The organism is Actinomadura fulvescens (genome assembly GCF_039533225.1).
Taxonomy (GTDB): Bacteria; Actinomycetota; Actinomycetes; order Streptosporangiales; family Streptosporangiaceae; genus Spirillospora; species Spirillospora fulvescens.
The window spans coordinates 104,205-160,417 of the sequence record NZ_BAAATD010000005.1; the positions used below are offsets into that span (position 1 = coordinate 104,205).

The following is a 56,213-nucleotide window of genomic DNA, read 5'->3' on the forward strand; positions in this document are numbered from 1 at the left end:
CCTTGGCTCACAGAACGACATGGCTACGATCCGACTTGGGCCACCGTCGTGTCGTCTACCCCGGCTCAGATGCCGCCGGTGCGGCCGAGGCCCGAGTCGTTCCGGCCGAGAGCCGTCGGCGGAACATCATCGACAGCCGAGTCATGGCTGGCCCTGTCGAACTCGGGTGCGCCTCCGACCTCGACGTGGGTCGGGTCGAGGACGCGGCGCAGGAAGAGCTTGGTGCGCTCGTGCTGCGGGTCGCCGATGATCTGCGCGGGCGGGCCCTCCTCGACGATCATGCCGTCGTCCATGAAGACGACCTTGTCGGCCACCTCGCGGGCGAAGGCCATCTCGTGGGTGACCACGAGCATGGTCATGCCGTCCTGGGCGAGCTTGCGCATCACCGTGAGGACGTCCCCGACCAGTTCGGGGTCGAGCGCCGAGGTGGGCTCGTCGAACAGCATCAGGTCCGGGTCCATGGCCAGGGCACGGGCGATCGCCGCCCGCTGCTGCTGGCCGCCGGACAGCTGCGCCGGATAACTGCCGGCCTTCTCCTCCAGGCCGACCTTGGCCAGGTTCGCGCGGGCGGTCCTCTCGGCCTCGGCCTTGCCCCGCTTGAGCACCCGGCGCTGCGCGATGGTGATGTTGGCCAGCACGCTGAGGTGCGGGAACAGGTTGAACTGCTGGAACACCATGCCGATCCGGCGGCGCGCGGCGTCGATGTCGATGTCGCGGTGGGTCAGCTCGACGCCCTCGACGAACACCTGGCCCTTGGTCGGCTGCTCCAGCAGGTTGACGCAGCGCAGGAGCGTGGACTTGCCGGAGCCGGACGGGCCGATGACACAGATCACCTGGCCGCGCTCCACCTTGAAGTCGATGCCCTTCAGCACCTCGAGATTCCCGAACGACTTGTGCAGGTCGCGGATCTCCACCATGGGGCTCATACCGTCACCGTGCCTTCGCCTGTCGTACCTCGAGCCGCTGGACGAGGATGCTCGCCGGCACCGTGACGAGCAGATAGGTGAGTCCGGCGATCATGAGCGGGGTTCCGTTGGCATGGTCGGTCGCCAGGTCGGAACCGAACTTCGTCAGTTCGACCGTACTCGCGCTGAGTCCGAGCACGAACACCAGCGACGAGTCCTTGAAGAGCAGGACCAGCTGGTTGGCGATCGGCGGCAGGACGATGCGGATGGCCTGCGGGATCACGATCGACCCCATGGCCCGCATGTAGGGCATCCCCAGCGAGCGCGCGGCCTCCATCTGCCCCTTGGGCACCGCCTGGATGCCCGCCCGGAACGTCTCGGCCATGTAGGCGGCGGCGACCAGGCCAAGGCCCACCGCGACCTGCCCGTACGGCTCGAACGGGAACTGGAAGCCGGGGAACGCCGCGGGCAGGAACAGGATGATCAGGAAGATCAGCAGCATCGGGACGCCGCGGAAGATCTCGATGTAGACCACCGAGACCCACCGGTAGGGCGCCACGCTCGACAACCGCATCAGCGCCAGGACCAGGCCGAAGGCGAAGCCCAGGGCGAAGCCCGAGAGCGTGAAGATGACGGTGTTCTTCAACGCGACCGTGAACAGGTCGGGCAGCGTCTCCTTGGCCACCTCGGCCTTGAAGAAGTTCTGCCTGATGGCGGTCCAGTCGGCCAGGCTCGCCACGAGGGCGACCGCGGCCAGCAGGAGCACGTACTGGATCGCCAGGCTCAGGCGTCGGCGTTGACGCGGGCTGAGCCCGGTCCTGCCGGGAGGGCTCCCGGCAGGACCGGCCGGCTCGGCCACAGTGGTGGAGTCAGACATCGGCTACCCGGGTCAGGAGGGTTGCTTGGGCGTGGACGCGGGCTCCGCCTTCATCCACTTGACGAAGGAGGCCTTCCAGCTGCCGTCGGTGAAGGACGCCTTGAGCGTCTCGTCGATGGTCTTGAGGAGCTCGGGGGCGCCGCCCTTCTTGACCGCGAAGCCGTACTGCGCCCCGGTCTGGACCTGGCCGACGAGCTCGTACTTGGAGGCGATGTCCCCCTTGCGGAGCCAGCCGTCGATCACGGGCAGGTCCTGGAGGGCGACGTCGGCCTGGTTCGACTGCATGATCTGCAGCTGGAGGCCGGAGTTGTTGCCGACCTTGGGGTCGAAGCCCTTCCCCTTGGCGTAGTCGAGGCTCGTGGTGCCCTTCTGCACGGCCAGGCGGAGGTTCTTGGCCTTGACGTCGTCGAGCGTCTTCACGCCCGAGCCCTTCTTGGCCATGATCCCCAGCACCTCGTCGAAGTAGGGGATGGAGAAGTCGAGGTTCGCCTTGCGCTCCGGAGTGATCGTCATACCGGCGGCGGCGACGTCGCAGCGGCCCGCGTTGAGCGCGGTGCCGCTCTTGATCGCGTCGAAGTCGATGTCGATGATCTTCTGGGTGACGCCGAGCTTCTTGGCGACCTGGTCCATGAGGTCCACGTCGAAGCCGACGACCTTGCCGCCCTGGTTGAACTGGAACGGCTCGTACGGAATGTTGGTGCACACCGTCAGCTGGCCGTTCTTGACCAGCTTGACGCCGGGGACCTTCGGCTGGGCCTTACTCCCCCCACCATCGTCGTCACCACAGGCGCTCAGCGCCAGGAGACCGGTCAGGGCAAGCGCGGCCGTCGCCACAACGCCACGGCGCAGAGAACCAGTGATCACAGGTCCCCCCTCCAGTTCGGTTTCAGCGGATCTTTGCAGATCCGGAAGTTAATGGCACATTTTGGCCTACACCAGGCGCGATCTGGATTAAGGCTCCGAAACAATCGGACAACAAGGCGACCCCGCCCGGGAAGATCACCGTAATACGAACGCACCGCGTAAGATTGGTATCACGCTGTGGCATCGGGGTGATGGCCACCACCTCACAGTCCAGGGGTCGCCGCTGTCAGCTGTGGCACAATCGGACAACGGGTGACCCCCGTACGTCGCGAGATGCCCACCACGGTGACGGCCACCAGACCGCACCTACGCGGCGGCATCGCCCGCAAACCCAATTCTCTGACAGGGGTCGCTGTGGCTGCTGAGCCCATTCCCAACGAACCGCTCTCCTACGACGACGATCCGGCCTTCCCGCTGCACCGCGGCGGCAAGCTCGAGGTCCGCTCGACCATCCGGGTGCGCGACAAGGACGATCTGTCCCTGGCCTACACCCCCGGCGTCGCGCGGGTGTGCACCGCCATCGCCGAACACCCGGAGCTGGCCTACGACTACACCTGGACCTCCAAGGTCGTGGCGGTCGTGACCGACGGCACCGCCGTGCTCGGCCTGGGCGACATCGGCCCGGCCGCCTCCATGCCGGTCATGGAGGGCAAGGCTCTGCTGTTCAAGGAGTTCGCCGGGGTGGACTCGGTGCCGATCGCGCTGAGCACGACCGACGTCGACGAGATCGTCGACACCGTGATCCGGATGGCGCCCAGCTTCGGCGGCATCAACCTGGAGGACATCAGCGCGCCGCGCTGCTTCGAGATCGAGGACCGGCTGCGCGCGGCGCTCGACATCCCGGTCTTCCACGACGACCAGCACGGCACCGCCATCGTGGCGCTGTCGGCGCTGACCAACGCGGCGCGGCTGATCGGCAAGCCGCTGTCGGAGCTGCGCGCCGTGGTCGCCGGGGCGGGCGCCTCGGGCATCGCGGTCTCCCAGATCCTGATCAACGCCGGCATCGGCGACATCGCGCTGTCGGACAGCAAGGGCCTGATCTACGAGGGCCGGGACGGCCTCAACCCGATCAAGCAGCGGATCGCGGCGATCACCAACCGGTCGCGGCTCAAGGGCTCCACCGAGGAGGCGCTGCGCGGCGCCGACGTGTTCATCGGCCTCTCGGGGAGCACCGTGCGCGAGTCGTGCATCGCCACCATGTCGTCCAACGCAATCGTCTTCGCGCTGTCCAACCCCACCCCCGAGGTGCATCCCGAGGTCGCGCGGCGGCACGCCAAGGTCGTCGCCACCGGCCGCAGCGACTTCCCCAACCAGATCAACAACGTGCTGGCCTTCCCCGGCATCTTCAAGGGCGCCTTCGAGGTGCGCTCGCACTCGATCACCGAGAACATGAAGCTCGCGGCGGCCACCGCGATCGCCGACATCGTGGGCGACGACCTGTCCCCCGACTACGTCATCCCGAGCCCGTTCGACGAGCGTGTGGCGCCCGCCGTCACCGCCGCCGTGGCGGCGCAGGCCCGTGCCGACGGGGTCAGCCGCATCTGAGCCGGCCGTTACGGCCCGTGATCTCCCTGCCGGGATCACGGGCCGTCATCGTGTGCGCATCCTCCGTGACGGGCGTCAAAACTCCGTCGAAACGGTCCATAGGCGATCAAATTGTCGGCTGGGGTTCGGTCCGGCCGCACAATATTTCATATTCCGGGCCGGTCGCTTCGGTGTGCACCGTGATCGAAGGTGTAATACTCGACATGAGGGAATGACACTGACGAATCACGCACGATCAGGTCGACTCCGTCAGGAGCGAACGTGGACCTCGCCTCTTACGCAGACCTGGCGATCGAACTCGTGAACACGCACGACTCGCAGGCCGACAAAGGACGCGACTTCGAAGTCCTGCGAGAGCTGCTGGTGATCCGGTCCCGGCTGGGCGGCCGGGTCGCCCACCGCGACCTCGACGCCATGCGCGAGCTGCGCGCGCAGCTGCGCGCCGTCTTCGTCTCCGCGGTGGCCGGGGACGAGGAGGACGCCATCGACCGCCTCAACTCGCTGCTGATGCACCATCCGGTCCATCCGCAGCTCTCCGGCCACGACGGGCGGCCCTGGCACCTGCATCTGAACGAGGGCGGCTCGGTCCAGGACCGGTACGCGGCGTGGGCGGCGATGGGCCTGGCCGTCAAGGTCAGCGACCGCGGGCTCGACCGGCTCGGGATCTGCCGGGCCGACGGCTGCGAACGGGTGTTCTTCGACACGACGGCCAACAAGTCCCAGCGCTACTGCTCGGACCGGTGCGCCGGGCGGCCGAGCAGCGTGGCGGCGGCCCACCATCCGGCCCGGACGAGCGCGCGGGCGGCGATCGAGACCGCCGTGCCGGCCCAGCGCGGGGCCGCTCAGGCCGGCGGGCGGAAGACCGAGATCCGCGAGGGCGGCCAGTAACGCGCGACGACGCGTCCGACCACGAGCTCGTCGGGCACCGCGCCCCAGTTCCAGCTGTCACGCCGGCCGCGGGCCCGCTGGTCGTCGCTCTCCAGCCACCATCCCGCACCGTCGCGGAACGTGGCCCGCTTGACGGTCAGCGTGTCCGGCCGTTCCGGATGGCGTGCCACCACGATGTCGCCCACCCTCACCCGGCCGCCGCGCCGCACGATCAGCCAGTCGCCCGGACGCAGCGCGGGCGACATCGACGCGCCGGTCACCGCGACGACACGCCACGGAATCCGAACCACCGCTCCCCCGTCCGTCACCTCGGCCTCGCCGGCATCGGGGTCCTAGGCCCAAAGACCGAGCGCCCTGCCCGTACGCCCTCCGGGCCACAAGAGTAATGTCGGTGACCTGAGCATGATCCGATACGAGGGAAGGGAAACGCAGGTGCTCGTCAACCTTCTGCGCCCGAAGACCACGGTCTCCGCGCACTGCGACCTGCCGTGCGGTGTCTATGACCCGGCGCAGGCACGCATCGAGGCCGAGTCCGTCAAGGCGATCATCGAGAAGTACGCCGCCAACGAGGACCCGGCCTTCCGCGCCCGGGCGATCCAGATCAAGGAGCAGCGCTCCGAGCTGGTCAAGGAGCACCTCTGGGTGCTCTGGACCGACTACTTCAAGCCTCCGCACTTCGAGAAGTACCCGCAGCTGCACCAGCTGTTCAACGAGGCCACCAAGCTCGCCGGCGCCAGTGGCACCAAGGGCAGCCTCGACGTCAAGGTCGCGGAGGACCTGCTGAGCAAGATCGCCGAGATCGACAAGATCTTCTGGGAGACCAAGCAGGCCGCCTGACCGGCCGGCCGCGATGCGGCGATCGACCCGGCATTTCGGACTCGTCGGGAGTCGCTAGCCTGTCAGGCATGATTCGGCCTGCGACTCCTGACGATGTTCCGACCATCCTGCGGCTCGTGCACGAGCTCGCGACGTACGAGCGGGCCGCACACGAGGTGAAGGCGACCGAGGAGGACCTGCGCGGCAGCCTCTTCGGGGCCGAGCCGAAGGCGTTCGCCCACGTCGCCGAGCATGAGGGCGAGGTCGTGGGCTTCGCGCTGTGGTTCCTGTCGTTCTCCACGTGGCTCGGCAAGCACGGCATCTACCTCGAAGACCTCTACGTCAGCCCGGACGTGCGCGGGCACGGCTACGGCAAGGCGCTGCTGACCGAGCTCGCCCGCACCGCCGTGGAGCGCGGATACGGGCGGGTCGAGTGGTCGGTGCTCGACTGGAACACCCCGGCCATCGGGTTCTACAAGTCGCTGGGCGCGGCGCCGCAGGACGAGTGGACCGTCTACCGGCTGACCGGCGAACCTCTGCGGCAGCTCGGCACCACCCGTCCCGCCTGACGCCCTCCCGCCGCCTGACGCCCTCCCGCCCGACCTCAGATGGCGCTGAGCGCGACGGTCGGATCCGCCCAGCGTTCGTTGGGAACGAGCGGGTACCAGCCGGGGCGGCCGGGGTCGCGGTCGTACGGATAGCCGCCCAGCTCGCGGTAGAGCTCGACGTACTCGGCGACCTTGTCCCGGTCGAGCCGGACGCCGAGGCCCGGTCCCGTCGGCACGGCGATCCGGCCGTCCACGTAGCGCAGCTTGCCGCCCTCGATCACGTCGTCGGCGAGATGGTGGTAGTGCGCGTCGGCGGCGTAGGTGAGGTTGGGCAGCACCGCCCCGAGGTGCAGCATCGTGGCGAGCTGGATGCCGAGCTCGCCGGAGGAGTGCACCGAGACCCCGACCTGGAACGTCTCGCAGATCCCGGCCGCCTTGACGCAGGGCCGGATGCCGCCCCAGAACGTCGTGTCCAGCAGGACCACGTCGGCGCCGCGGCGCAGCACGTTGGCGGCGAGCTGCTCGAAGTTCACCACGACGGTGTTGGTCGCGAGCGGGACGTCGACCCGCTCGCGGACCAGCCGCAGCCCCTCCAGCCCGAGGACGGGATCTTCGAGGTAGTCGTTGTTGAGGTGCTCGATGGCCTTGCCGAAGCGCAGGCCCTCGTCCATGCTCAGGACCGCGTTCGGGTCGTAGCGGAGCCGGTCGCCGGGGAACGCCTCCGCCAGGGCCAGGTAGCACTCCAGCTCGTGGGCGGGCGGGAACACCCCGCCCTTGAGCTTGTGGACCGAGAACCCGTGCTCGTCCTTGAGCGCGCGGGCGTGCGCCACCAGCTGCTCGGGCGTGCGCACCTCGGCCGACTCGGCCCCCGGATAGCGGTAGAACAGGTACGAGGCGAACGGCACGGTGTCGCGGATCTTGCCGCCGAGCAGATCGTAGGCGGGCACGCCCAGGTGCTGCCCGACGAGGTCGATACAGGCGAACTCGATCGCGGCCAGCAGCTGCGTGCGGTTGTTGTAGAGGCTGGCCGTCGGATTGGCGATCTTGAAGCGGAGCGCCTCCAGCTCGAACGGGTCGTGCCCCTCCAGATAGGGCGCCAGGGCCCGGAACGCGGCCTCGGCGCTCTCGCCGCCGCCGCCCATCTCGCCCAGGCCGACCAGCCCGTTGTCGGCCTCGACCTCGACGATCGTGCGGACGAACCGGCCCCAGTGGGCGCCGTTGCTGTGCAGCAGCGGCGCCTGGAGGGGTACCGCGACGGTGGTGGCCCGGATGTCAGTGATCTTCATCTACCGGTTCTCCTTCACCGTGACGGCCACGATCCCGCAGGCGGGCAGCCGGACGGCCGCGACACCGCCGCGTACCGGCGCCTCCTCGACGTCACGGCCGAGACCGGAGTCGACCACGGCCCGGCGGAGCCCGGGCACGCGGAGTCCCGCCTCCACCGGCCCGTCGGCCAGCGACTGCAGCCGCACGACCAGCTCGCCGTCCGCCCTGCCGATCGAGGTGACCAGCACGTCCGGGTCGTCGACGGAGACGAAGACGCCCGTGGCGTCCGCCGCCTCCTCGCCGGTCGCCAGCGTCGCCACGAACGCGTCGGTGAGCCCGGCGGCGGTCGCCGCGCCGAGCCGCCGTCCCGGGACCCCGCCGGTGGCCGACGAGACGGCGTAGCGGAACGTCGTCTCGCCCGACTGCTGCGACGGGAAGTTGGTGTCCCAGATGTTGTTGAGCGCCCAGGAGTAGACCGTGGCGGGCTCGACGTCGAGTGTCGGCGGGAACGGCGCGTACGGCATGTGGATCGAGCCGAACTGCACCAGCGGCGCCTCCAGCGTCGCCCACGCCACCGTCAGATCGGCGTCCTCGAACGCCGTCCAGTGCCTGATCGGGCGCATGTGCTCGGCCGACCCCGGGACGCTCGGCACGTGCGTGCCGCCGACGCCGCCCGTGAGCTCCCATACCGAGGGCGGCCCGCTCACCGCGAACGGGAAGGAGAAGAAGACCGCCTCCTTGGCCGCGGTCGGCTGCTTGCCCAGCTGGAAGCGCAGATCGACGCGCGGGACGCCCGCGTACAGGTCGATCGTCGTCCGCAGCCAGTCGACGCCCTTGCCGGTCATCTCCACGACGAGCCGTTCTCCGGCGGGCGTGCGTTCACACCTGACCACGCCGGCGTTGCGGCCGATGGCGCGGTCGCCCAGCAGCGTCTTGTCGTGCACGAGCATGTGCCCCGACAGGTGGTTGAAGTGCGGCGCGGTGGCGTACCGGTCGTAGATGTACTGCCCGAAGCCGGCCGCCGCGTCGGCGTTCACCAGCTCGCGGCCCGCCACCTTGTCGAAGACCGAGCCGAGGTGGCCCTCGGCGAGGTCGTAGGTCACCCGGTAGTACTCGTTCTCGATCACGCCGTCGCGGCCCAGGTCGACCGGCTCGGGCGCGGGCGCGTCGCCGCGCACCACGTCCAGCCGGACGTGGCCGAGCCCCGGCACGTCCGGAACGATCGCCTCCAGGTGCCGGCCGATCGGTCGGGTCGGCCACTCGTCGGGGTCGACCTCCTCCTCGCGGTGGCGCACCGGCTCGCCGGTGCGCGCGTCCACGATCGTGATCGGGACGTCCACGGCGACCACGTCCCTGGGCAGGAACGCCCGCGCCACATCGGTGCGGGCGAACGTGCCCGGGTTGACGACGACGAACGAGGCGAGCGCGTCCGGCGCCGGCCCCCGCGTCGCGCCGAAGCGGCGGGCTCCCGCCTGCAGCAGGTCGAGGGCGTCGTCGTAGGACTGGTAGCCGACCGCGGACTTGCGGGTCCACTGCAGGCCGCCCGAGTCGCCGCCCTCTTCGGCGTCCTCCCAGGGGTTGGCGGCGCCCCAGGTGTGCTCGTCGAAGAGGGCCGCCTTGTCGTAGGCCTCGTCGACACCGTCGGCATCCGCCCCGGCGAGGGAGTGCAGGGTCTCGGCGGAGCGCAGCACGTTCTGGGCGCGCCGGACGTAGCCGAGCGGCCGGGCGCCGGAGCCGAGGCCGTCGGCCCACCAGTCCGTCCAGTCGCCCTCGTGGACCTGCAGCTCGTCGAGGTGACGCTCCTCGACGTGCTCGAAGAAGTCGGCGTTGGTCGCCATGCGGAGCCGCGGGTAGGCCCACGTCTCGTTCCACCGGCGCGCGATCTCGGCGGGCATGATCGACGGTCCGGCGTTGTCGGCGTGCGCGCCCTGCACCCGCAGGTGCACCGCGTCCAGCAGGTCGGGTGCCTTGGCGGCGCCGACCTGGCCGGGCGCCGCGTACCAGCCGAACGTGCCCGGCCCGTACGGGTAGGGGCGGTCGGCGAGCGAGCCCAGGTAGCGCGGCAGCAGGTCCTCGGCGAGGTCGTAGCCGTCGACCAGGCCGACCGTGTTGCCCTCCATGTAGGCCATGCCGTGCGGGGTGTCGGTGAACCACACGAGCAGCTCGCGGCCGCTCGGGGCACGCCACCGGAACGGCCGGCCGAGCTTGTCGCCGCCCGTGATGTACGGAACGGACCGCCCGGCCCAGTTGTGCGCCGCCGCCAGGTACCGCACTCCGGCCGCGTTGAGCGCGTCCACCACGCCCACGACCGCGCCCGGGATGTCGGTGTGCATCGCCGACCGCACGTCGATCCCGTACGCCGACCGCAGCTGCTCCACGAAACGCAGCTGCCGGTAGAGCTCCTCGGCCGAGCACGCCTCGGTGTGCAGCTGCATCGGGAACGCGGTGACCTCGATCTGGCCCGCCCGCGACGCCCGCACGAAGTCGGCGACCATGTCCTCGGGCCGCGCGGCGAGCCAGCGCAGCGCGGGCATCGACGACTCCACCGACCAGCGGAAGCGCGCGTCGTCCGGCCAGTCCGCGGTCTCGTTCGCCAGCCGCACCGCCGCGTCCAGGTAGTCGAGGTGGTGGCGCAGCACGGTGCCCTGGGTGTCGGTGTAGCCGATGTCCAGGTGGGAGTGGTGAACGACGAAGACATTCCACTTGCGCTGCGGCGTCACGTCCAGCGGCGCGGCCCCGACCAGCCCGGCGGCGTCGCGTACCCGCAGCGTCAGGCGGCGCGGCCCGTCGACCTCCGGAACCAGCAGGGTGGCGCGGCCGTCGTCGCCGGTCCGCGCCTCGGCGACGCCTGAGCCGTCCCCGTCCTCCAGCGCCAGGTCCAGCCCGGCGGCGGCCTCACCGGTCACGTCGACCCGGACGACCTGCCGCAGCGCGTCGCCCTCCCGCCTGAACAACGGCAGGACCGCGGCGCGCACGGCGAGCCCGCGCACGGCGAGGACCTCGGTCGAAGAGTCCTGGCGCAGTGCCTCGCGGATCCCGTCGTAGTCCGGTGATCCGAGACTGGCCTGCAACAGACGGCTCGTCATATTTCCCCTTGAACGTGAAGAGCGTGGGAGCTTTCGAAAGCTTGCAGAGCAGCGGTGCCTCAGAGCTGGGCGATGGACAGACCCCGCGCGAACAGGCGCTGCGTCGCCAGGAAGACCGCGACGGTGGGCAGCGACACCACGAGCCCGGCCGCGAGCGCGATCGGCACCGGGGTGCCCGCGTAGACGTCGGTGGTCAGGGCGGCCAGCTCCGTCATGACCGGCCGGGCGCTCTCCGACTGCGTCAGCGTCAGCCCGAACAGCAGGTCGTTCCACGTGAACGTGAACTCGAAGATGAACACCGCCGCCAGCGCGGGCCACGACACCGGCAGGAAGATCCGCCAGAAGATCCGCATCGTGGAGGCGCCGTCCATCCGCGCCGCCTCGAAGATCGAGACCGCCACCCCGCCGAAGAAGTTGCGCATCACCAGCGCCGCGAACGGGATGTTGACGGCCAGATGGATGAGGATCATCCCGAGCCGGGTGTCGTACAGCGGGGTCTTGCTGTAGCCGACGAACAACGGCACCAGCAGCATCTGGAACGGGAAGATCGACCCGCCGTAGATGATCATGAACCAGGCGAAGCCGTGCTTCAGCCGCAGCACCACGATCGCGTACCCGGCGAGCGCGCCGAGCAGCACCGCGAGCGCGGGCGCGACCAGCGCGTAGAGCAGGGTGCTGCCCATGCTCTGCAGGATGTCGGTGGTCTCCCAGACCTGGCGCACGTTGTCGACGAACCCGAACCCGCCGGACGGCTTGACCGCCTCGGCCGGCTTGTAGGCGTCGGCCGGGCGGATCGCGTTCACCACGATCAGGTACGTCGGGAACAGCCAGACCAGCCCGAGCGCCACCAGCACGCCGCGGCGCGCCACCTCGTAGGGACGCATCAGATCTCCTCCTTTCCGATCTGACGCCGCATGTAGACGTACGACGCGAGCCCCGTGACCGTGGTCAGCAGCACCGCGACCGCCGAGCCGTAGCCGTACTCGTCGGCGACGAACACGTCGCGGTACATGGTCACCGCGAGCGTCTCGGAGGTGCGGCCCGGACCGCCCTGGGTCATCGTCCAGACGATGTCGAACGTCTTGAGGCTGGCCACCAGCGCCAGCCCGACCACGACCGTGGTCAGCGGGCGCATCTGCGGCCACAGGACATGCCGGAACATCTTCCACCCCGACGCCCCGTCGAGCCGCGCGGCCTCGATCGGCGCGCGCGGGATCGACTGCAGGCCGACGACGAAGAGCAGCATGTTGACGCCGAGCTGCTGCCACGTCCACACCAGCAGCATCGCGATGGTGTTCTCCGGGCCGTCGTTGAGGAACGACATGTCGCCGCCCGGCATCCCGAGGAACGAGAGCGCCTGGTTGGCGACGCCCTCAGGCTGCAGGATGAAGCCCCAGACGAGGCCGAGCCCGGCCCCGGACATCGCGTACGGCAGCAGGAACGGCAGGCGGTACCACGGACCGCCCTTCACGTCGTAGGACAGCACGGCGACCAGCAGCCCGAGCCCGACCGGCAGCACCGTCGTCCCGACCACCCACAGCAGCGTGTTGCGGATCGAGGTCAGCAGCGCCTCGTCGTCGAGCATCCGGGTGTAGTTGTCGAGCCCGATGAACTCAGGCGACCCGAGCCCGTCGTAGTGGGTGAGGCTCAGCCAGGCCGTCCAGACGAACGGCAGGTAGAGCAGCACCGCGACGATGAGCAGCGCCGGCGACACATAGCCGTGGCGGAAGCGCCCGTAGAGGGCGAACGGCGCGCCGCCGGCCCGGCCCGCGGGCCGGCGGCGTCCGTTACCGGGGCCGCGGCGCCTCGTGGCCTGCGCCGCGGCCGTCTTCGGGGAGGCGGGAGTCTTGTGCACGGTCATAAGCCCGGCTCAGTTCCCCTGCGTCTTCCAGTACTGCTCGTTGGCCTTCTGGATGGTCTCCAGCACCTTCATGTAGGTGTCCGGCTTGACCGCGAAGCCGCTGAGGCCGTCCAGGGCGGCGGTGAGCACCGGCGGCGGCGCCGCCTCGAAGTAGCGCTGGACCAGGCGGTACTGCCCGTTCGCCGCATCCTTGGTGATCTTAGCGAGCTCGGGCTGGGCGATCTTCACCCGCGGGTTGCCGGAGACGTCGCCGCGCGAGTTGGCCCACTTCTCCTGGGCGGCGGGAGTGACCCACCACTTGAGGAACTTGGTGCTGGCCTCGGCGTCGGGCGCCTTCTTCAGCGAGCAGAGCGGGCCGCTCTCGAAGACGAGCGAGGTCTTGGGCAGCGCCGGGTTGACGTTCGGGATGAAGAAGAACCCGTAGTCCTGGCCGAGCTTGAGGTTGCGCTGGGTCATGCTGGTGTTGAACCAGGTGCCGGACGAGACCATCGCGGCCTTGCCGCTCTTGAAGTGGTCGGCCGGGTCGGCCTTGTCGCCGGGGTTGCTGAACCAGCCGGCGTCGATCATGGTCTTCCAGCGCTTCATCACGTCCACCACGCCGGGGTCGGTGTAGGACGCCTGGCCGGTGCCGAGCTTCTCGTACAGGTCCGGGTTCGTCCCGGCGAGCAGCTGCTCGAACCACACGAACGAGAACAGCGACGTCGGGGTGGTGTGCTGGAACGGCGTCTGGCCCTTGGACTTGAGCGTGCGCGCGATGTTCTCCAGGTCGGCCCACGTCTTCGGCGGCTGGAGCTTGTGCTTGGCGAAGACCTTCTTGTCGTAGAACATGCCCCAGTAGGCGGTGTTCAGCGGGACGCAGTACTGCTTGCCGTCGATCGTGTAGTACTTCGCCAGGTCGGCGGACAGGTCGCCGCTCTTGATCGCCGCCTGCCAGATGTCGGTGGTGTCGGCCACCTGGTTCTGCTTGACGATCTCGGTGAGCCGGCCGCCGGTGGACCAGGTGAACAGGTCCGGCTTGACCTTGGTCCGGAACGAGGCCTTGATGAACGCGGTGTAGGTGGGCTCGTCGGTGTAGCCCACCGGCTTCACGCCGAGCCCGATCTCCGTCTTCGACTGGGCCCCCATCTGGTCGAAGAACTGCGACCAGGCTCCCTTGTCGTTGTAGAGCTTGAGTTCGGACTTGGACCCGCCGGAATCATCGCCGGACGAGCAGCTCGCGAGGGCGAGCATCGCCGCGCCGGTGGCGAGCGCGGTCACCCGCAGACGCATCGACGGCATCATGGGGCCTCCTAGGTGTGGGGTGGGCTGCCAGGAGTCGGTGAACGAGGGGTTGGCTACGGAGCCGCCGGTCCGGGTACGGGCGGGCGACCGGGATGGAACGGGTTGTGGAACAGCTGTCAGGTCAGGTGAGCCGGGCTTCGATGACGCTCTTCACGTCCAGCAGGTGGACGCGCATGAGCTCCTCGGCGCGCCCGGCGTCGCCGGCCTCGATGGCACCGAGGATCGCCCGGTGCTCGTCGTGGTCGCGGGCGCGGTCGTCGAAGATGCGCAATATCGCGCGCTGCTCGGCGGCGTGCACCGACAGCAGCGAGTCGATGACCTCGCCGAGCACCGCGTTGCCCGCGGCCTTGGCCGTCGCCCGGTGGAACGACATGTTGGCCTTGTCGAGCTCGGCGTCCGCGCCGTCCAGGTGGCAGCCCGCCTGGTCGAGCACGGCGCGGAGCGTGGCGAGGTCGGAGGGGTCGGCCCGGCGGGCGGCCATGGCCGCCACCGGGGGCTCGATGAGCAGCCGGGCGTCCAGCAGCTGCAGCAGCTGGTCGCTCTGGAGCTCGCGGAAGTTGGGATTGGGGATGACGACCCGTTCGAGGTCGGCTCCCACGTAGATGCCCGAGCCGTGCCGCATCTGGACCGCGCCGGTGGCCTCCAGCCGGCGCAGCGCCTCGCGCAGCGTCGGGGTGGTCACGGCGAAGCGCTCGGACAACTCCCGGGCCGAGGGCAGCCGGTCCCCGGGGCGGAGCCCGCCTGACCGGATCAGCTCCAGGACGCGCTCGGTGAGCGCGTCGGAGAGACTGGGCCGGGCCACATCCTGAGCCATCGACTACCTCGTTCTCGAAAGAAGTTAAGTCATCTAATCACTTGATGTACCGCCCTGTCCAGGGGTGGCCAGGTGAAAACCTCGGCGCAGTGCCGCCCGCTGACCTGCGAGAGCCTCGCGGGCGACCGCCGCCGAGAGCACGCCGTCGAAGCCGTGGTACACGTGCGGCACATGGTGCAGCTCGGTCGGCACCCCGGCCTGGATGAGCCGCAGCGCGTACGCCAGGTCCTCGTCGCGCAGCGGGTCGGCCTCCGCGACGAGTACGTACGCGGCGGGCAGGCCGGACAGGTCCTCGGCCCGGGCCGGAGCCGCGTAGACGGGCGCCCGGCCGTGGAGCGGGCCGAGGTAGTGCCGCCACATGTGCCCCACGTCGCCCCGGTTGAACAGCGGCGGCTCGACGAACGTGCGCATCGAGGGCGTGTCCATCCGGTCGTCGAGCACGGGATAGATGAGGAGCTGGAACGCCAGCGGCGGCCCGTCCTCGTCCCGGGCGCGCAGCGCGATCCCGGCGGCCAGTCCGCCGCCCGCGCTGCCGCCGCCGACGCCGATCCGATCGGGATCGGCGCCGAGCTCCGCCGCGTTCTCGCGCACCCACACCGTCACCGCGTAGCCGTCGTCGAACGCGGCCGGGAACGGGTGCTCGGGCGCGAGCCGGTAGTCCACGGAGACGACCACGATGCCCACCTCGCCCGCGAAGTCCAGGCAGCGCACGTGCTCGTTCTCCAGGTCACCGGTGACGAAGCCGCCGCCGTGGAAGTAGACCAGCGCCGGGACCGGCTCGCGCCGCTCCTTCGGCCGGTAGATCCGGACGGGGACCGGCACCCCGGCCGGGCCGGGGACCGTGCGGTCCCCGACCTCGACCCGGGTGTCGGTCACCGGCTCGGACAACACCTCGACGAGCGCCCGCATGGCGTCCCGCGCCTTGGCCGGGTCGGCGAGGCTGACATACGGCATGCCGGCGAGGGCGTCGGTCAGCTCGGGATCCATTTGGGCGCTCCTTACTCTCAGCCGGTGACCGGGACGTTGATGAACCGCGGCCGGTAGACGGTCACGTCCTGGTAGTTCTCGTTCAGCTCGCCCTTTGTCTCGTCCAACGTGTTGACGTTGTACGACACGACGAGGTTGTTGGTGGTCGTCAGCGACGCGTGGGCGTGCGAGTTGTAGCTGTAGTGCAGTGGCTTGGCCTGCGGCGCCAGGTAGACGGTGCGCTCGTCGGTGAAGGGACCGGCGGGCGAGCAGGAGAGGTAGGTGTCGATCTGGGCGCTGAACGCCTCCTTGGTGTCGTGCGTGAGGAGGATGTAGAAGTTGCCCCGCTTGGACACGCTGAACTCGTTCGACACACCGCTCAGCACTCGCACCGCGGCCGCCTCCGACGTGGAGTCGAACAGGCCGCTCGACGTCCGGTAGCTCCACGTGCCGCGCAGGTCGGTGCCGTTCACACGGGCGATGTAGAGGTGCTTGCCGTCCGCGCCCAGGTCCTCGGTGCCGTAGATGTAGGTGTAGCCGCCGTCCCTGAGGAGCGCCGAGCCCCACATGATCTTCCGGCTGGACGGCAGGTCCGTCACGGACACCGGCTGATTGAGGTTGCTCGTCGAGAAGCGGGCGAGCACGTTGCGCTCGAACTTGACCTGCCAGGGGCCGGTGCCCTTCCAGTACTCCCGGTAGGGCTGCTGCACCTCGCCGTTGTGCACGGTCATGTCAGCGGCCCAGTAGAGGTGCGAGGCGTCGCGCGGAGGCAGCAGCGCGGTCGGGTTGGCCACCGTGCCGCCGTGCGCGGTGGTCATCGCACCGCTCGTGGACCGTACGACGAAGGTGTTGTTGGGGAACGGCGTGGTGCCGCCGTCCATGATCGTCATCGGGCGGGAACCGTCCGCCCTGACCTGGCCGAGGAAGGTGTCGGAGAAGCCGAAGACCGTCCTGCCGTCCGGAAGCTTGACCGAGTAGGTGCTGTCGGCGCCCGTCCAGTCGTCGAGCCGCGCGTTGCTGTTGCCGTACGTCGTGAACGCGTTGTTGAGCGAGGTGTTCGGGGAGGCCGTGCCGAAGGTCGGCGCCTGGGTACCGCCGCACACGGGGGCGGCGGTGGCGGAGGCGGAGGCGGGCGGGGCGAGGAAGAACGAGGCCAGGACCGCGGAGGCGACGGTCGTACGGGCAGCGCGCAGGGACAGAGGACGCATGCGAAAACTCCTTGTGGGGGGATGAAGGAGAAGTGATGGACCCGGTTGACGAAGGCAGATCTAGAGGTCGATCGCGGTGATGTGCCAGCGGCCGAGGTTCGCCACGTACGCCGTGGTGCCCTTGAACGCCAGGTTGGTCGGATGGCACAGGAGGTGGGCGGTGGGATCGTCGGCGACCACCTCGACGTTCCCGGCTGTCTTCTCGTCGTGCCGGACGCGCAGCACCTTGCTGGGCTCGTAGCAGGCGATGTAAAGCAGGCCGTCGGGACCGAAGGCGATCCCGTCGGGGACGGTGCCGGGCAACTCGACGACGGTGCTCCGCTCCCCCGCGCTGCCGTCCGCCCGGATCTCGACCCGGGTGACGCCGGGCATGAACGACTCGACGACGTAGAGGGACGACTCGTCCGGAGCCAGCGCGAGCCCGTTGGCGAACGCCATCGGACGCTCGTCCCAGACCTCGCCGGTGCCGTCCATCGCGTACCGGAAGACCGCCGGCCCGGGCTCGTCGAGCTGGCGGCTGTCGGAGACGTACAGCCGGTCCTGGGCGTCGAACACCGCATAGTTGGGGTTACGGAAACGGTGGCCGCCCGCCCCGTCGGCGAACAGCTCCACCTGGCCCGTGGCCAGATCGAGCCGGAACACCCCGGGATGGACGATGTCGCAGATGAACAGATACGAGGCGGTCGGGTCGAACGCGATGCCGAGCACGAAGCCGTTGGTGGTGGCGATCTGCTCGATCTTCGTGCCGGCGGGGTCGATGCGGAAGATCTGACCGGCCTCGCCGCCGCACCAGACGCTGCCGTCCCGCGGGTGCACGGCGACGCCCTCGGGATGGTCCAGCCGCGGGCTGGTGAACAGTCCGTCGAAGAAGACTCGGGTGCTGGGCATCAGACCTCCGGCAGCGCTGCGGGGTTGCGGGCGAGCAGGCCGCCGTCGACGCGGTGCTCGGCCCCGGTGATGAACGACGAGCGCGGCCCGGCGAGGAACGCCACCAGCTCGGCGACCTCCTCGGCCCGCGCGACCCGGCCGAGCGGGTGGGCCCGGCCCCATTCGGCGACCTGCTCGTCCTGGCTCGTGCCGCCGCGGAACAGGTCGGCGGCCCAGCGCAGCATCGGGGTGTCCACGGAGCCGGGGCACACGACGTTCGCCCTGATGCCGTCGGCGGCGTGGTCCAGTGCCATCGCGCGGGTGAGCCCGTTGATGGCCGACTTGCTCGCCGTGTACGCGGCGACCCGGTCCTGGGAGGCGAACGCCTGGACCGACGACATCGTGACGATCGTGCCGCCGCCGCGCCGCCGCAGCTCGGGAACGGCCGCCTTGCAGACGAGGAAGACGCCCTTGAGGTTGACGCCGAGCACCTCGTCCCAGAGCTCCTCGGTGGTGTCCTCCACGGTGCCGTAGCGCTGGACGCCCGCGCAGGTCACCACCGTGTCGAGCCCGCCGTACCGCTCGACCGCCGCGCCGACGAGCCCACGCATCCGCGCCGCGTCGGTCACGTTCGCGACGATCCCGGTGACATCGAGATCCTCGCCGCGCAGCTCCGACTCCGCCGCCCGGACCGATTCCTCGTCCAGGCCGCAGAAGACCACCGCGGCACCGCCGGCGGCCAGCCGTTCTACCACCGCCCGCCCGATGCCGAGCGACCCTCCCGTCACGACGGCGACCTTGCCGTCGAACTCCCCGCTCAATTCCCCTCCTCCTGAATGACGCTCGCGCGCAGCCACAGCGATCTGGTCTCGTGCGGTTGCAGCGTGAGCGCCGAACCGTTGCGCACCGCCTCGGTCAGCCCCTCGGTCGGGTAACCGGCGAACGGTTCGAGCCCGACCACGTAGGCCCGTCCCCACCAGGGATGATCCCGGGAGGCGCCCAGCTCGCGCCACAACCACAGATGCCGCAGCACCGAGGCGTCCCAGTCCACCCGGAGCCCGAGCCCGTCCGCCGGGTCGGTGATCTCGTACCACCCGTCCCGCCCGAAGCCGGTGAGGTAGTGGATGTCGCTCGGCTCCCCGTAGTCGGGGACCACCGTCAGGCCCGCATCGGCCTGGACCTCCTCCGGCAGCCGGATCCGGTGCCCGGGACGCAGGAACGGGGCGCCGAAGACGATGTGATGGCCCCACATGACCTCCACCGCCACCCCCGACTCGTTCGTCAGTTCCTCGTCGACGAGGAGCTCGGGCCGCCCCGCCACCAGCCGGAACGTCTTGGTCACGCGCAGCGGCATCCGCCGCGAGCGCACGCTCAGCCGCACGGCGACCTCGCCCGGGTCGTCGGTCACGATCTCCACGTCCCAGGGCAGCCCGGCCACCTCGCCGTGCTGGGCGAGCGCCGCGCCCCGGTAGGTGCTCGGCAGGCCGCCGTTGGGCAGCACCTCCTGCCAGCCGCCCTCGTAGTGGTCGAGGAAGGCCGCCACGTCGTCGGAGGCGCCGCCCGTCACGTCACGGGGGTTACGGATGCCGTCCGGAGCCAGCCAGACGAAGTCCATGTCCCGCCTCTTGTCGAGGAACTCGGCGACGTCACCGCCCTTGTCCGCGAGCACGGTCACCCGCAGCAGTTCGTTCTCCAGCACCACGGCGCGCAGGCCGAACCAGGTGATCTCGTGCAGCCGGGCACCCCAGTTGCGGGCCGGGCGGTGACGTCGGTAACTCATCGGTCAGCGGAACCTCACGTCGACGAAGCGGGGCCGGTAGATGCTGCTGTCCTTGTAGTGGTCGGTGTTCTTGAAGCTGTTCACGTTGTACGACACCACGATGCGGCCCTTGGAGCTGAGCTCGGGGTGGGCGTGGGCGTTGTAGGTGAACACGTTGGCGTTGCCGTAGCTGCCGGCCAGCCCCGTCTCGGGGGTCGTGTAGACGGTGGTCTTACCGGTGAACGGGCCGCGCGGCGAGCAGGACTGGTAGGCCACGATCTTGGTGCTGAAGAGCTCGGTGGTGTCCTGCGTGATGAGCACGTAGCCCGGGCCCTGCCTGCTGACGCTGTACTCGTTGGCGACGCCGTCCATCACGCGCGCCGAGTCGGCCTCGCGCTTCGACCAGCCCTTGCCTCCGCCCTTGCCCGTGTAGAACTCCCACTTTCCCTTCAGGCTGTTGCCACGGACACGAGCCAGGTGCATGTACTTGCTGTTGCCCTTGTCCTCCACGCCGTAGACGTAGATGGTGTGGCCCGAACGCTCCAGCCACGACGCCCACGAGATGCCCTTGCTGGACGGCAGCGGGGTCACGCTGGTGGGCTTGGACAGGCGCTTGGGCGAGAACTGCGCCAGAACGTTCCTGGACCAGCGCCAGTCCCAGATGCCGGGGCCGAAACGCTCGTACTCCTGGTAGGTGGCCTGGACCTTGCCGCCAGCGGTGATCGCGTCCCCGGCCCAGTACCAGTGCTTGTCGTCGCGCGGCGGCATGACCCCCTTGGCGGTGCCGGTGACGGTGGTCAGCTTCTTGCCGTCCTTGACCACGAACGTGTTGTTGAGGAACGGCGTCGTCCCGCCCTCCTCGATCACCGGTGAGCGCGAGCCGTCCGCGTTCACCTTGCCGAGGAAGGTGTCGGAGAAGACGAAGGCGAGCCGGCCGTCGGGCAGCGTCGTCGAGTAGGTGCCGTCGGCGCCGGTCCAGTCGTCGACGCGGCTGTTGTCGGTGGCGTACCGGGTGAAGAGCCCGTTGAGCTCGGCGTTGGGCGCCGAACTCTGGAAGGCCGGCATCCGGACGCCGTTGCAGGTCAGGGGGGCCGCCGTCGTAGCCGTCCGCGGGTGGGCGGCGGACGCCTGGCTCGGCTTGGGCGGTGCGGCGCTCGCCGGGGCGAACGCCGTCGTCGACAGGGTGAGCGTCAGGGCGCCGGCCGCGAGGCCGCTCCAGGTGAGTCTTGTTTTGCGGTGGGTGGGTTTCCGCACGTGCACCTCACGGGTCTCGTCAGTCACGATTTCTAGAAGTCTGGTCATTAGATGACTTGTTGTCTAGATGTATCGTGCTGCCCATGACGACCCGTGTGGCGCTGATCGGCGAGTGCATGATCGAGCTTCGGCATCTGTCGGCGGACCGGCTCGCGCTGGGCTATGCCGGAGATGTCTTCAACACGGCCGCCTACCTCGCGCGCAGCGCGGAGCCCGGCGCGGTCGACGTCCAGTTCGTCTCGATCACCGGAGACGACCCGTACAGCCTGGCCATGCGCGAGCACTGGCGCGCCTATGGCGTGCACGACGCGTACGCGCGGGTCCGGCCCGGCGGCAAGGCGGGGCTGTACCTGATCCGGACCGACGCGCGCGGCGAACGCACCTTCCAGCACTACCGGCGGGGCTCCGCCGCGCGGGAGCTGTTCGGCCCGGACCAGCCCGCCGAGCTCGACGACGCCATCGCGGGCCACGACCTGGTCTACCTGTCCGGCATCACGCTGTCGATCATGTCCGGGGCGGCCCGGGAACGGCTCGTGGCCGTGCTCGCCGAGACCCGGCGGCGCGGCGGCCGGGTCGCCTACGACGGCAACTACCGCCCGAGCGGCTGGCCTTCGCCCCGGGCCGCCGCCGACGCGGCGAACGCCGTGCTCGCACACACCGACATCGCGCTGCCGAGCCTTGACGACGACCGCCTCGTCCACGGCGACACCGACGCGGGCGCCTGCGTCGCGCGGCTGCGCTCCTCCGGGGTGGGTGAGATCGTGGTCAAACTCGGCGCCGACGGCTGCGTGATCGCCGACGCCCGCACGACCGAGCCGATCCCCGCCGTCCCCGGAGCCGCGGTCGTCGACACCACTTCCGCCGGCGACGCGTTCAACGGCGCCTACCTGGCCGCCCGTCTGGCGGGGGCCGTCCCGCGCGCCGCCGCCGAGGCCGGAACCCGGCTGGCCGCCGAAGTGATCGCCCATCCAGGGGCCCTCCTCCCCGCCTGATCCAGCTGAGTTCTCGAAGGGGTGGAAACGTTTCCACATCGGCGGGGAAACGTTTCCGGAGCGGGCGGCGGCGGATCAGGTCCAGGCGGGGGCGTCGGCGAAGGGGAAGTGCTCGCCCTCGATGTAGCGCGGCTTCGGCTGGTAGGTGTTGACGCCGGGCTCGCCGCGCAGCAGCAACGCACTGGGGAACGGCTGCGGCTCGGCGGTGATCCGGGTCGAGGTGGGGATGTAGCGGATGGTCAGCCCGCAGCGCCGGTAGGGCGAGGTGTTGGCGTTGCTGCCGTGCATGATGCCGGGGTGGTGCACCTCCACGTCACCGGGCGCGAGCACCATGTCGACGGCCTTCGACTCGTCCACGGCCACGTCGCTCTCCACGTTGAAGACGGCGTCGTCGCCCTCGCGTTCCCGTACGGCGTGCAGTTCCTCCCGGTGGGTGCCGGGGATGACGCGCAGGCAGCCGTTCTCCGGGGTCGAGTGGTCGACGGCGAGCCAGAGCGTGACGACGTTCATCGGGTCCAGGGGCCAGAACGCGCCGTCCTGGTGCCAGAGCACCGCCTTGCCCGTATGCGCCGGCTTGGCGATGTAGTGCGAGGCGAAAAGCGCGATGTCCGGGCCGATGAACCGCTCGGCGATGTCCAGCAGCCGGTCGTCGGACACCAGCCGTACCCAGAACGGGTCGCGGGCGACGAGCTCGGTGGACAGGTCCTCGCCGCTGCGCCCCGGGTACCGCTCCTGCAGCCACCGGACGTGCTGGTCGGCCTCGGCGATCAGCTCGGCGTCGAGCACGTCGCGAAAGATCGCGTAACCGTCCGTGTCGTACTTCTCCATGAGATCCATGGGCGCAACCTATCTAGAGAGCAAGTCATCTAGTCAATAGATCGGAGGGCCCAAGGTGATCCTTTCCTCGCCGTTGTCAGGTTTGAAGCGAGAAGAACCGTGCCGGTCCGCGAATCCGTGGGAAAGCCACGCGCGGCGAAGTCTCGCCGGAGGCTCAGTACGCGGTAGTTTCGAAGGAGCGGGACTATCCCAGATAGGGAGTGACGTGACCGAGGAAACCGCTGCGATGCCGGCCAGTACGAAGTTGTCCCTGCGCGACGTGGTGACGGTGAAGTTGCCCGCCGCCAGTGCCTACCTGTCCGTCCTGCGGACCGCCACGGCGGGCCTGGCGGCCAGGCTGGACTTCACGCTGGACGAGATCGAGGACCTGCGCATCGCCATCGACGAGGCGTGCGCGATGTTGCTCGCGCAGGCGGTCCCCGGGACCGACCTCACGTGCGAGTTCGAGCTGACCGGAGACGCCATGCGCATCTCCGTGTCGGTCCTGACCGTCGAGGGCAGGGAGCCCAGCCGCGACACCTTCGCCTGGACCGTCCTCTCCTCGCTGGCCGGAGAGGTCGACTCGCGCGTGGGCGCCGACGACCGGGTGACCGTGACGCTGCAGAAGCGCCGCGGCGCTGCGGGGGCCCCGTGACGGAAAAGACGACGGTGGCCGGCAGCACCGGCAACGACCGCTCCGAGGGCGCCGTCCCGGACCGCGCCCGGGCCCGGGCCCTGTTCGAGCGGCTCGCCGAGCTGCCCGAGGGGGACCCCGAGCGCCAGCGCATCCGCGACCAGCTGGTGGAGCTGCACCTGCCGCTGGTCGAGTACCTCGCCCGCCGCTTCCGCAACCGCGGCGAATGGCTGGACGACCTGATCCAGGTCGCCACGATCGGCCTGATCAAGTCGATCGACCGGTTCGACCTGGGCCGCGGGGTGGAGTTCTCCACCTACGCCACGCCCACGATCGTCGGCGAGATCAAGCGGCACTTCCGCGACAAGGGCTGGGCCGTCCGCGTCCCGCGACGGCTCCAGGAGCTGAAGCTGTCGCTGACCAAGGCGATCAGCGATCTCGCCCAGCGCGAGGGGCGTGCCCCGACGGTCAGCGAGCTGGCGGCGCACCTGCAGATGAGCGAGGAGGAGGTGCTCGAAGGCCTGGAGTCGGCCAACGCCTACTCCACCGTGTCGCTCGACGCCCCCGACTCCGGCGACGAGGACGCCCCGGCGGTGGCCGACTCGCTCGGCATGATCGACGAGTCGCTGGAGGGCGTGGAGTACCGCGAGTCCCTCAAGCCGCTGCTGGAGAAGCTGCCCGCGCGCGAGAAGAAGATCCTGCTGCTGAGGTTCTTCGGCAACATGACCCAGTCGCAGATCGCCGCCGAGCTCGGCATCTCCCAGATGCACGTGTCGCGGCTCCTCGCCCGCACGCTCGCCCAGCTGCGCGACGGGCTCACCGCCGACGAGTGAACGAGGGTCAGGCATCGGAGCGGGGACGTTCGTCCGCGCTCCCGGTGCCGGCCGCGCCGCCGTCCTCGCCGTCCTCGTCAGCCTCGTCGAGCTCGCCGGTCTCGTCATGGACGAGCCAGGCCGTGCTCGGCGGGGCGAGCGCCGTGACGAGGGCCAGGACGGCGACGACGCCGAGCGGAACGCCGATGAGGTACTGCTCGCTCTGCCACAGCGACCAGGCGATCGGCAGCGCGAACAGCTGCGTCAGCACCGTCGGCGCGCGGCTCCACGGCTCGGCGCGCAGCAGGCCGCGCGCGCACGCGAGCATCCCCGCGCCGCCGGCCAGCGCCAGCGCGGTCACCCCGATCGCGGTCGCGGGGTCCTGGGGATCGCCGATCAGGGTCTCCACCCCGACATAGAGCCCGAACCCGAGGGCGGCGAGACCCTCCGCGGCCTCAAGGGCGGCGGCGGCGTGGACGGTCAAGGGACGCTTCGACACAACCCGAAACCCTACCCGCCACGTCACCACCGTGAGGTTCGCGTCTGTGCGGTCGAGCGCGATGTATACCCTGGCGCGGTGCGCGCCATGCTCATCGCCAACCCCAAGGCGACCTCCACGTCTCAGCGGGCCCGTGACGTCCTCGTCCGGGCCTTCTCCGGCGACCTCGACCTGCACGTCGCCGAGACGGGACACCGCGGTCACGCGACCGAGCTCGGCCGGCAGGCCGCCGAGGAGGGCTACGACGTCGTGGTGGTCCTGGGCGGCGACGGCACGGTGAACGAGACCGTCAACGGGCTCCTGGCCGACGGCCCCTCCCCCGACCTTCCGGCGCTGGCGGTCCTGCCGTGCGGCAGCGCCAACGTGTTCGCCCGCGCGGTGGGGCTGCCCAACGACCCGCTCGCCGCGACGCGTCCCGTACTCGAAGCCCTGCGAGCCGGTCGTTACCGCACCGTCGGCCTGGGCACCGCGCTCCTCACCGGCGGCTCGTCGGGGATGGCGGGGCACGACCGGGCGGGCGGGACGGAGCGCTACTTCACGTTCTGCGCCGGGGTCGGCCTGGACGCGGAGGTGGTCCGCGAGGTCGAGCGGCGCCGGGTGGCGGGCGCCAAGGCCGACCCGTCACTGTACGTGCGGACCACGCTCCGGCAGTACTTCACCGGCACCGACCGCAAACAGGCGACGCTCACCCTGGAGCAGCCCGGACAGCCCGCAAGACCCGGTCTCTTTTTCGCGTTCGTGTCCAACACCGCGCCTTGGACTTTCATGGGACGGCGTCCGCTGAATCTCACTCCCCGCGCCAACTTCAGCCGCGGTCTGGACGTCTTCGGAATGCGATCCATGGACGTTCTCCCGATGGCGGGCGCCGTCGCGCAGATGTTGCTGGGCGGTAACCGGCTCGTCCAGGGAAGGCACGTGCTCAACGTGCACGATGCGGCGGAACTCACACTCCGCGCGGAGCGTCCCGTGGCCTTTCAGCTGGACGGCGACTACCTTGGCGAGCAGGAGTGCATCACATTCCGATCGGTGCCCAAGGCGATACGCGTTGTCATATGAGGCTGTTCGCAGGCCCTGTTAACGACAAAGCAACAAGCCGGACTCACTGATGTGACACATACGACACCCATACTTTGAGAAACGTTTCTCAAAGGTCTTGCGCCTGCCCGCGGAGCCCTGACACGCTCAAAGTGCGCCAGCCGACAGGGGCCCAGCGTCGTCAGCCACCTGCTCGCAGCGCCGCAACCACATCACCCCTGGACATTCGCCCTTCGCGGCACGGGGTGTTCGCGACATGTGAAACCGTTCACAAGTGGAGCCGCATCTCCACGTTGACGAAGGAGTGGACCGCATGGACTGGCGCCACCGCGCAGCCTGCCGTGACGTGGATCCCGAGCTGTTCTTCCCGATCGGCAACACCGGGCCCGCGATCCTGCAGATCGAAGAGGCCAAGCAGGTATGCCGCCGCTGCGACGTCACCGACTCCTGTCTCCGCTGGGCCATCGAGTCCGGCCAGGATTCCGGAGTCTGGGGCGGCATGGGCGAGGACGAGCGCCGCGCGCTCAAGCGCCGCAACGCGCGCGCCCGTGCCCGCGCCAACGCCAACCTCTAGCTCACACATCGCGAACACCTGACGCCCGGCCCCGCCGGGTGTACCCGGCGCAGCCTCCGAACTCCCCAGCCGGAGAGCAGTGGACGCCGGCCAGGATCCTGCGAACGCCCGTGGCCAAGCCACGGGCGTTTGTCGTTCCACCCCTGGGGGTGGACGGAGGTCAGCGGGCGGGCGGTGCGCTGGGACGGTTGCTGTGGTCCAGGGGAACGTCGACGATCACCTCGGTGCCGCCGCCGGAACGGGGACGGAAGTCGAGGGTGCCGCCCAGCTCGCCCACGATGAGGGTGCGGACGATCTGCAGGCCGAGGCTGTTGCTGCTCTCCACGTCGAAGTCGGCGGGCAGGCCGACGCCGTCGTCGGCGACCGTGGCGACCAGGCGGCGGTCGTCACCGTCGGAGCGATGGGCCACGACCTCCAGGGTGCCGTCGCGGTGGTCGGGCAGCCCGTGCTCCAGCGCGTTCTGCAGCAACTCGGTGAGCGCCATGGCCAGGGGCGTGGCGATCTCGGCGGGCAGCACGCCGAAGCTGCCGCTGCGCTTGGGCACGACCCGGGTCTCGGGCGTGGAGACCTCACCCGCCATGGTGATCACACGATCGGCGATGTCATCGAAGTCGATCAGCTCGTCCGGGGTGAGCGAGAGCGTCTCGTGCACGATCGCGATCGAGCCGACGCGGCGTACCGCCTCGTCCAGCGCGGCGCGGCCCTCGGGGATGCGGAGCCGGCGGGCCTGGAGGCGCAGCAGCGCGGCCACCGTCTGCAGGTTGTTCTTGACCCGGTGGTGGATCTCGCGGATGGTGGCGTCCTTGGTCATCAGCTCCCGGTCCCGCCAGCGGAGCTCGGTGACGTCGCGGACCAGCACGACGGCACCGATCCGGGCGCCGCCGACCACCAGCGGGATGGTGCGCAGCTGCATGATCGACCCGTTCGACTCGACCTCGACCTCGCGCGGCGCACGGCCGCTGAGGAGTGCGGTCAGCGCCTCCTCCAGCGGCTCGCCGGTGTCGCACAGCTCCGCCGTCACCTCGCCGAGCGACTCGCCGACGAGGTCGGCCTGCAAGCCCAGGCGCCGGTAGGCCGATTGCGCGTTCGGGCTGGCGTAGGTCACGCGGCCGGTCCGGTCCAGGCGGACCAGCCCGTCACCTACCCGGGGCGAACGGACGAGGTTGGGCTCCTCGCCCGGCACCGGAAAGCGCCCTTCGGAGATCATCTGGGCGAGGTCGCTGGCGCTCTGCAGGTAGGTGAGCTCCAGGCGGCTCGGGGTACGGGCGGAGCTGAGGTTGGTGCTGCGCTGGATGACGCCGAGCAGCTTGGCCCCCCGGCGCACCGGGATCGACTCCTCCCGGACGGGAATGCCGCTGCCCCATTCGGGATCGCCCTCGCGCACGATGCGCCGTTCCCGCCAGGCCACGTCGATCAGCCCGCGCCGTCCGGACCGCACGATCTTGCCGACCAGGTCCTCGGGATAGGCGGTCGGTCCCGTCGTCGGGCGCATCTGCGCGACCGCCACCCAGCCGGGGACCGAGCCGCCCCCGGGAAGCGGCGCCTGCCCGGCGCGGGCCGGGCGCGGCCGTGCCCTCCCCTCGTCCTCGGCGGGCAGGGCCTCCGCCGAACGCAGCGGAACCCACAGCAGCAGGTCGGCGAACGACAGGTCGGCCAGCAACTGCCAGTCCGACACGAGGGCGTGCAGCCACTCCAGGTCGGTCCCGTTGAGGTCGGTGTGGTCGCGCACCAGATCGGTCAGGGTAGGCACCGGTCCATCATCGCGCATGCCCGGCCGCGCCGACCTGGCAGGATGGCCGACCTGGCAGGATGCAGGGATGATCGCAGGACAGGACCCGCTGGACAGGTTCCGGGCCGCCACCGAGCGCCGCGACGCGGCGGGGCTGCGCCGCCGGCTGCGCCCCCGTACCGCCGACCACGACGGTCTCATCGACCTCGCCTCCAACGACTACCTGGGCCTGTCCCGGGACCCCCGGCTGATCGAGGGCGCGGTCGCCGCCGCCCGCGCCTGGGGTACCGGCTCCACCGGATCACGGCTGGTCACGGGCACCACGCGGCTGCACGACGAGCTCGACCGCCGCCTCGCCGCGTTCACCGGCAGCCCGGCGGGCCTGACGTTCTCCTCCGGCTACCTGGCCAACCTCGGCGCGGTGGCGGGCCTGTCGGGCGCGGGCACGCTCGTGGTGTCGGACCAGGTCAACCATGCGTCGATCGTGGACGCCTGCCGGCTCTCCCGGGCCCGGGTGGTGATCGCCCCGCACCGGGACGTGGCCGCCGTCGAGCAGGCGCTGGCCGAACGGGAGGAGGAGCACGCCCTCGTGGTCACCGACGCCGTCTTCTCCGTGGACGGCGACCTCGCGCCCCTGACCGCCCTCCACACGGCCGCCCGCGCGCACGGCGCCCTGCTGGTGATCGACGAGGCGCACGCCCTCGGCGTCGTCGGCGACCAGGGCCGGGGCGCCGCGCACGCCGCCGGGCTGACCGCCGAGCCCGACGTCGTCCTCACCCTCACCCTGTCCAAGTCGCTCGCCGCGCAGGGCGGCGCGGTGCTGGGCGCCCCGGAGCTGATCGACACGCTGGTCGACACCGGCCGGGCGTTCATCTTCGACACCGGCCTCAACCCGCCCGCCGCCGGCGCCGCCCTCGCCGCCCTGGACGCCATCGAAGCCGACCCGCGCCTGCCCGGCCGGGCTCGCGAGACCGCCCGGAGCATGGCCGCCATCGCGGCCGGGCTGGGCCTGGAGACCGCCGACCCGGCCGCCGCCGTCGTCCCGGTCTTCCTCGGTGAGCCGCAGGCCGCCCTGCGCGGCGCGGAGATCTGCGCCGAACACGGCGCCCGCGTGGGCTGCTTCCGCCCGCCGTCGGTCCCCAAGGGCCGGGCGTGCCTGCGCCTCACGGCCCGCGCGACGGTGACCGAGGCCGACCTCACAACGCTCCGGCAGGCCCTGGCGGCGGTGGCGGGGCTCTACCGGCCGTAGTCTTCACACGTAACATCGGGGACAACCGGTGGTGAACGTAAGGAGAGTCCGTGACGGAGGTCAGGGGTGGGCCCCGTCCGGGGCCCGGATTCGACGCCATGAGCGACATCGGACGTCACCACTCGGGGCCCGCTCCGCGCATCCCCAAGTACTACAAGCTCAAGGAGCTGCTGGTCGAGCTGATCCAGCAGCTCCCCCCGGGCAGCCCGCTGCCGCCCGAACGCACCCTCGCCGAGAAGTACGAGACCTCCCGGACCACGGTCCGCCAGGCCCTGGCTGAGCTGGTCGTCGAGGGACGCCTCCAGCGCATCCAGGGCAAGGGCACCTTCGTCGCCAAACCGAAGGTCTCCCAAGAGCTCCAGCTGGTCAGCTACACCGAGGACATGCGCCACCACGGCCTCCAGCCGGAGACCCGCATCCTGGAGATCGGCTACGTCAGCGCCGACGAACGCCTGGCCGCCCTCCTCGGCATCCGCCCCGGCGGCCGGGTCCTGCGCATCCACCGGCTGCGCCTGGCCGACGGCGAGGCGATGTCGATCGACACCTCGCACCTGCCGGCCCGCCGCTTCCCCGGCCTGCGCCGCGAGCTCCCGCGCCACCGTTCGCTGTACGAGACGCTCGCGACCGCCTACGACGTGCACCTCGCCGAGGCCGAGGAGACCATCGAGACCGTCCTGGCCACCCCGCACGACGCCCAACTCCTGGGCGTCGACGTCGGCCTGCCGATGCTCCTGCTCTCCAGGCACGCCTTCGACTCCACCGGCCAGCCCGTCGAATGGGCGCAGTCGCTCTACCGCGGCGACCGCTACAAGTTCATCACCCGTCTCCGCCGCGGCTGAGAAGCCGGCCGTGATCTCGGGCCTGCTCCTCGGCCGGCGGCGCGGCCTGACGGTCAGAGCGTCTGGGAGAGGGCCTTGATGGGCATCTGGAGTTCGGTGAGGAGCTCCAGGTCCTGCTCGGCGGGACGGCCCAGGGTGGTCAGGTAGTTTCCGACGATCATGGCGTTGATGCCGCCCAGCATGCCGTCGCGGGTGCCGAGGTCACCGAGCGTGAGCTCGCGGCCGCCGGCGTAGCGCAGGATCGTGCGCGGCAGGGCCAGCCGGAACGTGGCGATCGTTTTGAGGGCCTCGCCGCCCTCGACCAGCGAGAAGTTCTCGAACGGGGTGCCCGGGCGCGGGGTCAGGAAGTTGAGGGGGACCTCGTCGGGCTCCAGCTCGGCCAGCTGCCCGGCGAACTCGGCGCGCTGCTCGACCGTCTCACCCATGCCGATGATGCCGCCGCAGCAGACCTCCATGCCCGCCTCCTTGACCATGCGGAGGGTGTCCCAGCGCTCCTCCCAGCTGTGCGTGGTGACCACGGTGGAAAAGTGGGAGCGGGCGGTCTCAAGGTTGTGGTTGTAGCGGTGCACGCCCATCTCGGTCAGCTCGTCGACCTGGGCCTGGGTGAGCATGCCGAGCGAGCAGGCGATGTTGATCTCGACGGCCTCGTTGATCGCCTTGATGCCCTCGCGGACCTGCTTCATCAGTCGCTCGTCCGGACCGCGGACCGCGGCGACGATGCAGAACTCGGTCGCGCCGGTCTTGGCGGTCTCCTTGGCGGCCTCGACCAGCTCGGGGATGTTGAGCCACACCGACCGGACGGGCGAGGTGAACTGGCCGGACTGCGAGCAGAAGTGGCAGTCCTCCGGGCAGCCGCCGGTCTTGAGGGAAATGATCCCCTCGACCTCGACCTCCGGGCCGCACCAGCGCATGCGGACCTCGTGGGCGAGGGCGAGCAACTCCTCAAGCCGGTCGCCGGGGAGGTTCAGGCATTCCAGGGCCTGCTCGGCGGACAGGCCCCTTCCCTCGTCGAGAACCTGGTGGCGGGCCACCTCGAGGATGTCGGTCACGGATGCTCCTTAGTGAGGCCGTAGCTATCGCGGAAGGTAGCAGCGTCGAAGGCACCGCCGAAAGCCGGGGCCAGCGCCCGGTGGGCGGTGACCAGGAACTCGGCGGGGTCCAGGGCCCCCGCGCCCGCCGGCAGTGCCCCGGCGAGCGGCCGTGCGGCGATCGTCTCCAGGTCGTGGATGTTGCTGCGCATGGCCGGGTCGGGCTCGTCCGGCCACTCCCCGATCACGACTCCGGCGAGCTGGATGCCGCGATGTGCCATCGCCTCCAGGGTCAGGGCGGTGTGGTTGAGCGTGCCGAGGCCCGGCCGTACGACCACGACCACGGCGGCGCCGAGCCATCGCGCCAGGTCGGCGACCGTCGCGCCCTCGTCGTCGTACCGGACCAGCAGCCCCCCGGCGCCCTCGACCAGCACCAGCCGCCGCGTCTCGGACAGCGCGCGGATCCGGTCCACGACCCCGGGCAGGCTGACCGGCGGCACCCCCGCCCGCCGCGCCGCCGCCGCGGGCGACAGCGCATCGGGGAAACGCCCGAACTCATGCACGTCGTCGATGGCGGCGAGCCGCCGCACCTCGTCGAGATCACCCGGCTCGCCGGGTGCCACGCCGGTCTGCCCCGGCTTGACGACGGCCACCGGCGTCCCCCGCGACGCCGCCAGCGCGGCCAGCGCCGCGGTGACGACCGTCTTGCCGACGCCCGTACAGGTTCCGGTCACCACGAGCACACTCACGAGCCGCACACTAGCGTGCGGTCAGCCGATGATCGTTCGCCGAATCCCACAGTCTTGGACGTACGAACTTTGTAAACGGAACCCGCGGCGCCGCCCCCGCGTCCAAGCCGCATGGCAGCCGTACGCGTGATCGGCATCCTGATCAGCGTGGGCGTCCTCACCGCCTGTGGCTCGGTCTGGGACGACGAGGAAGCCTGCGCTCTCTCCGACTGCCCGACGTGGAGGCCGACGGCGACGGCGACGGCCGTTCCCAAGGATCCGCAGACCGGGTCGGCCGCCCGGCTCCTGCTGCGTTGGCGGGTGACCGGTGGCTTCGCCGGTCTGGGCGGGCCCGGCAGCATCCCCGAGTTCTCCCTCTACGCCGACGGCCGCGCGTTCGCGCCGCGGCAGGGCGCCGTTGGGCCGATCCCGGCCATGGCGGAGTTCCAGCTGACGCGCGGCGCCCTGAAACGGCTGCTCGACGACGCCCGGACCGCTGGTCTCGAACGTTCCAGAACGGCCGGCCCCGAGGACATCGCCGATGCGCAGACCCTGGAGATCACCCTGGGCGGGGCACGGACGCGGATCGTCCACCCCGAGTCCCAGCCCGACGATCCCGCCGTTCACCTGTGGAAACGCCTCCAGCCCTTCGCCTGGCCCGCAGCCGACCAGGAAGGCTCGCACCACACCTACACCCCGCTCCAGGTCGCCGTTCTCTCCAGCGAGACCACGCCTTCCGGAAAGCCGGTCAAGCCTTGGCCTCTCACGCCGCTCGGACAGGGCGAGCAGGTAGGCGGAGCCAGCTGCACGGTGGTGGCGGCACCGCCCCCGGCCACCGCTGACAAGCTCGTCCCAGGCGCCATCTGGCTGAGCCGTGGCAAGACCTACTCCGTCCGCTTCCGTCCGCTGCTTCCCGACGAGCACGCCTGCAAGGACGTGGCGCGCGCCTGAGCAGGTACGGCTAGACGGCCAGGTCGGCGGCCACTTCCTGGGCCACCGCGACCAGCTCGGGCGGGAGCTGGTTCAGGCGGTCGTCCAGATCGTCGGCGAAGGCGAGACGGTCCAGGCCCTGGGGAGCAGGACGCGCTTCGGGCATCCAGGCCGAGTGGATGAGGAACGGGACCGTGGTGCCGTGCGGAGGGGCCAGAACGGCGACGGGACCTCGGGAGACGTCGGCGGCGTCGAAGAGCTCGATCCGGAAGCGGTCGTCGTTGTGGACGGCCAGGACCAGATAGCCGTCGTGGCCGCCCGGAGCGCCGCCGCGGGGAACGAAGGTCGGGGACGTCGGGTAGTCGTCCAGCGCGAACGTCCATTCGGAGAGCGGTTTGAGCGCCTCGCGGTCGAAGGTCACCAGGGCGGCCGGGGTCTCCTCGGGCGGGAAGAGCGAGGTGTCGACGCGGTCGCCGTAGTTGCGCAGGGCGCGCTGGTTGATGGCCTCGGGATGGAAGCCCAGAAAGATCAGGTGGTGGCGGGTCGGTGCCAGCTGGCCCTCGAAGCTCCAGTCGATCGCCGACAGCTCCGCCTGCCACCAGCGCCGGGGGTCGTACGCGCGGGCACGTTCGCGGACCCTGCCGGTCTCCGGGTCGAAGTCGAGGACCGTGGTCAGCGCGGGCGTCATCCCGTGGCAGTACATGCCGCGCAGGGCCGGGTCGATGGGCCGGCCGTGGAGGTCGAGGTCGTCTTCGCGCAGGTACATGCCGATGTCCACGCCCGGCGTGTGCTCCATGACGACCTGGACGCCGCCGGAGTCGTCGTAGCGCGCGTAGAAGTGGTTGACCTCGGGCGCGATCCGGAACTCCCGGCAGCCCACGGTGGAACGGCCGGGGTCGAGGTCGTCCTTGCGGATCAGCAGGACGGGCCCGCCGGGATTGTTGGCGACGGTGCGGTCGCCGCCGAAGACCTCCTCAGGATCGACCTTGTACGCGGTGTCGGCGAGGATCAGCCAGTCCCGGGTCTGGGTGATGGTGTGCGTGGACTGCGGCAACGTCGCGTCTTCGACAGTCCAGCGCCGGACGTGCTTGCCGGTGCCGTCATAGCGGACCACCGAGATCGCGCCGGTCAGGACGTCCCGGCTGACGCTCCACAGGCAGTCGCGTTCCGGGTCGACGACCGGATGCGCCGTGGAGGAGATCAGCGGCAGCACGGCCTGGTCGATGCTCGGTTTCCAGTCGTCGCGGTGCCCCACCTCGGCGACGAACGCCAGGGTCCCGGGGTCGACCTCGACCGGCCGCCCGGCGTCCCAGGTGGCGAAGAGCCGGTCGCCCCAGGGCAGCGGGGCCGTGTTGGCGGCGTTGACGAAGCCCCAGGGCGAGTTGGTGCCGACCGGGCCGGCGGTGAAGAGATCGGGGCGTTTGCGGCGCAGCCGTACCGACGGGGTCTCGATGACGCGGGGCCGCCACGCGAAGGTGCCGCCGGTGTCCGGCCGCAACGTCAGGCGCGCCATCACACCGTCGCCGAAGAACGCGTGGACGGGATGCGTGCGCTGGTCCGACGTGCTGACGACGAAGTGGCCGGTCACGTCGTCGGGCCACGTTCCGGCGATCACGGTCAGGTCGAGGTCGGGGAGGTCGTCCTTGCTGAGGATCGAGCGAGGTATCGGCATCGTCCCAATCAAGCCGCTCCCGCAAGCGTCGTCAGGACTCTAACGACTAACCTTCAGGCGGACGCGAGCTCGCCGTGCTCGGAGCAGCGGGCGTTCCAGCCGGTGGGCGTCACCTGGACGATCATGCGGCGGCGGCAGCGCGCGCAGTAGCGGGGCGGCTCCATCCGGCGGGCGGCGCGGCACGGGCCGTGGTCGCCCTGCTGGGCGGGTTCGCCGCAGCGATCACAGTACGTCGTCTCCACGAGCGGCACAGTACCTCGTCCTTTCAGCCGTTCTTCCCGTCACCCGCTCTTCCCGTCACCCACCGACGCCGCGCATGCGGGCCACGAGACCGGTGTCGTAGGTGCCCTCCGCGAACTCGGGCCGGTCCAGCAGTTCGACGAGGAACGGAAGGTTGGTCTTCAGTCCCTCGATCCGGAAGGCGTCGAGCGCGGCGCGTGCGCGGCGCAGCGCGTCGGCCCGGTCGGTGCCGTGCACGCACAGCTTGGCCAGCAGCGGGTCGTAGAACGGGGTGACCGTGTTGCCCTCGGCGTAGCCGGCGTCGATCCGGATGCCGGGGCCGACGGGCTCCTCCCACACCTTGATCTCTCCGGGGTTGGGCAGGAAACGTTCCGGGTCCTCGGCGTACACCCGGAACTCGATCGCGTGGCCGCTCGGCGGGACCGGCCCGAGCGTGACCTGCTCCCCGGCCGCGACGCGGAACTGCAGCTCGACCAGGTCCAGACCGGTGACCATCTCGGTGATCGGATGCTCGACCGGGAGGCGGGTGTTCATCTCCAGGAAGAAGAAGTCCTGCGTGGCCGGGTCGCCGCCGTTTCCGCCCCCAGCGGCCTCCCCGACGAGGCACTCGACCGTTCCGGCGCCGCGGTAGCCGATCGCCTCGCCCGCGCGCACGGCCGCGGCGAGCATGCGTTCGCGCAGCTCGGGGGTGATGCCGGGGGACGGCGTCTCCTCGACGACCTTCTGGTGGCGGCGCTGCACCGAGCAGTCGCGCTCGCCCAGCGCGATGACGGTGCCGTCGGCCAGCCCGAAGATCTGCACCTCGACGTGGCGGGCGTGCTGGACGAACTTCTCGATCAGGATGTCGGGGCCGCCGAAGAACCGTTCCGCCCGCGACCGCGCCGTCTCGTAGGCCTCGCGCAGGCCCGCCTCGTCGAACGCGGCGCTCATGCCGATGCCGCCTCCACCGGCGGCGGCCTTGACCATGACGGGATAGCCGATGCGCTCGGCCTCCTCCACGGCGGTGCCGACGTCGGGCACGGGCTCCCAGGTGCCGGGGGCGACCGGGACACCGGCCTCCTTCATCAGGTTGCGGGCGTTGATCTTGTCGCTCATCCGGGCGATGGCCAGCGGCGGGGGGCCGACCCAGATCCGACCGGAGTCGATCACGCGGCGGGCGAACTCGGCGCTCTCGGCGAGGAAGCCGTAGCCCGGGTGCACGGCCTGGGCGTTGGTGCGGCGGGCGGCCTCAAGGACCGCGGGGGCCTCCAGGTAGCTGGCGGCGGGCTGCGGCGGCCCGATGAGGATGGCCTCGTCGGCCTCGGCGACGAACGGCAGGTCGGCGTCCGCCTCGGAGTAGACGGCGATGGCCTTGATCCCCATCTTGCGCGCGGTGTGGACGATCCGGCTGGCGATCTCGCCGCGATTCGCCACGAGCACGGATTCGAACACCTGCGGACACCCCTTCGTCGGCTCGGCCGGTACTTACCACCCGAGCAGCCTGCGACACCTGGACGAGGCCGAGACTAGTGGTGCGATGGTCTCCGGTCGGGCCACGCCATGGACAAATACCGATCCGTTGTTTTGTCCGGCGGCATGCCCGCGGCGGACGCGGGTCAGCGGCGGACGCGGATCAGCGCCGGACGCGGGTCAGCGGCGGACGTAGCGGTCGACGACGCGGCTGAGCGCCTCGACCACGGTGGGGTCGTACTCGGAGGCCGAGTCGAGCCGGAGCCGTTCCAGCACGGCGGCGCCGCGGTCGCGGTCGCCGGAGTCGCCGACCAGGTCGTCATAGGCGTTGGCGACCTTGATGATGCGGCTGGCGAGCGGCGGCGGCACCGGCCGGTCGACGGCCGCGCCGTCGCCGCCCTGCGCCGTGCCGTGGCCGGTGCGGTACGGGTGGGACGACAGGTGCACGATGTAGGCCACCCGGTCGAGCACGCCGGTCTGTTTGATCACCTCGGAGCCGAGCTCGGCGATGCGTCGTTGCTCGGTCGGCGAGGCCAGCACGGTGGCGCCGCCGGGGATGGGATCGGCGAGCGAGAGCTGGCCGATGTCGTGCATGAGCGCGGCGTACTCCAGTTCGAGGAGCTCCTCCTCGCACATGCCGAGCTCGCGGCCCATCGCCACGGCGAACCGGGACACCCGGCGCGAATGCCCCGCTTCGACGTAGCCGCCCACCTCGGTGACGCGCGACAACGCGCGCACCGTCTGGAGGTAGGTGGTGCGCACGCCGGCGTAGCGGCGGAACGCGAACTGCGTGACCAGGATCGGCGCCGTGAAGATCAGCAGAGCCACCGGGCCCATCACGGTGGTGGAGACGGCGACGAGCATGGCCGTCGCCGTGGTGGCCGCGCAGAGCGCCATCTTGGCGCGGATCTCGTCGCGCACCGCGATGCCGAAGCGGGTCCGCGCCGCCTCGGCCCGGATCATCGACGCGACCAGCACGTCGGCGAAGCACGCGATGACGGCGACCACGCCCATCATCGCCAGCAGCACCTTGCGGTCGAGCCCCGCGGTCACGAGCGGCCGGAAGCACAGGGCCACCACCGCCACGGTGAACAGCCGGCGGGCCATCGCGTCCAGGCCGAACGAGCGCCCGACCGCGAGGTGCGGCAGCGAGCCGATGAGCATGCCGACGGCGGTGACGGCGACCACCTGCAGCGGCGAGTGCGTCGCCAGCACCACGCCGAGCTCGGGGTCGACCCGGCCGCCCTCGTGGCCGACCCCGACCAGCAGGGCGTAGCCGATCGCGCCCGCGGTGGCGATCGGCGCCACCTCGCGGTTGCCGGGCATCACCATGCGGAACAGCTCGCCGAGGGCGATCAGCACGCCGAAGATGACCGCGACATCGGGCTGGACCAGGCCGACCGCGGCCACCTGCGTGACCGCGACGATCACGAAGAGCCCGGCGGAGGCGATCAGCAGCAGCTGGCCCGAGTCGAGCGTCTGCCACGCGGCGCGTTCCTGGGTGGCCACCGGTTACCGCCGGACCTCGTCGCCGCCCGCGACGCGGATCGGCACCGTCGGATCGTCGTGGTCCTGCAAGGTGATCTCCACGATGTTGTCCTCCGGCAGGACGACCGGTTTGGGAGGGTCCCAGCCGTCGCGTTCCAGCGCGCACAGGAACGCGTCGACCATGGCCGGGTCGAAGTGGTCGCCCGCGCACTTGCGCAGCTCGTCGACGGCCTCCTCGATCGAGCGGGCGGCCCGGTAGGAGCGGGTGGAGGTCATCGAGTCGAACGCGTCCGCGACGCCGATGATGCGGGCGAACTCGGGGATCTCGTCGCCGGCCAGGCCCATGGGATAGCCGCGGCCGTTCATCTTCTCGTGGTGGTGCATGATGCCCTGCAACGCTTCCTCCAGGAAGCCGATCTCCCGCACGATCTCCAGGCCGCGCATCGGGTGCAGCTGGATCGCGGCGAACTCCTCCTCGGTGAGCGAGCCGGACTTGCGCAGCACCTTGGTCGGCACGCCGAGCTTGCCGACGTCGTGCAGCATGCCCGCGTAACGGATGGCCTCGACCCGGTCCGAGCGCATGCCGATCTGCTGGGCGATCATCACCGAGCCGCGCGACACGCGTTCGCTGTGGCCTCGGGTGTAGTAGTCCTTGGTCTCGACCGCCTGGCAGAGCGCGGCGAGGGTGGCGGCGTGCGCCTGCTGCTGCGCGCGTGTCTGCTCCAGCGCCCAGCGCGCGATGAACAGCGGCAGCAGCACCAGCACGGCGGCCAGCGGCCCGGCCCAGTGCCACAGGCCCGCGATGAGCATGCCGAACATGCCGTAGCCCAGACAGCCGAACGCCAGCCCGCCGCTCTCGCGCAGCAGCTCGCGCAGCGTGGCCTGCTTGCTGAGCAGCAGGATGCCCGCCACCAGCAGCAGGTTGACCAGCACGAACGTGACGAGCGCGCCGATGAACGGGCCGATGACCTCCTCGACCCACTCGGCCCGCTTCGGCTTGAGGTCGTCACCGGCGAGCGCCCCGAAGACGGTGCCGGACGCGAAGCCGCACAGCGCGAACTGCGCGCCGTTGAACAGCCGCTTGACCGGGGCGAACAGCCGCTGGCCGGTGACGACCGCGCAGAAGCCGAGCAGCGCGGCGCCCACCGGGCCGAGCAGGACGACCGAGGCCAGGCTGGCGGCGAAGCTGAGGGAGACCCGGGCCCGTTCGATGTTGAGCAGCGCGGGCGCCGAGTCGCAGATGAGGAACAGCACCGCGAGCACGGCGAGCGTCTGCCAGTCGCTGGGCTTGAAGTGGGCCGCGCCGAGATTGTCCGCGATGAGACCGGTCGCCAGCGCGACCACCCCGCAGACGTACGCCCACGCCGCGAGCGGTAGTCCACGCATTGCCGCCCCCTCGGAGGTCAACGCGGCCGAAGCCGGCAGCCTACGCCCAGGACACTCCCCTGGGCTCCACCAGCGGTGAGGACGCCGTGGCGGCACCGCCACGGCCGGCTGACATCACATGCTCAGGCATGGTCCCTCGCCCTCCCCCCGCGACCCGGCCCGGGTCGCCGGGCCTGCGGGCCCTGGCCGGTCCGGCCGCCTGGATCCCGCCGGGTCCTGGCCGCCGCCGGGCGAGTGTGGCTCCCCGGTCACCCGGGCAGGTGGTGCTCCCGTCGCTGATTTCGGCACAAGCCTAACCTGGGGGGCCCACGCCCCACAGGCATGCGGCGAATCGTGAGCAAAGCGTGAACCAATCGTCACCTGGGGTGATCAATTGTCCCTGGTCCGTGCCCACGCCACGGTCGCGGCCAGGCCCTCGCGCAGCCCGACGGCGGGCGTCCAGCCGAGCACGGCACGGGTCGGCCGCGGATCGACGGACATGGCGGGCAGGTCACCGAGCCGCGGCGGCGCGAAAGCCGGCTCGTCCGGCGCCCCGGCCGCCTCGGCGACGAGAGTGTGCAGCTCGCGGTCGGTGGTCTGCACGCCGGTCCCGACGTTGAAGCGCTCACCGCCGCCCCGCTCGCCCGCCGACCGCACGAACGCGTCCACGACGTCGCCCACGTAGACGTAGTCGCGGGTCTGCTTGCCGTCGCCGAAGACCTGGGTCGGCCTGCCGGTCAGCAGCGCGTCCGTGAAAATCGAGATCACGCCCGCCTCGCCCTCGGGCGTCTGCCGCGGGCCGTAGACGTTGGCCAGCGTGAGCGTGGTGTAGTCGAGACCGTGCAGCGCCTTGTAGGTCCGCGCGTAGATCTCGCCGGACACCTTGGACGCCGCGTACGGGGACGCGGGCCGCAACTGGGCGTCCGGCGGCACCGGGAGAACGTCGGGCACCCCGTACACCGCGCAGCTGGAGGTGAAGACGACCTTGCGGCTCCCCGCCGCCCGCGCCGCCTCGAACACGTTGGCCGTGCCGACGACGTTCGTCCGTGCGTCACGCAGCGGGTCGGCGACGCTCAGCCGCACGCTGACCTGGGCGGCGAGATGGAAGACGACCTCAGGACGCAGGGCCGCGACGCGTTCGGCCAGCGCCGGATCGGCCACGTCCAGCCGCCACAGCTCGAAGTCGGCGCGGGTGTTGCCGCCGGTGGAGAGGTCGTCGAGACCGACCACCTCGTGGCCGTCGGCGAGCAGGCGATCGACGAGATGGGAGCCGATGAATCCGGCCGCGCCGGTGACGAGTACGAGCACCCGAGCACGATACCGACCCGCGGCGGCGCCGCGGGCCGGGTCAGGCCGTCTCGGAGGTCGCCGCCTCGGCGGACTTGATCTCGCCGCAGATCTGCTCGATGCGGCCGAGGACCTTGGCCCGCAGGTCGCCGGGGACGGGCTCGCAGCCGCACGACTTGTTGACGAGCTTCTTCACGGCCTCCTCAAGGCCGTACTCCTTGAGGCACGGGCCGCACTCGTCGAGGTGCTCGCGCACTTCGCTGCAGCCGCCCTGGTCGAGCTCGCCGTCGAGGTAGGTATAGACCCGGGCGAGCACCTCGGTGCAGGGCGTCTCGTGGTGGTTGCCACAGCTCATGCCGATCCCTCCCTCGCACGGGTGAGGCCGCGGTCCTGGGCGTAGTCTTCGAGCATTCCGCGCAGCTGCCGCCGACCCCGGTGCAGGCGTGACATCACCGTACCGATAGGGGTGCCCATGATGTCGGCGATCTCCTTGTACGCGAAGCCCTCGACATCGGCGAGGTAGACCGCGATCCGGAACTCCTCGGGAAGATCCTGCAGCGCCTTCTTGACGTCGGAGTCGGGCAGGTGCTCCAGCGCCTCCGCCTCGGCGGACTTGAGCCCGCTGGAGGTGTGCGACTCGGCGCGCGCGAGCTGCCAGTCCTCGATCTCCTCGGTCGCCGCCTGCTGGGGCTGGCGTTGCTTCTTCCGATAGGAGTTGATGAACGTGTTGGTCAGGATCCGGTACAGCCAGGCCTTGAGGTTCGTGCCTTCCTTGAACTGGTGGAAGGACGCGAAGGCCTTCGCGAAGGTCTCCTGCACGAGATCCTCGGCGTCCGCCGGGTTGCGCGTCATGCGCAGGGCGGCCGAGTACAGCTGGTCCAAGAACGGGAGCACATCGCGCTGGAACCGCTCCTGGCGCTGCTCCACGGTCTCCGTGGTGCCCGGGACCTGACCCACCCCCTCCGTCGTGGCGACGCCGGCGGCGTCGTACCTCACAGACGATATCGGTCGGCGGGGCCTGCGGACGCCAGCGGGGCCCTGTGGCGGCACCACCACCGTGCCGCCCGGGCTCTCTGCGACGGCTGTGGACATCGACTGCACCTCCGCTGGACGTTCCGCGTCATCTTCCGTCCACGCTGCGCCATCGGCCCTCCGAAACCGTTTCCGGAGCGTGAGCCGTGTGCGCGCAGACGGTTATGTACCGCTGAAACACCGCCGCCGCCGCGTCGATTCCCTGGGGGGCGGAACACGTTTCGGGCGGGTCCAGGCCGCCTCAGGTCAGGTCACCCGTACCTGTACGGAGGGTGAAGAGCACGTCCGCGCGGGGAAGAAGACCCATACGCGGCTAGAACAGGAGCAACCCTTTGCTACCGGTGCCGGCACGACCCCCGGAGCCCTCCGTCGCCAGCTTGCGCAGCTCTCCCGGTGACGGAGAGTCACTGGCCAAGTACTGGTCGTTCTACCGGGCCGTGGCCGCGGCCCAGCTGGCGCGCTGGCTCCCCCACCGCCCCTCCCGGATCCTGGACATCTCCGGCGGCCAATCGCACAGCGCACAGGCCGCAGCCGCCGGCCACACGGTGCTGGGGGTACGAGATCCCCACCTCGTGGCACCGCCCGTCAACGGCAACGGGCGACCACCCGCGCCGCGTCCCGGCGCCGGGACACTGCGCCAGATCGTCGCCGACACCGGCTCCCTGTCGTTCCTCGCCGACGCCTGCGTGGACGCGGTCGTCGCCGAGGACCGCACACTCTCCCGCCACCTGGCGACCGAGTCGACCATCGCCGAGGTGGCCCGGGTGCTGCGCCCCGGCGGCCGCGTCCTGCTGACCGTCGACTCGCTGACCCTCGGCATGGCCCTGCTGGCCGAGCAGAACTGCTGGGCCCACCTGTCGGACGTGCCGAGCGCCGAGGTCGTCCTCGTACCCTGGCCGGACGGCACCATCACCCGCTGTTTCTGGGCCGACCAACTGCGCGAGCTGTGCACCGAGGCCGGCCTGGAGGTCGAGTGGATCCGCCCCCGCACGGCGCTCTCCCCCTCAACGGTCGAGCACATCCTGACCGCGTCCCCCCGCGACCTGCCCCGCCTGGTCCGCACCGAGCTCAGCGCCCCCCTGCTGGACGAATCCCTAGGAGTCCACCTCCTAGCAAGCGCCAGACGTATCTAATGGCTTTCACGGCCTTGAACCCTCGCCTAGCGGCTCGGGCCCAAACCCCAAAAGCGGCGAGCGCGACATCGCTTCGCGATCTCTCGTGAAGCTTCGCCTCCGGCTCGCTTCACGACCCGGTCGCGCGCTCGCGTGACGGTTGGGGTTGTTGCGGTGGGGTGGTTGGGCCAGGTATCCGGTTAGCGGAAGGCTCGGTCGTGTTTGGCTTGGCAGGGGACACAGCGGGCGGCGTCTGGGCGGGCTTCCAGGCGGCCGGGCGGGACGTCCTTGCCACAGCCGATGCACTGGCCGTACGTGCCCTGCTCGATCCGTCCGAGCGCCTTCCGGACCGCGTCGCGGTGCCGTTGGAGGGATTCGAGGGCCGCCTCCACGCGGTCGCTGTCGGTGAGGCCCGCGCCGGCGTCGGCGGCGGAGCTCTCGCGCTCGGGGTGCTCGCCCTTGAGGATCGCGATCGAACGGTCCAGGTCGACGAGCGTGGCATCAAGTCGGGTACGGGCGGTGGCGGCGTCCACGTGCTCCGAGCTCCTCCCGGTAGTGCCCCGGGCAAGGGGGGTGGGCCTCGCCTCCGACCGCCGGCGCCGGGACGGACGGGGGGAACTACCGGGTGCGGCGGTCAGAACAAGGTGTCGGAATGTTTGCCAGAACTATCCCCGTTTGTCGAGGGCTGTATCAGTTCTGGACCGTTGTTTTTCACGCTGTTGACCGCCTTTGAGACCGGATAGGCCTCGAAGTTGGAGGCCATCGCGGGGGTGAGGAGCCCGCGTACCTCGTCGGTGTCGTGGAGTTCCGGGTCGAGCCAGGCGTCCCAGCGGTCGGGGGTGACGATCATCGGCATCCGGTCGTGGATGCGGCCGAGCTCGTCGGGGGCGTCGGTCGTGATGACCGTGCAGGTCCACACCCACTCGTCCTCGGGCGACTTCCACAGCTCGTAGAGGCCGGCCATCGCCATCACCGCGCCGTCCTTGGGATGGATGAAGAAGGGCTGCTTCTGCGGCTTCTTCTTGGCCTTCTTCTCCCCCTCGGCGGGGTCTTCGGTGCGGGAGTCCTCCAGGACGTACCACTCGAAGTAGCCGTCGGCGGGGAGCAGGCAGCGGCGCTTGGCGAAGGCCCGGCGGTAGGCGGGCTTCTCGTGCACCGTCTCGAACCGCGCGTTGATCATCCGGCTGCCGATGGAGAGGTCCTTGGCCCAGGCGGGCACGAGACCCCAGCGCACGGTGCGGAGCGTCCGCCGCGCCGCCTCGTCGGGCTCGTCCTTGGGTGCGCGAGTGAGGACGACCGGCACCTGCTTGGTGGGCGCGACGTTGTAGTCGGGCTGAAGATCCTTTTCGACGGCGTCGACCTGCACCTGGAACTCGTCGATCAGCTCCTGGCGCGCCCGGGCCGTGGCATAGCGACCGCACATGTGTCCCATCCTGCCCGCTGGGTCCGACAAGCGGCCACCTCCGGCGAGCTTGACCGTTGCGCGGCTGGGCATAGACGGCCCATGCGACCAATCACGACTCTGGCCCGACCCTTCGTGGCGGCCCCGTACATCATCACCGGCCTCGAAACCCTCCGCGACCCGCGTCCGCGCGCCGAGCAGGTCGCACCTACCGTCAAGCCGATCGCCGACCGTCTCGACTGGCTCCCCACCAAGGACCCCGAGACGCTCGTGCGCATCGAGGGCGCGCTCAGCCTCGGCACCGGTGTGCTGCTGCTGACCGGCAGGTTCCGGCGCGCGACGACGTTCCTCATGGCGGCCCAGCTGGTGCCCACCCTGACCAGCGAGCACCGCTACTGGACCGAGGACGACCCGGAGCGCCGCACGAGCGAGCGCTCGCACCTGCTCAAGAACGCCAGCCTCTTCGGCGCCCTGCTCATGGTCGCCACCGAGCCCCGCCGTGGCCGGCGGGTCGGCGAACTGCGGCAGCAGGTCCGCGACACCCGCATTCAGGCGGCCATGGAGTCCAAGGCGCTGCGCAAGCAGACCAGGGCCGAGCTCAAGAACGCGCGTAAGGAGGCGTCCCGGCAGATCAAGGAGGCCCGCAGGCAGGGCGACCGCAAGGCCGCCAGGGCGATCGCCAGGTCGGCCAAGGCCGCGAAGGTCGCTTCCAAGGCGACCTCCCAGGCCGCCTACAAGGCCGGGTCTGCCGCGTCCAAGCCAGCTCAGGCCGCCAAGGGCAAGGCGTCGAAGGCCTGGAAGCGCTGACCGGCTTCCTGAAGCCCACCATAAGAAAACCTCAAATCCGTTGAACCGCCCCGGGGTGTGGTCCCGTACTGCCAACTGACCGCCCGTTCTCTACCGACGGAGACGCCCGGCCATGGCCATGCCCGGAACAGTCGGCCGCCCTACCGGGGGTGGGCTGCGGAACCTGCTCCGCCGCCCGAGACCGGGACGGGATCGCGACGACGAGAGACTCGTCGCGGAGTTGTACCGCGACTACCACCGCCCACTGCTGGCCTTCGTGCTGCGGCTCACCGCGGGAGACCGGCAGTGGGCGGAGGACGTGGTGCAGGAGACGATGGTCCGCGCGTGGCGCAGCGCCGACCGTCTCGATGCCACAACGGCCTCCTTGATGCCCTGGCTCGCCACAGTGGCCAGACGTATCGTCATCGACAATCGACGGCACCGCGACGTCCGGCCGCCGGAGGTCGGCGACGGCGCCTTGGAGAACGTTCCGATGGCGGATGAGATGGACGGCCTCCTGCACAAGGTCGTCGTGACCGAGGCGTTGAACGCGTTGTCACCCGCGCACCGCGAGGTATTGGCCGAGACGGTGCTGCGGGACCGTACGGTGAACCAGGCCGCGGAAGCGCTCGGAATTCCGGTGGGCACGGTCAAGTCCCGAGTTTATTACGCACTTCGCGCATTGCGCGTCGCATTGGAAGAGAGGGGGGTGACGGCATGACTCCGGAAGTGGAGCACACCGATGTCGGCGCCTATGCCCTGGGCCTTTTGGAAGAGGACGACCGAAGGGCCTTCGAGGCGCACCTCCGCGAATGCGAGTCCTGCACCGCCGAGCTCGCCGAGATGAGCGGAATGGCCGACGCGCTGACCGGGATCAGCGCTTTCACCGACGTCGCGCAGATGGCCGGGCGAGATGAACGAGCCGGCCCGCCGGTGGCCGGGCCGGACGCGGCGGACAGCCCGCCCCCGCCCGTGATCGACATGGTGCGGCGCCGCCGTGAGCTCGACCGGCGGCGCCGTCGCGGCACGTACGTCATCGGCTCGATCGCCGCCGCCGCGGTGCTCGCCACCGGGATCACGGTGGGCGCCGCGATCGACGACGAGGGCGGGGCGCCTCCCGGTCACAACCACGGACCGGCGCAGGCGCTGGTCATCTGGGGCGAACGGCACGACGGCAGCGACGCCAAGACCGGCGCGGCCGGTGTCGTGGGCCTGGAGAGCAAGGCCTGGGGCACGCACGTCGGCCTGGAGCTGCGCAATGTGCGCGGCCCGCTGAAGTGCCGGCTGGAGGCGGTGTCGCGCACCGGTGAACGAACGGTCGTCACCGGCTGGCGCGTCCCCGACAAGGGCTACGGCGTGCCCGGCTCGCCCGCGCCGCTCGTCACCCACGGCGGAACGTCGATCCCGCGCGCCGACCTCGACCGGTTCGAGGTCCGGATCGAGGGCGGCGGAACGCTGCTGACCATCCCCCTCTGAGACCCGCCGCACTGGAAGCCGCCCGGCACCGCGACCCCCGCCGGGCGGCTTTCGCATGCCCGGACGGAAACCATTGATAGGGGCACCGGATCGGGTAAATAGGAAAAGAAACCTGAAACCTATTGAACCCCGCTCGGCGGCGGTCACGTGCTCTGGGGTGAGAGCAATTAACGAAAAGCCCTCCCAAGAGACCAGGGGTTCCTCATGTCCATTCGTAAGATCGCATTGCCCGCGTTCGCCTCCGCCGCCGTTCTCGCCTCGGGAGCGGGGGTGGCCGCCGCGACGGGGATGACCGGCGGCCTCGCCGCCCTTCCCGGTGGCGCCGCCGTGACCGCACCGGGCGGCGGCGAGATCACCTACCTGGCCGCGAGCCTCCTCGGCCGCAACGAGGTCCGGGCCGCCGACGGCAAGGCCGCGGGCGACCGCGACGGAGCGGCCACCGCGCTGATCCGCATCCAGGGCGACCGCCTGTGGTACGCGTTGCGCTGGAGCGATGTCGCGACCCCCACCGCCGGGCACATCCATCTCGGCGCCAGGGGCGCGAACGGCGCGATCAAGGTGCCGTTCTTCGCCGGGGATCTGCCGGGCACCGCACGCGCCGTCGCCGGTGTCGTCCGGGTGACCGACAAGGCCACGCTGGACCAGCTCAAGAGCGACCCGAACGGCTTCTACGCCAACCTGCACACCGCCGAGTTCCCGGGCGGCGCCGTGCGGGGCCAGTTCCACAAGCTGAGCAAGCCCGCCGACCTCAACGGCGTCCTGATCGGCGCCACGCCCGCGACGATCCAGTCCGCCGCCGACGGCGCGCAGGAGATCCCCAGCCCGGAGGGCAAGAGGACCGGTGACCCGGACGGCCGGGGCACCGCGTTCGCCCGCCCGCACGGCGGCATGATCACCTGGGGCTTCACCTGGTCGTCCATCGCGCAGCCGACCCTCGGGCACATCCACAGGGCTCCACGCGGCGCCAACGGCCCGGTGGCCGCTGACCTGTTCGCCGCGCCGAGCGGCCTGCCCGCCGGGGTGACCGGACTGGCCGGCATGACCCCGGTACCCGGCGACGTCGCGAACCGGATCATGCGCGACCCGGAGAACTACTACTCCAACCTCCACACCGGCGAGTTCCCGGGCGGCGCGATCCGCGGCCAGTTCGCCCCGTTCAGCGGGAAGCAGGCGAGGACCTTCACCAAGCCGGTCATCGCCGGCGCGCAGATCTACCGCTGCACCAGGCAGGCGGACGGCACCCTCGCCTTCACCCAGGACAACGTGGCCGCGGTGCTGGCCGGCCGCATCGCGCACTCGTTCGCCAACCCCGGCCCGCAGGGCCCGCCGCAGTGGATCGCGGCCGACGGCAGCGCCGTCCAGGGCAAGGCCGTCGTGAGGACGCCGAACGGCGCGGGTAACATCCCCGAGCTCGTCCTGGACGCCACGCAGAGCGGCGCCAAGGTGGGCCTGCTCGCCGACGCGACCGCGATCCTGCGGCTCAACACCATCGGCGGCGTCGCCCCGTCCGGCACCTGCGCCGAGGGAGCCCGCGCCAAGGTGCCCTACCGGGCCGACTACGTCTTCCTGGGCTGATCGCTGAGGGGCCTCGCCGGGCCTCGCATCCAGGATCGCCGCACGGTGGCCGGTCCACGCCACCGTGCGGCTTTCCGCTGTTCGGGCCACCGCGAGCACGTCGATGCGGACCCCGCGGGGGCATGCCCGATAACCTTGAGGTATGCCTGCTCCGCACTGGTCCGCCCCGGTAGCGCACGCCCCGGTCGACGCCACCGTCACGCTTCCCGGGTCCAAGTCGATGACCAACCGTGCGCTGATCCTGGCCGCGCTCGCCGGTGCACCCGCGACCGTGAGGCGTCCGCTGCGCAGCCGCGACACCCTGCTCATGGCTGAGGCACTGCGTTCTCTCGGGGTGGGCATCAGCGACGACGGCGACGCCTGGCAGGTCGTGCCGGGTGAGCTGAGGGGGCCCGCGCGCATCGACTGCGGGCTCGCGGGCACCGTGATGCGCTTCGTGCCCTCGGTGGCGGCGCTGGCGGACGGCGAGGTCGTCGTGGACGGCGACCCGTACGCGCGCAGGCGGCCGATGGGCCCGATCATCACGGCGCTGCGCGAGCTGGGCGTGGACATCGACGACGAGGGGCGCGGCGCGCTCCCGTTCACGATCCGCGGCACGGGGGCCGTGCGCGGCGGCACCGTCACCATCGACGCCTCCGGTTCGTCCCAGCTGGTCTCGGGCCTGCTGCTGGCCGCGCCGCGCTTCGACAAGGGCGTGGAGGTACGGCACGAGGGGCCGCCGGTCCCGTCCGCGCCGCACCTGGCGATGACGGTCGAGATGCTGCGCGCCGTGGGCGCGACGGTCGAGACCGGGGAGAACGTGTGGCGGGTGACGCCCGGTCCCCTCCGCGGCGGCGAGACGGTGATCGAGCCGGACCTGTCCAACGCCGCGCAGTTCCTCGGCGCCGCGCTGGTGACCGGCGGCCGGGTCACGGTGACCGGCTGGCCCGAACGCACGACGCAGCCCGGCGACGCCCTGCGCGGCCTCCTGGCGGCGATGGGCGCCAAGGTGACGCGCGGGCCGGACGGCCTGACCGTCCGCGGCACGGGCACGTTCGGCGGCCTCGACGCCGACCTGCACGAGGTCGGCGAGCTCACGCCCGTCCTGACGGCGCTCGCCGCGCTCGCCGCCACCCCCTCCCGGCTGACGGGCATCGCACACCTGCGCGGCCACGAGACCGACCGGCTGGCCGCCCTCGTCACCGAGCTCAACGCGCTCGGCGGCGACGTCCGGGAACTGCCGGACGGCCTGGAGATCAACCCGCGCCCGCTGCACGGCGGCGTCTTCCACACCTACGACGACCACCGGATGGTCATGGCGGCGGCGGTGCTCGGCCTCGCGGTCCCCGGTGTCGAGGTGGAGAACGCGGCCACGGTGGGCAAGACACTTCCCGAGTTCACCGAGTTGTGGGGCTCGATGGTGACCGCCTCCCCGCTCGGCCCCGCCTAGAAGGGTCCGGACCACTGGCACGCCGAACACGCGACTACGACGAGGACGACGTCCGGGTACGCCCCGGCCGCCGCGGCTCCAAGCCGCGCACCCGGCGCCGCCCCGCGCACGAGGACGCGATCGCCGGCTTCGTGACGGCGGTCGACCGCGGCCGCTACCAGTGCCTGGTCGACGAGGGAACCGGCGACCGCCGCAACGTCGTCGCCATGCGCGCCCGCGAGCTGGGCCGCAAGGGCGTCGTGGTGGGCGATCGGGTCGCGCTGGTGGGCGACGTGTCCGGCGAGCCCGACACGCTCGCCCGGATCGTCCGGGTGGAGCCGCGGACGTCGTCGCTGCGCCGCACGGCCGACGACACCGACCCGTTCGAGCGGATCATCGTCGCCAACGCCGGCCAGCTGGTGATCGTGACGGCGCTCGCCGATCCGGAGCCGCGGCCCCGGATGATCGACCGTCAGCTCGTCGCCGCCTACGACGCCGGGATGGATCCGCTGCTCTGCCTGACCAAGGCCGACCTGGCCGACCCTGACGCGCTGGTGGCCGAGTACGCGCCGCTCGGCGTCCCGTACGTGGTCACGGTGCAGGGCGAGGAGCTCGGCGCGAACGACGAGCTGCGCGGCCACCTGGCCGGCCGCGTGAGCGTGCTCGTCGGCCACTCGGGTGTCGGCAAGTCGACATTGGTCAACGCCCTCGTCCCGGACGCCGAGCGCGCCGTCAGCCACGTCAACGCGGTCACCGGCCGCGGCCGGCACACCTCGTCGTCGGCGGTCGCACTGGAGCTGCCGGACGGCGATGGCTGGATCATCGACACCCCGGGCGTCCGCAGCTTCGGTCTGGCGCACATCAAGCCCGAGAACGTCATCCACGCCTTCGAGGACCTGGCCGAGGGCGCCGCCGAGCGGTGCCCGCCGCACTGCGACCATCGCCAGAAGGACTGCGGGCTGGACGAGTGGGTCGCCGAGGGGCACGCGTCCCGGGCCCGCCTGGACTCCCTGCGCCGCCTCCTCGCCGCGCGCGAGGGCGATGCCGAATAGCGCGCGATTTCACCTCCCCGACGTCGGTATCGTCCTGCTATGCCCCAGGTGATCGCAGAGCGGTACGAGCTCGTGGAACTGCTCGGCAGCGGCGGCATGGGCGCCGTCTGGCGGGCCCGCGACCGGATGCTCGACCGCGAGGTGGCCGTCAAGGAGGTCGCGCTCCCGGCGGGCCTGGACGACGAGCAGCGCGAGCGCGCCCACGCCCGGACCTTCCGCGAGGCCCGCTCGGCCGCCCGGCTCGATCATCCGGGCATCGTCACGGTCTATGACGTGGTCGAGCACGAGGGACGGCCCTGGATCGTGATGCAGCTGGTCCGCGCGCCCGCGCTCGACCGGGTGATCGCGCGCGAGGGCGCGCTGCCGCCCGCCCGGGTCGCGGCGATCGGCGCCGACCTGCTGGACGCCCTGCGCGCCGCGCACGCGGCCGGAGTGGTGCACCGGGACGTGAAGCCGGGGAACGTGATGCTCCCCCGTGACCGGGCCGTCCTCACCGACTTCGGGATCGCGACCGTGGCGGGCGACGAGACGCTGACCCAGGCGGGGGCCATCGTCGGCTCGCCGGCGTACCTGGCCCCCGAGCTGGCCCGCCACCAGCGGGCCTCGCCGGCCTCGGACCTGTGGTCGCTGGGCGCGACGCTCTACGCCGCCGTCGAGGGCCGTCCGCCGTACCAGCGGCAGGACGTCTGGGGTGTGATGGCCGCCGTGCTCAACGATGATCCGGACCCGATGCGCCAGGCAGGTCCGTTGCAGCCGGTGCTCGAAGGGCTGCTGCGCAAGGAGCCGGAGCGACGGCTTCGTACCGAGGACGCGATCCGGCAGCTCCGGCAGATCGCCGCCCAGGACAGCTCGGCACCGGGCTCGGCGCCAGGCTGGGCACCGGGCTCGGCACCGGGCTTGACGCCGGGCTCGGCACCGGGCTGGGCACCGCCCGCGGCCGGCGGTCCCGTGCGGGACATGACCCTGCCTCCCCCGCCTGCGCCGCCCACGCTGGACACGCCGCCCCGCCGTTCCGGCATGCAGCGCTGGGCCATCCTCGTCCCGGCGGGCGTGCTCGCCGCCGTACTGGTCGCGGCCGTGGTCGTGTTCCTCAACTTCATGGGCGATGACAACGGCAGGACTACCGACGGCTCCTCGTCCGGAGCGGCCAGTCCGAGTGCCGGCGGCTCCACGACGGCACCGCCGCAGACCAACACTCCGCCGGGCTTCCAGCCCTACAGCGGATCGTTCGCCGCCGCCGTACCGCAGGGTTGGAAGCAGGAGCAGACAGGCCGCGACGTGTCGTTCGTAGACCCGGACGGCTCGGCCACTCGTGGCATCTTCTTCCAGCATCTCGCCAACACGACGGGTAACGAGGCGGTGCACCTGAACAGCGCGGCCCAGAAATTCAAGGGCGACTCCAGCTACGCCGGATACCAGCAGGTGGCGTGGCGCGAGAACATCCCGTTCCAGGACGGCAAGGCCGCGGAGTTCGAGTTCACCTTCACCAAGAGCGGCAAGGCCGGGCACTGCCGGGTGCGCGTCCTGTCGTACAACGGGTCGCTCTACATGGCGTTCCTCGTCTCGGGCCAGCACAACTGGCAGGACAGCAACGCGAAGTTCGACACGTTCCTATCGACCTTCCGCCGTCCCTAGGAGCGTCCTCGCGGCGGCTCGTCCGGCGAACGGCGCGGCACGATCAGTGGCGGCCGGGTCCCAGGCCGTGCCGGGGCGGCGGCGGAGGCTGCGGCAGCGGCAGCGGCAGCGGCGGCGGCGGCGGTTGAAGCGGCGGCGGCGGTGCTGCTCGTGCCAGGGTTCGGCGCTCCGCCGAGGAGCTCGTGCTCGCTGGGAGACATGGCCACGACCACCAGCAGCACGGTCGCCAGCAGACTGATGATGACGATGAGCGGCAGCAGGAAGTCGGACGGACGCGCGCCCGCGGGCACGTGATCGGCGCCGTGGAGCTCCACCCTCATGGCGGCCATGCCGGTGTAGTGCATGCCGGACACCGCCACACCCATGATCAACGAAGCACCCGCGGTGGCCCGCGCACCACGGACCCGTACCGCGAACCACAACGCCGCCGTGGCGGCCACCATCGCGATCAGCACCGACAGCAGCACGAGGCCGGGGTGGTAGCCGATCCGCGCGGACGTGTGCATCGCCGCCATGCCCGTGTAGTGCATGCTCGCCACGCCAAGGCCGGTGACCACGCCGCCGGACAGCAGCGGCGCCGGCCGCGGGCCTCCGAAGCCGACCGTGAACAACCCGACGCCGACGACCCCCATCGCGATGAACGCGCTGAGCAGGGTGAGCGGGACGTCGTAGCGGATCTGCGCGCCGGGGACGCGGAAGCCGAGCATCGCGATGAAGTGCATGACCCAGACGCCGGTGCCCCCGATCGACAGCGCGGCGAGCCCGAGCCAGGAGGCCCGCCGGGTCCCGGCCGTGGTGCGGGCCCGCGCCGTGCACAGCAGGCCGAGCAGCGAGCCGATCACCGACATGACGTACGCGAGCAGGGGCGTCGTGACCCCGTACGCGAAATGGTGCACTTCGGCCATCACGAATCCCCCGTATGAACCGTTCCAATGCCCTCCGCATGCTAGTGAGCCGGTCGGCCGCAAAAACAAGGACTTGCTTGGCCATTTCCGGCCAGCGCCGGGCAGTCTGCCTGGGGCGGCGGAGACTTTTCGGAGTTCGGGTGAAATCCGGCGATCAGTGGTGAGAATGGCCGCATGGAACGGCGCGGGTTTCTTGCGGCCACAGCGTTGGGCGCCCTCGCGGCGGGGTGCTCGTCGGACGAGCCGCGCCCGTCCCCGCGGCGCACCCCCGCCTCGCCCCGCTCGCCCGCTCCGACCGGCCCAGCCGATTGGAACGCGCTCGCCCGCAACCTGGACGGACGGGTGATCCGGCCGGGAGACGCCTCCTACGACCAGGCCCGCCGTCTCTACATCCCGCGCTACGACCGCGTCCGCCCGGCGGGGATCGTGTACTGCGACCACGCCCAGGACGTGGCCGAGTGCGTCGCGTTCGCGGCCCGGCTGCGGCTGCCGGTGGCGGTTCGCTGCGGCGGGCACGGCTACGCGGGCTGGTCCACCGGATCAGGCCTGGTCATCGACGTGTCGTCGATGGACGCGGTCGAGCCGGACGGCGGGCGGGCGGTGGTCGGCGCGGGCACCCGGCTGATCGACCTGTACGACCGGCTCTCGCGCGCGGGCCGGGGCGTGCCCGCGGGCACGTGCCCGACCGTGGGCGTCGCGGGGCTGACGCTGGGCGGCGGTCTCGGGGTCCTGTCGCGCGCGTACGGGCTGACGTGCGACGTTCTGGAGTCGGTACGGGTCGTGACCGCCGACGGCCGCGTCCTCACCTGCGACGCCGACCGGGAGCCCGAGCTGTTCTGGGCGTGCCGCGGCGGTGGCGGCGGCAACTTCGGGGTCGCGGTGGAGTTCACCTACCGCACGCACGAGGCCGCCGCGCTGTCCACGTTCGATCTGCGCTGGCCGTGGTCACAGGCGGCCGCCGTGATCAGGGGCTGGCAGCGCTGGTCGCCGTCCGCCGACGACGGGGTCTGGACCAGCGTGCAGCTCAACACCGAGCCCTCGTCCGGGACTCCGACCGTCGAGATCACCGGGGTGGCGCTCTCCGACGCCGGCTCCGACCTCGACCGGCTCGCCGCCGCCGTGGGCGTCGACCCGGACGGGCCGAACCTCCAGCGCCGCTCGTACCTGGCGACCATGCAGCAGGTGGGCGGCTGCGCGGGCCGGACGATCGACGGCTGCCACGGCGAGGGCACGCTGCCGGGACGGCGCCCGTCAGGACGTTTCCCCCGGACCGACTACTCGGGCAAGTCACACGTCGTGCTGCGCCCGCTCTCCGACGACGGCATCGCCGCGCTGGTCGCACGGTTCACGCGCGGCAACGAGACGCCGGGACGGTCGGCGCTCATGGACGCGCTGGGCGGCGCCATCGGACGGCTGCGGCCCGCCGACACCGCGTTCCCGCACCGCCAGGGACTGTTCTGCGTCCAGTACCTGGCGAACGGCGACGACCGCGACTGGCTGCGCGGCACCCACCGCGCCATGGAGCCGTACGCGGGCGGCGCCGCGTACGTCAACTACATCGACCCGGAGCTGGCGGACTGGCGCCGGGCGTACTACGGGACCAACCTCGACCGCCTCACCAAGGTCAAGGCCGCGTACGACCCGGGACGACTCTTCCGCTTCCCGCAAGCGATCGGATGACCGGGCCTAGCCGCCCCGGGCCCAGCTGACCCGGGCCTAGCCGCCCCGGGCTCAGCCCTCAGTGAGCTCGTCGTAGACCTCGTTGGCCCGTTCCTCCGCCTCGTTCAGGACCTTCACGTGGTCGGGCGCCAGGTCCTCCACGCACAACGTCATCGCGGTCGTCACATGGCTGAACGCGGTCTCCTCTGCACCGCGCAGCGCCGCCCGCACCGTCGCCGAACGTGCCCCGAGCGCGGCCCACTCCAGCTCCAGCCGGGCGACCGCCTCGTCGAAGGCACGGGAGGTCTCGGTCCGGGCCTCCTCCAGCTCGTCGGTGATCGGCCCGCGTCCCGCCTTGCGCGCCTGGCTGGACAGCGCGGAGATCCGGCTGGCGAGCGTGAGCCCCTCGCGGGCCAGCGGCAGCACCTCGTGGATCAGGTCGGTGACCGCCTTGGCCAGCTCCTCGACCCGGGTGAGCAGCGTCTGGGTGGCCTCCTCCAGCGCGGCCGACGTCCGGGCGGCGACCTGAGCGGCCACCTCCTGCTGCTGCGCGGTGAGCACCGGCACCACGTCGCTCTCCAGGCGGCGCCGCAGCTCCCTGACCTTGGCGGTGTCGCGGTCGCCGGTCTCGGTCCGCTCGATCCAGCCGGCCCAGATCTTCTCGATCCGGCTCTCGCCGGACGCCCCGATCTCGGCCGCTATCTCGTCGAGGGCCTCCGAGGCCCGGCTCTTGAGCCGTTCGACCCGTCCGTACAACGCCTCGCGGCGGAACGGGTCGTTCAGCTCGTTGAGCTGTGCCTGCAGCCGCCGGGACACGTCGATCGCGTGTTCGGCGAGCGGGACGAGCCGGTCGGCGAGCTCTTCGAGCGTCTGCGCCCGGCGTGGGTCGGTCAGTTCGGCCACCCACCCGGGAAGGTCGTGCGCCATCCGCCCATGTTCCCATCAATGGGGCCGATGAGCCGGTCGCAACGCCTTGTCCGGCCGCCGAAGGTTCTTCCCCGCGGTAAGAGTGTCGGCGCACGCCGTGATCACGGTAGCGTGTCACGCCGTGGCAGGCTATTCCGATGACCTGCGTCTCGCCCATGTGCTGGCGGACGCGGCCGACGACATCACGACCAAGAGGTTCAAGGCGCTCGATCTGAGCATCGAGACCAAGCCGGACCTGACCCCGGTCAGTGACGCCGACCGCAGCGTCGAGGAGCAGATCCGCGGCACCCTCAAGCGGGCCCGTCCCCGCGACGCCGTCCTGGGTGAGGAGTACGGCCGGACGGGATACGGCGCTCGCTGCTGGGTCATCGACCCTATCGACGCCACCAAGAACTTCGTGCGCGGCGTACCGGTGTGGGCCACCCTCATCGCGCTGATGGAGGCCGACGAGGTGGTCGTCGGCCTGGTCTCCGCGCCCGCGCTCAACCGCCGGTGGTGGGGGGCGCGCGGCAGCGGCGCCTGGACGGGCCGCAGCCTCTCGCGCGCCACCCGGTTGCAGGTCTCGTCCGTCGCCGAGCTGTCGGACGCCTCGCTCTCGTTCTCCAGCCTCAGCGGCTGGGAGGAGCAGGGACGGCTGGAACGTTTCCTCGACCTCGGCCGCGCGGTGTGGCGCACCCGCGCCTTCGGCGACTTCTGGTCGCACATGATGGTCGCCGAGGGCGCCGTCGACATCTCCACCGAACCCGAGGTCTCGCTGTGGGACCTGGCTGCCCTGCAAGTGATCGTCGAAGAGGCGGGCGGCATGTTCACCGACCTGTCGGGCGTCCCGGGGCCGGACGGCGGCAGCGTGGTCTGCACTAACGGCAAGCTGCACGCCGACGTCCTGCGCACCCTGGGCGGCGGCCAGCTGTCGCTCCGCATCTGAACGGTCACACGCCGCGATCTTTGGACTCTCCCCGACTCGCGACATATCGTGGAACCGGTCGCCCCGTTGCGCTCGTTTCATGAGTGGGCGGCCGTACGGAGGTAGGAGATGTCCACCCAGACCAAACTCGTCATCGGCGGTGTCGTCG

At 71.0% G+C, this 56,213-nt stretch carries 56 protein-coding genes (1 of these 56 only partly in view); 23 read left to right on the plus strand and 33 right to left on the minus strand.

The features are described 5' to 3' along the window. Window positions 1-65 precede the first annotated feature (65 nt). From ABD333_RS19500 to ABD333_RS19510, 3 genes are read right to left on the minus strand one after another with little or no spacing between them, the layout of a single operon-like run. Window positions 66-926 (minus strand): amino acid ABC transporter ATP-binding protein, encoded by an 861-nt coding sequence (locus ABD333_RS19500; protein WP_410556229.1) that lies wholly within the window; start codon window positions 924-926, stop codon window positions 66-68. A gap of 4 nt (window positions 927-930) precedes the next feature. Next, window positions 931-1,782, minus strand: a complete 852-nt coding sequence (locus ABD333_RS19505; RefSeq protein WP_344542815.1) for an amino acid ABC transporter permease — start codon at window positions 1,780-1,782, stop codon at window positions 931-933. A 12-nt stretch (window positions 1,783-1,794) separates the two neighbouring features. Beyond that, window positions 1,795-2,646 (minus strand): transporter substrate-binding domain-containing protein, encoded by an 852-nt coding sequence (locus ABD333_RS19510; RefSeq protein ID WP_344542817.1) that lies wholly within the window; start codon window positions 2,644-2,646, stop codon window positions 1,795-1,797. 354 nt (window positions 2,647-3,000) lie between these two features. On the opposite strand from ABD333_RS19510, the gene ABD333_RS19515 reads away from it, so the two are divergent. Both ABD333_RS19515 and ABD333_RS19520 read left to right on the plus strand, forming a co-directional pair. Beyond that, on the plus strand, window positions 3,001-4,191 hold the full coding sequence (locus tag ABD333_RS19515) for an NAD(P)-dependent malic enzyme (protein ID WP_344542819.1): 1,191 nt from the start codon (window positions 3,001-3,003) through the stop codon (window positions 4,189-4,191). A 261-nt stretch (window positions 4,192-4,452) separates the two neighbouring features. Further along, window positions 4,453-5,079 (plus strand): CGNR zinc finger domain-containing protein, encoded by a 627-nt coding sequence (locus tag ABD333_RS19520; RefSeq protein ID WP_344542821.1) that lies wholly within the window; start codon window positions 4,453-4,455, stop codon window positions 5,077-5,079. On the opposite strand, the gene sodX is transcribed toward ABD333_RS19520, so the two are convergent. Then, window positions 5,034-5,369, minus strand: coding sequence for a nickel-type superoxide dismutase maturation protease (gene sodX, locus ABD333_RS19525; RefSeq protein ID WP_344542823.1), 336 nt, complete (start codon window positions 5,367-5,369; stop codon window positions 5,034-5,036). The two genes, ABD333_RS19520 and sodX, sit on opposite strands and share 46 nt — an antisense overlap. 142 nt (window positions 5,370-5,511) lie before the next feature. Here sodX and sodN point away from each other — a divergent pair, with 142 nt between their 5' ends. Both sodN and ABD333_RS19535 read left to right on the plus strand, forming a co-directional pair. Then, the gene (gene sodN, locus ABD333_RS19530) at window positions 5,512-5,916 is read left to right on the plus strand and encodes a superoxide dismutase, Ni (RefSeq protein ID WP_344542825.1); all 405 of its coding nucleotides are present in this window, start codon (window positions 5,512-5,514) and stop codon (window positions 5,914-5,916) included. A 68-nt stretch (window positions 5,917-5,984) separates the two neighbouring features. Beyond that, the gene (locus ABD333_RS19535; protein WP_344542827.1) at window positions 5,985-6,464 is read left to right on the plus strand and encodes a GNAT family N-acetyltransferase; all 480 of its coding nucleotides are present in this window, start codon (window positions 5,985-5,987) and stop codon (window positions 6,462-6,464) included. A gap of 35 nt (window positions 6,465-6,499) precedes the next feature. Here the strand turns inward: ABD333_RS19535 and ABD333_RS19540 are convergent, their stop codons facing one another. The 12 genes from ABD333_RS19540 to ABD333_RS19595 form a co-directional block, all read right to left on the minus strand. Continuing rightward, on the minus strand, window positions 6,500-7,729 hold the full coding sequence (locus tag ABD333_RS19540; protein ID WP_344542829.1) for an enolase C-terminal domain-like protein: 1,230 nt from the start codon (window positions 7,727-7,729) through the stop codon (window positions 6,500-6,502). After that, on the minus strand, window positions 7,730-10,795 hold the full coding sequence (locus tag ABD333_RS19545) for a glycoside hydrolase family 38 N-terminal domain-containing protein (protein WP_344542831.1): 3,066 nt from the start codon (window positions 10,793-10,795) through the stop codon (window positions 7,730-7,732). A gap of 59 nt (window positions 10,796-10,854) precedes the next feature. Next, complete coding sequence (locus ABD333_RS19550) at window positions 10,855-11,679, minus strand: carbohydrate ABC transporter permease (RefSeq protein WP_344542832.1); 825 nt, start codon at window positions 11,677-11,679, stop codon at window positions 10,855-10,857. Continuing rightward, window positions 11,679-12,656: a carbohydrate ABC transporter permease gene (locus ABD333_RS19555; protein ID WP_344542834.1), complete on the minus strand. Its 978-nt coding sequence runs from the start codon at window positions 12,654-12,656 to the stop codon at window positions 11,679-11,681. The genes ABD333_RS19550 and ABD333_RS19555 overlap by 1 nt, the downstream gene beginning before the upstream one ends. A gap of 9 nt (window positions 12,657-12,665) precedes the next feature. Next, complete coding sequence (locus ABD333_RS19560) at window positions 12,666-13,925, minus strand: ABC transporter substrate-binding protein (RefSeq protein WP_344542837.1); 1,260 nt, start codon at window positions 13,923-13,925, stop codon at window positions 12,666-12,668. Between the two features lie 133 nt (window positions 13,926-14,058). Further along, complete coding sequence (locus ABD333_RS19565) at window positions 14,059-14,751, minus strand: FadR/GntR family transcriptional regulator (protein ID WP_344542838.1); 693 nt, start codon at window positions 14,749-14,751, stop codon at window positions 14,059-14,061. A 33-nt stretch (window positions 14,752-14,784) separates the two neighbouring features. Next, window positions 14,785-15,738: an alpha/beta hydrolase gene (locus ABD333_RS19570; protein WP_344542840.1), complete on the minus strand. Its 954-nt coding sequence runs from the start codon at window positions 15,736-15,738 to the stop codon at window positions 14,785-14,787. 17 nt (window positions 15,739-15,755) lie between these two features. Then, entirely contained in the window at window positions 15,756-16,925 is a 1,170-nt protein-coding gene (locus ABD333_RS19575; protein WP_344542842.1) for a glycoside hydrolase family 183 protein, read from the minus strand. A gap of 60 nt (window positions 16,926-16,985) precedes the next feature. After that, entirely contained in the window at window positions 16,986-17,813 is an 828-nt protein-coding gene (locus ABD333_RS19580; protein WP_344542844.1) for an SMP-30/gluconolactonase/LRE family protein, read from the minus strand. Continuing rightward, entirely contained in the window at window positions 17,813-18,613 is an 801-nt protein-coding gene (locus ABD333_RS19585; RefSeq protein ID WP_344542845.1) for an SDR family NAD(P)-dependent oxidoreductase, read from the minus strand. Before ABD333_RS19585 ends, ABD333_RS19580 begins: the two co-directional genes overlap by 1 nt. Beyond that, on the minus strand, window positions 18,610-19,572 hold the full coding sequence (locus ABD333_RS19590) for a DUF4432 family protein (protein WP_344542847.1): 963 nt from the start codon (window positions 19,570-19,572) through the stop codon (window positions 18,610-18,612). The genes ABD333_RS19585 and ABD333_RS19590 overlap by 4 nt, the downstream gene beginning before the upstream one ends. Window positions 19,573-19,575: 3 nt before the next feature. Beyond that, entirely contained in the window at window positions 19,576-20,832 is a 1,257-nt protein-coding gene (locus ABD333_RS19595) for a glycoside hydrolase family 183 protein (RefSeq protein WP_344542849.1), read from the minus strand. A 56-nt stretch (window positions 20,833-20,888) separates the two neighbouring features. Between ABD333_RS19595 and ABD333_RS19600 the strand changes: the two genes are divergently transcribed. Beyond that, window positions 20,889-21,797: a sugar kinase gene (locus ABD333_RS19600; protein WP_344542850.1), complete on the plus strand. Its 909-nt coding sequence runs from the start codon at window positions 20,889-20,891 to the stop codon at window positions 21,795-21,797. 75 nt (window positions 21,798-21,872) lie between these two features. Here ABD333_RS19600 and ABD333_RS19605 read toward each other — a convergent pair whose 3' ends face one another. Further along, window positions 21,873-22,634: a phytanoyl-CoA dioxygenase family protein gene (locus ABD333_RS19605; RefSeq protein ID WP_344542852.1), complete on the minus strand. Its 762-nt coding sequence runs from the start codon at window positions 22,632-22,634 to the stop codon at window positions 21,873-21,875. A gap of 205 nt (window positions 22,635-22,839) precedes the next feature. Here ABD333_RS19605 and ABD333_RS19610 point away from each other — a divergent pair, with 205 nt between their 5' ends. Together ABD333_RS19610 and ABD333_RS19615 are read left to right on the plus strand one after the other, a co-directional pair. Then, window positions 22,840-23,268, plus strand: a complete 429-nt coding sequence (locus ABD333_RS19610; RefSeq protein WP_151566146.1) for an ATP-binding protein — start codon at window positions 22,840-22,842, stop codon at window positions 23,266-23,268. Further along, complete coding sequence (locus tag ABD333_RS19615; protein ID WP_344542855.1) at window positions 23,265-24,080, plus strand: RNA polymerase sigma factor SigF; 816 nt, start codon at window positions 23,265-23,267, stop codon at window positions 24,078-24,080. Before ABD333_RS19610 ends, ABD333_RS19615 begins: the two co-directional genes overlap by 4 nt. Before the next feature lie 7 nt (window positions 24,081-24,087). On the opposite strand, the gene ABD333_RS19620 is transcribed toward ABD333_RS19615, so the two are convergent. Next, window positions 24,088-24,558: a hypothetical protein gene (locus tag ABD333_RS19620; RefSeq protein WP_344542857.1), complete on the minus strand. Its 471-nt coding sequence runs from the start codon at window positions 24,556-24,558 to the stop codon at window positions 24,088-24,090. Between the two features lie 87 nt (window positions 24,559-24,645). Here ABD333_RS19620 and ABD333_RS19625 point away from each other — a divergent pair, with 87 nt between their 5' ends. Then, window positions 24,646-25,614 (plus strand): diacylglycerol/lipid kinase family protein, encoded by a 969-nt coding sequence (locus tag ABD333_RS19625; RefSeq protein WP_344543730.1) that lies wholly within the window; start codon window positions 24,646-24,648, stop codon window positions 25,612-25,614. A gap of 292 nt (window positions 25,615-25,906) precedes the next feature. Continuing rightward, window positions 25,907-26,167, plus strand: coding sequence for a WhiB family transcriptional regulator (locus ABD333_RS19630; RefSeq protein WP_344542859.1), 261 nt, complete (start codon window positions 25,907-25,909; stop codon window positions 26,165-26,167). Window positions 26,168-26,327: 160 nt separating this feature from the next. On the opposite strand, the gene ABD333_RS19635 is transcribed toward ABD333_RS19630, so the two are convergent. Beyond that, window positions 26,328-27,917 (minus strand): sensor histidine kinase, encoded by a 1,590-nt coding sequence (locus ABD333_RS19635; RefSeq protein WP_344542861.1) that lies wholly within the window; start codon window positions 27,915-27,917, stop codon window positions 26,328-26,330. A gap of 67 nt (window positions 27,918-27,984) precedes the next feature. Between ABD333_RS19635 and ABD333_RS19640 the strand changes: the two genes are divergently transcribed. Together ABD333_RS19640 and ABD333_RS19645 are read left to right on the plus strand one after the other, a co-directional pair. After that, window positions 27,985-29,145: an 8-amino-7-oxononanoate synthase gene (locus ABD333_RS19640; RefSeq protein ID WP_344542863.1), complete on the plus strand. Its 1,161-nt coding sequence runs from the start codon at window positions 27,985-27,987 to the stop codon at window positions 29,143-29,145. Window positions 29,146-29,243: 98 nt separating this feature from the next. Continuing rightward, window positions 29,244-29,984 carry a GntR family transcriptional regulator gene (locus ABD333_RS19645; protein WP_344543732.1) on the plus strand — a complete coding sequence of 247 codons (741 nt, stop codon included), beginning with the start codon at window positions 29,244-29,246 and terminating at the stop codon, window positions 29,982-29,984. Between the two features lie 53 nt (window positions 29,985-30,037). Here ABD333_RS19645 and bioB read toward each other — a convergent pair whose 3' ends face one another. Further along, window positions 30,038-31,033 (minus strand): biotin synthase BioB, encoded by a 996-nt coding sequence (bioB, locus tag ABD333_RS19650; protein ID WP_344542865.1) that lies wholly within the window; start codon window positions 31,031-31,033, stop codon window positions 30,038-30,040. After that, a complete protein-coding gene (gene bioD / locus ABD333_RS19655; protein WP_344542867.1) occupies window positions 31,030-31,761 on the minus strand; it encodes a dethiobiotin synthase in 732 nt (243 codons plus the stop codon). Before bioD ends, bioB begins: the two co-directional genes overlap by 4 nt. Before the next feature lie 111 nt (window positions 31,762-31,872). Here bioD and ABD333_RS19660 point away from each other — a divergent pair, with 111 nt between their 5' ends. Then, complete coding sequence (locus ABD333_RS19660) at window positions 31,873-32,691, plus strand: hypothetical protein (RefSeq protein ID WP_344542869.1); 819 nt, start codon at window positions 31,873-31,875, stop codon at window positions 32,689-32,691. Window positions 32,692-32,701: 10 nt separating this feature from the next. Here the strand turns inward: ABD333_RS19660 and ABD333_RS19665 are convergent, their stop codons facing one another. The 8 genes from ABD333_RS19665 to ABD333_RS19700 all read right to left on the minus strand — a co-directional run bounded on the left by ABD333_RS19665 (window position 32,702) and on the right by ABD333_RS19700 (window position 41,128). Then, window positions 32,702-34,342, minus strand: a complete 1,641-nt coding sequence (locus ABD333_RS19665; protein ID WP_344542871.1) for a carotenoid oxygenase family protein — start codon at window positions 34,340-34,342, stop codon at window positions 32,702-32,704. 53 nt (window positions 34,343-34,395) lie between these two features. Next, window positions 34,396-34,584, minus strand: a complete 189-nt coding sequence (gene bsaP / locus ABD333_RS19670) for a biotin synthase auxiliary protein BsaP (protein ID WP_344542873.1) — start codon at window positions 34,582-34,584, stop codon at window positions 34,396-34,398. A 55-nt stretch (window positions 34,585-34,639) separates the two neighbouring features. Next, window positions 34,640-36,013 (minus strand): acetyl-CoA carboxylase biotin carboxylase subunit, encoded by a 1,374-nt coding sequence (locus ABD333_RS19675; RefSeq protein WP_344542875.1) that lies wholly within the window; start codon window positions 36,011-36,013, stop codon window positions 34,640-34,642. A 198-nt stretch (window positions 36,014-36,211) separates the two neighbouring features. Next, the gene (locus tag ABD333_RS19680) at window positions 36,212-37,540 is read right to left on the minus strand and encodes an HD-GYP domain-containing protein (protein ID WP_344542877.1); all 1,329 of its coding nucleotides are present in this window, start codon (window positions 37,538-37,540) and stop codon (window positions 36,212-36,214) included. 3 nt (window positions 37,541-37,543) lie between these two features. After that, a complete protein-coding gene (locus ABD333_RS19685; RefSeq protein WP_344542879.1) occupies window positions 37,544-38,905 on the minus strand; it encodes an HD-GYP domain-containing protein in 1,362 nt (453 codons plus the stop codon). Window positions 38,906-39,274: 369 nt separating this feature from the next. Next, entirely contained in the window at window positions 39,275-40,192 is a 918-nt protein-coding gene (locus ABD333_RS19690; RefSeq protein ID WP_344542881.1) for an NAD-dependent epimerase/dehydratase family protein, read from the minus strand. A gap of 40 nt (window positions 40,193-40,232) precedes the next feature. After that, on the minus strand, window positions 40,233-40,526 hold the full coding sequence (rsrA, locus tag ABD333_RS19695) for a mycothiol system anti-sigma-R factor (RefSeq protein WP_344542883.1): 294 nt from the start codon (window positions 40,524-40,526) through the stop codon (window positions 40,233-40,235). Continuing rightward, window positions 40,523-41,128 (minus strand): sigma-70 family RNA polymerase sigma factor, encoded by a 606-nt coding sequence (locus ABD333_RS19700; protein WP_344542885.1) that lies wholly within the window; start codon window positions 41,126-41,128, stop codon window positions 40,523-40,525. The genes rsrA and ABD333_RS19700 overlap by 4 nt, the downstream gene beginning before the upstream one ends. A 452-nt stretch (window positions 41,129-41,580) precedes the next feature. On the opposite strand from ABD333_RS19700, the gene ABD333_RS19705 reads away from it, so the two are divergent. Then, window positions 41,581-42,336 carry a class I SAM-dependent methyltransferase gene (locus ABD333_RS19705; RefSeq protein ID WP_344542887.1) on the plus strand — a complete coding sequence of 252 codons (756 nt, stop codon included), beginning with the start codon at window positions 41,581-41,583 and terminating at the stop codon, window positions 42,334-42,336. Between the two features lie 179 nt (window positions 42,337-42,515). On the opposite strand, the gene ABD333_RS19710 is transcribed toward ABD333_RS19705, so the two are convergent. Beyond that, window positions 42,516-42,848 (minus strand): TraR/DksA family transcriptional regulator, encoded by a 333-nt coding sequence (locus ABD333_RS19710; protein WP_344542889.1) that lies wholly within the window; start codon window positions 42,846-42,848, stop codon window positions 42,516-42,518. Between the two features lie 101 nt (window positions 42,849-42,949). Next, entirely contained in the window at window positions 42,950-43,738 is a 789-nt protein-coding gene (locus ABD333_RS19715; protein WP_344542891.1) for an SOS response-associated peptidase, read from the minus strand. 81 nt (window positions 43,739-43,819) lie between these two features. Here ABD333_RS19715 and ABD333_RS19720 point away from each other — a divergent pair, with 81 nt between their 5' ends. From ABD333_RS19720 to ABD333_RS19750, 7 genes are all read left to right on the plus strand, one after another. Continuing rightward, window positions 43,820-44,524 (plus strand): DoxX family membrane protein, encoded by a 705-nt coding sequence (locus tag ABD333_RS19720; RefSeq protein WP_344542892.1) that lies wholly within the window; start codon window positions 43,820-43,822, stop codon window positions 44,522-44,524. A gap of 118 nt (window positions 44,525-44,642) precedes the next feature. After that, window positions 44,643-45,224, plus strand: a complete 582-nt coding sequence (locus ABD333_RS19725) for a sigma-70 family RNA polymerase sigma factor (RefSeq protein ID WP_410556261.1) — start codon at window positions 44,643-44,645, stop codon at window positions 45,222-45,224. Continuing rightward, complete coding sequence (locus ABD333_RS19730; RefSeq protein WP_344542894.1) at window positions 45,221-45,979, plus strand: anti-sigma factor family protein; 759 nt, start codon at window positions 45,221-45,223, stop codon at window positions 45,977-45,979. Before ABD333_RS19725 ends, ABD333_RS19730 begins: the two co-directional genes overlap by 4 nt. Before the next feature lie 204 nt (window positions 45,980-46,183). Continuing rightward, window positions 46,184-47,554 (plus strand): CHRD domain-containing protein, encoded by a 1,371-nt coding sequence (locus ABD333_RS19735; protein WP_344542895.1) that lies wholly within the window; start codon window positions 46,184-46,186, stop codon window positions 47,552-47,554. A gap of 142 nt (window positions 47,555-47,696) precedes the next feature. Beyond that, on the plus strand, window positions 47,697-48,983 hold the full coding sequence (gene aroA, locus ABD333_RS19740) for a 3-phosphoshikimate 1-carboxyvinyltransferase (RefSeq protein WP_344542897.1): 1,287 nt from the start codon (window positions 47,697-47,699) through the stop codon (window positions 48,981-48,983). A gap of 14 nt (window positions 48,984-48,997) precedes the next feature. Further along, entirely contained in the window at window positions 48,998-50,014 is a 1,017-nt protein-coding gene (gene rsgA / locus ABD333_RS19745) for a ribosome small subunit-dependent GTPase A (RefSeq protein ID WP_344543735.1), read from the plus strand. Window positions 50,015-50,053: 39 nt separating this feature from the next. After that, a complete protein-coding gene (locus ABD333_RS19750) occupies window positions 50,054-51,649 on the plus strand; it encodes a serine/threonine-protein kinase (RefSeq protein WP_344542899.1) in 1,596 nt (531 codons plus the stop codon). Here ABD333_RS19750 and ABD333_RS19755 read toward each other — a convergent pair. After that, the gene (locus ABD333_RS19755; protein WP_344542901.1) at window positions 51,646-52,554 is read right to left on the minus strand and encodes an MHYT domain-containing protein; all 909 of its coding nucleotides are present in this window, start codon (window positions 52,552-52,554) and stop codon (window positions 51,646-51,648) included. The two genes, ABD333_RS19750 and ABD333_RS19755, sit on opposite strands and share 4 nt — an antisense overlap. A gap of 174 nt (window positions 52,555-52,728) precedes the next feature. Between ABD333_RS19755 and ABD333_RS19760 the strand changes: the two genes are divergently transcribed. After that, on the plus strand, window positions 52,729-54,234 hold the full coding sequence (locus ABD333_RS19760; protein WP_344542903.1) for an FAD-binding oxidoreductase: 1,506 nt from the start codon (window positions 52,729-52,731) through the stop codon (window positions 54,232-54,234). A gap of 51 nt (window positions 54,235-54,285) precedes the next feature. Here the strand turns inward: ABD333_RS19760 and ABD333_RS19765 are convergent, their stop codons facing one another. Further along, entirely contained in the window at window positions 54,286-55,140 is an 855-nt protein-coding gene (locus ABD333_RS19765) for a hypothetical protein (protein ID WP_344542905.1), read from the minus strand. Window positions 55,141-55,261: 121 nt separating this feature from the next. Between ABD333_RS19765 and hisN the strand changes: the two genes are divergently transcribed. Then, window positions 55,262-56,065: a histidinol-phosphatase gene (hisN, locus tag ABD333_RS19770; RefSeq protein ID WP_344542907.1), complete on the plus strand. Its 804-nt coding sequence runs from the start codon at window positions 55,262-55,264 to the stop codon at window positions 56,063-56,065. A gap of 108 nt (window positions 56,066-56,173) precedes the next feature. Further along, window positions 56,174-56,213 carry the beginning of a hypothetical protein gene (locus tag ABD333_RS19775; protein WP_344542909.1) on the plus strand. Its footprint extends 152 nt past the window's final position, so 40 of the gene's 192 nt are visible here — the first part of the coding sequence; the start codon lies at window positions 56,174-56,176; its stop codon lies off the right edge, out of view.

What these genes read in the sequence shown, in the direction of transcription:
- ABD333_RS19500 (WP_410556229.1), bottom strand. Translation starts at nt 926, where the DNA reads ATGAGCCCCATGGTGGAGATCCGCGACCTGCACAAGTCGTTCGGGAAT.
- ABD333_RS19505 (WP_344542815.1), bottom strand. Translation starts at nt 1,782, where the DNA reads ATGTCTGACTCCACCACTGTGGCCGAGCCGGCCGGTCCTGCCGGGAGC.
- ABD333_RS19535 (WP_344542827.1), top strand. Translation starts at nt 5,985, where the DNA reads ATGATTCGGCCTGCGACTCCTGACGATGTTCCGACCATCCTGCGGCTC.
- ABD333_RS19540 (WP_344542829.1), bottom strand. Translation starts at nt 7,729, where the DNA reads ATGAAGATCACTGACATCCGGGCCACCACCGTCGCGGTACCCCTCCAG.
- ABD333_RS19545 (WP_344542831.1), bottom strand. Translation starts at nt 10,795, where the DNA reads ATGACGAGCCGTCTGTTGCAGGCCAGTCTCGGATCACCGGACTACGAC.
- ABD333_RS19550 (WP_344542832.1), bottom strand. Translation starts at nt 11,679, where the DNA reads ATGCGTCCCTACGAGGTGGCGCGCCGCGGCGTGCTGGTGGCGCTCGGG.
- ABD333_RS19555 (WP_344542834.1), bottom strand. Translation starts at nt 12,656, where the DNA reads ATGACCGTGCACAAGACTCCCGCCTCCCCGAAGACGGCCGCGGCGCAG.
- ABD333_RS19560 (WP_344542837.1), bottom strand. Translation starts at nt 13,925, where the DNA reads ATGCGTCTGCGGGTGACCGCGCTCGCCACCGGCGCGGCGATGCTCGCC.
- ABD333_RS19565 (WP_344542838.1), bottom strand. Translation starts at nt 14,751, where the DNA reads ATGGCTCAGGATGTGGCCCGGCCCAGTCTCTCCGACGCGCTCACCGAG.
- ABD333_RS19570 (WP_344542840.1), bottom strand. Translation starts at nt 15,738, where the DNA reads ATGGATCCCGAGCTGACCGACGCCCTCGCCGGCATGCCGTATGTCAGC.
- ABD333_RS19575 (WP_344542842.1), bottom strand. Translation starts at nt 16,925, where the DNA reads ATGCGTCCTCTGTCCCTGCGCGCTGCCCGTACGACCGTCGCCTCCGCG.
- ABD333_RS19580 (WP_344542844.1), bottom strand. Translation starts at nt 17,813, where the DNA reads ATGCCCAGCACCCGAGTCTTCTTCGACGGACTGTTCACCAGCCCGCGG.
- ABD333_RS19590 (WP_344542847.1), bottom strand. Translation starts at nt 19,572, where the DNA reads ATGAGTTACCGACGTCACCGCCCGGCCCGCAACTGGGGTGCCCGGCTG.
- ABD333_RS19600 (WP_344542850.1), top strand. Translation starts at nt 20,889, where the DNA reads ATGACGACCCGTGTGGCGCTGATCGGCGAGTGCATGATCGAGCTTCGG.
- ABD333_RS19605 (WP_344542852.1), bottom strand. Translation starts at nt 22,634, where the DNA reads ATGGATCTCATGGAGAAGTACGACACGGACGGTTACGCGATCTTTCGC.
- ABD333_RS19625 (WP_344543730.1), top strand. Translation starts at nt 24,646, where the DNA reads ATGCTCATCGCCAACCCCAAGGCGACCTCCACGTCTCAGCGGGCCCGT.
- ABD333_RS19630 (WP_344542859.1), top strand. Translation starts at nt 25,907, where the DNA reads ATGGACTGGCGCCACCGCGCAGCCTGCCGTGACGTGGATCCCGAGCTG.
- ABD333_RS19640 (WP_344542863.1), top strand. Translation starts at nt 27,985, where the DNA reads ATGATCGCAGGACAGGACCCGCTGGACAGGTTCCGGGCCGCCACCGAG.
- ABD333_RS19645 (WP_344543732.1), top strand. Translation starts at nt 29,244, where the DNA reads ATGAGCGACATCGGACGTCACCACTCGGGGCCCGCTCCGCGCATCCCC.
- ABD333_RS19660 (WP_344542869.1), top strand. Translation starts at nt 31,873, where the DNA reads ATGGCAGCCGTACGCGTGATCGGCATCCTGATCAGCGTGGGCGTCCTC.
- ABD333_RS19665 (WP_344542871.1), bottom strand. Translation starts at nt 34,342, where the DNA reads ATGCCGATACCTCGCTCGATCCTCAGCAAGGACGACCTCCCCGACCTC.
- ABD333_RS19685 (WP_344542879.1), bottom strand. Translation starts at nt 38,905, where the DNA reads ATGCGTGGACTACCGCTCGCGGCGTGGGCGTACGTCTGCGGGGTGGTC.
- rsrA (WP_344542883.1), bottom strand. Translation starts at nt 40,526, where the DNA reads ATGAGCTGTGGCAACCACCACGAGACGCCCTGCACCGAGGTGCTCGCC.
- ABD333_RS19715 (WP_344542891.1), bottom strand. Translation starts at nt 43,738, where the DNA reads ATGTGCGGTCGCTATGCCACGGCCCGGGCGCGCCAGGAGCTGATCGAC.
- ABD333_RS19720 (WP_344542892.1), top strand. Translation starts at nt 43,820, where the DNA reads ATGCGACCAATCACGACTCTGGCCCGACCCTTCGTGGCGGCCCCGTAC.
- ABD333_RS19725 (WP_410556261.1), top strand. Translation starts at nt 44,643, where the DNA reads ATGCCCGGAACAGTCGGCCGCCCTACCGGGGGTGGGCTGCGGAACCTG.
- ABD333_RS19730 (WP_344542894.1), top strand. Translation starts at nt 45,221, where the DNA reads ATGACTCCGGAAGTGGAGCACACCGATGTCGGCGCCTATGCCCTGGGC.
- ABD333_RS19735 (WP_344542895.1), top strand. Translation starts at nt 46,184, where the DNA reads ATGTCCATTCGTAAGATCGCATTGCCCGCGTTCGCCTCCGCCGCCGTT.
- aroA (WP_344542897.1), top strand. Translation starts at nt 47,697, where the DNA reads ATGCCTGCTCCGCACTGGTCCGCCCCGGTAGCGCACGCCCCGGTCGAC.
- ABD333_RS19750 (WP_344542899.1), top strand. Translation starts at nt 50,054, where the DNA reads ATGCCCCAGGTGATCGCAGAGCGGTACGAGCTCGTGGAACTGCTCGGC.
- ABD333_RS19755 (WP_344542901.1), bottom strand. Translation starts at nt 52,554, where the DNA reads ATGGCCGAAGTGCACCATTTCGCGTACGGGGTCACGACGCCCCTGCTC.
- ABD333_RS19760 (WP_344542903.1), top strand. Translation starts at nt 52,729, where the DNA reads ATGGAACGGCGCGGGTTTCTTGCGGCCACAGCGTTGGGCGCCCTCGCG.
- ABD333_RS19765 (WP_344542905.1), bottom strand. Translation starts at nt 55,140, where the DNA reads ATGGCGCACGACCTTCCCGGGTGGGTGGCCGAACTGACCGACCCACGC.